At 48.8% G+C, this 57671-nt stretch carries 52 protein-coding genes (1 of these 52 only partly in view); 10 read left to right on the top strand and 42 right to left on the bottom strand.

What is annotated here, in order from left to right; genetic code table 11:
• Nucleotides 1-53 precede the first annotated feature (53 nt).
• Nucleotides 54-1937 (top strand): LTA synthase family protein, encoded by a 1884-nt coding sequence (locus KJS57_RS12815; protein WP_213655088.1) that lies wholly within the window; start codon nucleotides 54-56, stop codon nucleotides 1935-1937.
• A gap of 82 nt (nucleotides 1938-2019) precedes the next feature.
• Here KJS57_RS12815 and KJS57_RS12810 read toward each other — a convergent pair whose 3' ends face one another.
• From KJS57_RS12810 to KJS57_RS12795, 4 genes are all read right to left on the bottom strand, one after another.
• On the bottom strand, nucleotides 2020-4089 hold the full coding sequence (locus KJS57_RS12810; RefSeq protein WP_213655087.1) for an ABC transporter permease: 2070 nt from the start codon (nucleotides 4087-4089) through the stop codon (nucleotides 2020-2022).
• The gene (locus KJS57_RS12805) at nucleotides 4086-4844 is read right to left on the bottom strand and encodes an ABC transporter ATP-binding protein (RefSeq protein ID WP_244861517.1); all 759 of its coding nucleotides are present in this window, start codon (nucleotides 4842-4844) and stop codon (nucleotides 4086-4088) included. Before KJS57_RS12805 ends, KJS57_RS12810 begins: the two co-directional genes overlap by 4 nt.
• A gap of 79 nt (nucleotides 4845-4923) precedes the next feature.
• Nucleotides 4924-5910 (bottom strand): sensor histidine kinase, encoded by a 987-nt coding sequence (locus KJS57_RS12800; protein ID WP_213655086.1) that lies wholly within the window; start codon nucleotides 5908-5910, stop codon nucleotides 4924-4926.
• Complete coding sequence (locus KJS57_RS12795; protein ID WP_213655085.1) at nucleotides 5885-6562, bottom strand: response regulator transcription factor; 678 nt, start codon at nucleotides 6560-6562, stop codon at nucleotides 5885-5887. The genes KJS57_RS12800 and KJS57_RS12795 overlap by 26 nt, the downstream gene beginning before the upstream one ends.
• Nucleotides 6563-6719: 157 nt before the next feature.
• Here KJS57_RS12795 and KJS57_RS12790 point away from each other — a divergent pair, with 157 nt between their 5' ends.
• The gene (locus tag KJS57_RS12790) at nucleotides 6720-7256 is read left to right on the top strand and encodes a CDP-alcohol phosphatidyltransferase family protein (protein ID WP_213655084.1); all 537 of its coding nucleotides are present in this window, start codon (nucleotides 6720-6722) and stop codon (nucleotides 7254-7256) included.
• A 10-nt stretch (nucleotides 7257-7266) separates the two neighbouring features.
• On the opposite strand, the gene KJS57_RS12785 is transcribed toward KJS57_RS12790, so the two are convergent.
• From KJS57_RS12785 to KJS57_RS12775, 3 genes are read right to left on the bottom strand one after another with little or no spacing between them, the layout of a single operon-like run.
• Complete coding sequence (locus KJS57_RS12785) at nucleotides 7267-7824, bottom strand: GNAT family N-acetyltransferase (RefSeq protein WP_213655083.1); 558 nt, start codon at nucleotides 7822-7824, stop codon at nucleotides 7267-7269.
• A gap of 22 nt (nucleotides 7825-7846) precedes the next feature.
• The gene (ybaK, locus tag KJS57_RS12780) at nucleotides 7847-8335 is read right to left on the bottom strand and encodes a Cys-tRNA(Pro) deacylase (RefSeq protein WP_213655082.1); all 489 of its coding nucleotides are present in this window, start codon (nucleotides 8333-8335) and stop codon (nucleotides 7847-7849) included.
• 15 nt (nucleotides 8336-8350) lie between these two features.
• Nucleotides 8351-9523 (bottom strand): alanyl-tRNA editing protein, encoded by a 1173-nt coding sequence (locus tag KJS57_RS12775; RefSeq protein ID WP_213655081.1) that lies wholly within the window; start codon nucleotides 9521-9523, stop codon nucleotides 8351-8353.
• Between the two features lie 62 nt (nucleotides 9524-9585).
• On the opposite strand from KJS57_RS12775, the gene KJS57_RS12770 reads away from it, so the two are divergent.
• Entirely contained in the window at nucleotides 9586-10515 is a 930-nt protein-coding gene (locus KJS57_RS12770) for an aminoglycoside phosphotransferase family protein (RefSeq protein ID WP_213655080.1), read from the top strand.
• A 40-nt stretch (nucleotides 10516-10555) separates the two neighbouring features.
• Here the strand turns inward: KJS57_RS12770 and KJS57_RS12765 are convergent, their stop codons facing one another.
• The 9 genes from KJS57_RS12765 to KJS57_RS12725 form a co-directional block, all read right to left on the bottom strand.
• On the bottom strand, nucleotides 10556-11419 hold the full coding sequence (locus KJS57_RS12765) for a carbohydrate ABC transporter permease (protein WP_213655079.1): 864 nt from the start codon (nucleotides 11417-11419) through the stop codon (nucleotides 10556-10558).
• Between the two features lie 13 nt (nucleotides 11420-11432).
• Nucleotides 11433-12317 carry a carbohydrate ABC transporter permease gene (locus KJS57_RS12760; protein WP_213655078.1) on the bottom strand — a complete coding sequence of 295 codons (885 nt, stop codon included), beginning with the start codon at nucleotides 12315-12317 and terminating at the stop codon, nucleotides 11433-11435.
• Nucleotides 12318-12347: 30 nt separating this feature from the next.
• Nucleotides 12348-13670 carry an ABC transporter substrate-binding protein gene (locus tag KJS57_RS12755; RefSeq protein WP_213655077.1) on the bottom strand — a complete coding sequence of 441 codons (1323 nt, stop codon included), beginning with the start codon at nucleotides 13668-13670 and terminating at the stop codon, nucleotides 12348-12350.
• A gap of 169 nt (nucleotides 13671-13839) precedes the next feature.
• Complete coding sequence (locus tag KJS57_RS12750) at nucleotides 13840-15042, bottom strand: response regulator transcription factor (RefSeq protein ID WP_213655076.1); 1203 nt, start codon at nucleotides 15040-15042, stop codon at nucleotides 13840-13842.
• Complete coding sequence (locus KJS57_RS12745; RefSeq protein WP_213655075.1) at nucleotides 15000-16712, bottom strand: sensor histidine kinase; 1713 nt, start codon at nucleotides 16710-16712, stop codon at nucleotides 15000-15002. Before KJS57_RS12745 ends, KJS57_RS12750 begins: the two co-directional genes overlap by 43 nt.
• 140 nt (nucleotides 16713-16852) lie before the next feature.
• Complete coding sequence (locus KJS57_RS12740) at nucleotides 16853-19870, bottom strand: glycoside hydrolase family 2 TIM barrel-domain containing protein (protein WP_213655074.1); 3018 nt, start codon at nucleotides 19868-19870, stop codon at nucleotides 16853-16855.
• Nucleotides 19871-19992: 122 nt separating this feature from the next.
• Entirely contained in the window at nucleotides 19993-21144 is a 1152-nt protein-coding gene (dgoD, locus tag KJS57_RS12735) for a galactonate dehydratase (protein ID WP_211020733.1), read from the bottom strand.
• A gap of 12 nt (nucleotides 21145-21156) precedes the next feature.
• Nucleotides 21157-21801 carry a bifunctional 4-hydroxy-2-oxoglutarate aldolase/2-dehydro-3-deoxy-phosphogluconate aldolase gene (locus KJS57_RS12730; RefSeq protein WP_213655073.1) on the bottom strand — a complete coding sequence of 215 codons (645 nt, stop codon included), beginning with the start codon at nucleotides 21799-21801 and terminating at the stop codon, nucleotides 21157-21159.
• 11 nt (nucleotides 21802-21812) lie between these two features.
• Complete coding sequence (locus tag KJS57_RS12725) at nucleotides 21813-22766, bottom strand: sugar kinase (protein ID WP_213655072.1); 954 nt, start codon at nucleotides 22764-22766, stop codon at nucleotides 21813-21815.
• Between the two features lie 286 nt (nucleotides 22767-23052).
• Between KJS57_RS12725 and KJS57_RS12720 the strand changes: the two genes are divergently transcribed.
• Nucleotides 23053-23718 carry a FadR/GntR family transcriptional regulator gene (locus tag KJS57_RS12720; RefSeq protein ID WP_213655071.1) on the top strand — a complete coding sequence of 222 codons (666 nt, stop codon included), beginning with the start codon at nucleotides 23053-23055 and terminating at the stop codon, nucleotides 23716-23718.
• 867 nt (nucleotides 23719-24585) lie between these two features.
• A complete protein-coding gene (locus KJS57_RS12715) occupies nucleotides 24586-28065 on the top strand; it encodes a glycoside hydrolase family 2 TIM barrel-domain containing protein (protein ID WP_213655070.1) in 3480 nt (1159 codons plus the stop codon).
• Nucleotides 28066-28160: 95 nt separating this feature from the next.
• On the opposite strand, the gene splB is transcribed toward KJS57_RS12715, so the two are convergent.
• The 10 genes from splB to KJS57_RS12665 all read right to left on the bottom strand — a co-directional run bounded on the left by splB (nucleotide 28161) and on the right by KJS57_RS12665 (nucleotide 38380).
• Complete coding sequence (gene splB, locus KJS57_RS12710; protein WP_213655069.1) at nucleotides 28161-29189, bottom strand: spore photoproduct lyase; 1029 nt, start codon at nucleotides 29187-29189, stop codon at nucleotides 28161-28163.
• Nucleotides 29186-29449: a transcriptional regulator SplA domain-containing protein gene (locus KJS57_RS12705; RefSeq protein WP_211020740.1), complete on the bottom strand. Its 264-nt coding sequence runs from the start codon at nucleotides 29447-29449 to the stop codon at nucleotides 29186-29188. The genes splB and KJS57_RS12705 overlap by 4 nt, the downstream gene beginning before the upstream one ends.
• A gap of 182 nt (nucleotides 29450-29631) precedes the next feature.
• Entirely contained in the window at nucleotides 29632-30861 is a 1230-nt protein-coding gene (locus KJS57_RS12700) for an MFS transporter (protein WP_213655068.1), read from the bottom strand.
• A gap of 24 nt (nucleotides 30862-30885) precedes the next feature.
• Nucleotides 30886-32406 carry an alkaline phosphatase family protein gene (locus KJS57_RS12695; protein WP_244861516.1) on the bottom strand — a complete coding sequence of 507 codons (1521 nt, stop codon included), beginning with the start codon at nucleotides 32404-32406 and terminating at the stop codon, nucleotides 30886-30888.
• A 201-nt stretch (nucleotides 32407-32607) separates the two neighbouring features.
• Nucleotides 32608-33711, bottom strand: a complete 1104-nt coding sequence (locus KJS57_RS12690) for an ABC transporter permease (RefSeq protein ID WP_213655066.1) — start codon at nucleotides 33709-33711, stop codon at nucleotides 32608-32610.
• Entirely contained in the window at nucleotides 33708-34985 is a 1278-nt protein-coding gene (locus KJS57_RS12685) for an ABC transporter permease (protein ID WP_213655065.1), read from the bottom strand. The genes KJS57_RS12690 and KJS57_RS12685 overlap by 4 nt, the downstream gene beginning before the upstream one ends.
• Before the next feature lie 12 nt (nucleotides 34986-34997).
• Complete coding sequence (locus KJS57_RS12680; RefSeq protein ID WP_213655064.1) at nucleotides 34998-35930, bottom strand: ABC transporter ATP-binding protein; 933 nt, start codon at nucleotides 35928-35930, stop codon at nucleotides 34998-35000.
• Nucleotides 35931-36086: 156 nt separating this feature from the next.
• Complete coding sequence (locus KJS57_RS12675) at nucleotides 36087-36725, bottom strand: response regulator (protein WP_213655063.1); 639 nt, start codon at nucleotides 36723-36725, stop codon at nucleotides 36087-36089.
• Complete coding sequence (locus KJS57_RS12670; RefSeq protein ID WP_244861515.1) at nucleotides 36725-37726, bottom strand: sensor histidine kinase; 1002 nt, start codon at nucleotides 37724-37726, stop codon at nucleotides 36725-36727. The genes KJS57_RS12675 and KJS57_RS12670 overlap by 1 nt, the downstream gene beginning before the upstream one ends.
• A 327-nt stretch (nucleotides 37727-38053) precedes the next feature.
• Nucleotides 38054-38380 carry a thioredoxin family protein gene (locus KJS57_RS12665; protein WP_213655061.1) on the bottom strand — a complete coding sequence of 109 codons (327 nt, stop codon included), beginning with the start codon at nucleotides 38378-38380 and terminating at the stop codon, nucleotides 38054-38056.
• Nucleotides 38381-38734: 354 nt separating this feature from the next.
• On the opposite strand from KJS57_RS12665, the gene KJS57_RS12660 reads away from it, so the two are divergent.
• Nucleotides 38735-39685, top strand: a complete 951-nt coding sequence (locus KJS57_RS12660) for a serine hydrolase domain-containing protein (RefSeq protein WP_213655060.1) — start codon at nucleotides 38735-38737, stop codon at nucleotides 39683-39685.
• A 29-nt stretch (nucleotides 39686-39714) separates the two neighbouring features.
• Here KJS57_RS12660 and KJS57_RS12655 read toward each other — a convergent pair whose 3' ends face one another.
• Genes KJS57_RS12655 through KJS57_RS26450 form a run of 5 tightly spaced genes read right to left on the bottom strand, consistent with a single transcriptional unit; the run spans nucleotide 39715 to nucleotide 42783 of the window.
• Complete coding sequence (locus KJS57_RS12655; protein WP_213655059.1) at nucleotides 39715-40407, bottom strand: MOSC domain-containing protein; 693 nt, start codon at nucleotides 40405-40407, stop codon at nucleotides 39715-39717.
• Nucleotides 40408-40418: 11 nt separating this feature from the next.
• Nucleotides 40419-41186, bottom strand: coding sequence for a CPBP family intramembrane glutamic endopeptidase (locus KJS57_RS12650; protein WP_211020751.1), 768 nt, complete (start codon nucleotides 41184-41186; stop codon nucleotides 40419-40421).
• A 23-nt stretch (nucleotides 41187-41209) separates the two neighbouring features.
• The gene (locus tag KJS57_RS12645) at nucleotides 41210-41692 is read right to left on the bottom strand and encodes a hypothetical protein (RefSeq protein ID WP_211020752.1); all 483 of its coding nucleotides are present in this window, start codon (nucleotides 41690-41692) and stop codon (nucleotides 41210-41212) included.
• A gap of 60 nt (nucleotides 41693-41752) precedes the next feature.
• The gene (locus tag KJS57_RS26455; RefSeq protein ID WP_505870954.1) at nucleotides 41753-42415 is read right to left on the bottom strand and encodes a UvrB/UvrC motif-containing protein; all 663 of its coding nucleotides are present in this window, start codon (nucleotides 42413-42415) and stop codon (nucleotides 41753-41755) included.
• Complete coding sequence (locus KJS57_RS26450) at nucleotides 42346-42783, bottom strand: GIY-YIG nuclease family protein (RefSeq protein WP_244861514.1); 438 nt, start codon at nucleotides 42781-42783, stop codon at nucleotides 42346-42348. Before KJS57_RS26450 ends, KJS57_RS26455 begins: the two co-directional genes overlap by 70 nt.
• Nucleotides 42784-42965: 182 nt before the next feature.
• Here KJS57_RS26450 and KJS57_RS26445 point away from each other — a divergent pair, with 182 nt between their 5' ends.
• Nucleotides 42966-43934: a M23 family metallopeptidase gene (locus KJS57_RS26445; RefSeq protein WP_244861513.1), complete on the top strand. Its 969-nt coding sequence runs from the start codon at nucleotides 42966-42968 to the stop codon at nucleotides 43932-43934.
• Between the two features lie 4 nt (nucleotides 43935-43938).
• Here KJS57_RS26445 and KJS57_RS12630 read toward each other — a convergent pair whose 3' ends face one another.
• Nucleotides 43939-44958: a phosphotransferase gene (locus KJS57_RS12630; protein WP_211020754.1), complete on the bottom strand. Its 1020-nt coding sequence runs from the start codon at nucleotides 44956-44958 to the stop codon at nucleotides 43939-43941.
• Between the two features lie 159 nt (nucleotides 44959-45117).
• Between KJS57_RS12630 and KJS57_RS12625 the strand changes: the two genes are divergently transcribed.
• Nucleotides 45118-45513: a DUF2871 domain-containing protein gene (locus tag KJS57_RS12625; RefSeq protein ID WP_211020755.1), complete on the top strand. Its 396-nt coding sequence runs from the start codon at nucleotides 45118-45120 to the stop codon at nucleotides 45511-45513.
• 57 nt (nucleotides 45514-45570) lie between these two features.
• On the opposite strand, the gene KJS57_RS12620 is transcribed toward KJS57_RS12625, so the two are convergent.
• From KJS57_RS12620 to KJS57_RS12605, 4 genes are all read right to left on the bottom strand, one after another.
• Complete coding sequence (locus KJS57_RS12620) at nucleotides 45571-46593, bottom strand: DNA-methyltransferase (RefSeq protein ID WP_213655058.1); 1023 nt, start codon at nucleotides 46591-46593, stop codon at nucleotides 45571-45573.
• A complete protein-coding gene (locus tag KJS57_RS12615) occupies nucleotides 46578-47342 on the bottom strand; it encodes a hypothetical protein (RefSeq protein WP_211020757.1) in 765 nt (254 codons plus the stop codon). The genes KJS57_RS12620 and KJS57_RS12615 overlap by 16 nt, the downstream gene beginning before the upstream one ends.
• Before the next feature lie 62 nt (nucleotides 47343-47404).
• The gene (locus KJS57_RS12610) at nucleotides 47405-48274 is read right to left on the bottom strand and encodes an alpha/beta fold hydrolase (protein ID WP_213655057.1); all 870 of its coding nucleotides are present in this window, start codon (nucleotides 48272-48274) and stop codon (nucleotides 47405-47407) included.
• A gap of 60 nt (nucleotides 48275-48334) precedes the next feature.
• Nucleotides 48335-49024: a FadR/GntR family transcriptional regulator gene (locus KJS57_RS12605; protein WP_213655056.1), complete on the bottom strand. Its 690-nt coding sequence runs from the start codon at nucleotides 49022-49024 to the stop codon at nucleotides 48335-48337.
• A gap of 156 nt (nucleotides 49025-49180) precedes the next feature.
• Between KJS57_RS12605 and KJS57_RS12600 the strand changes: the two genes are divergently transcribed.
• Nucleotides 49181-50593: an FAD-binding oxidoreductase gene (locus KJS57_RS12600; RefSeq protein ID WP_213655055.1), complete on the top strand. Its 1413-nt coding sequence runs from the start codon at nucleotides 49181-49183 to the stop codon at nucleotides 50591-50593.
• Nucleotides 50590-51900: a (Fe-S)-binding protein gene (locus KJS57_RS12595; protein WP_213655054.1), complete on the top strand. Its 1311-nt coding sequence runs from the start codon at nucleotides 50590-50592 to the stop codon at nucleotides 51898-51900. The genes KJS57_RS12600 and KJS57_RS12595 overlap by 4 nt, the downstream gene beginning before the upstream one ends.
• A gap of 108 nt (nucleotides 51901-52008) precedes the next feature.
• Here KJS57_RS12595 and KJS57_RS12590 read toward each other — a convergent pair whose 3' ends face one another.
• The 6 genes in view from KJS57_RS12590 to KJS57_RS12565 are tightly spaced (at most 54 nt apart) and all read right to left on the bottom strand, a layout consistent with a single transcriptional unit that may run on beyond the window.
• Nucleotides 52009-53025: a BadF/BadG/BcrA/BcrD ATPase family protein gene (locus tag KJS57_RS12590; protein ID WP_306434220.1), complete on the bottom strand. Its 1017-nt coding sequence runs from the start codon at nucleotides 53023-53025 to the stop codon at nucleotides 52009-52011.
• A 54-nt stretch (nucleotides 53026-53079) separates the two neighbouring features.
• Complete coding sequence (locus KJS57_RS12585) at nucleotides 53080-54222, bottom strand: exo-beta-N-acetylmuramidase NamZ family protein (protein ID WP_213655053.1); 1143 nt, start codon at nucleotides 54220-54222, stop codon at nucleotides 53080-53082.
• Nucleotides 54219-54923, bottom strand: coding sequence for a PIG-L deacetylase family protein (locus KJS57_RS12580; protein ID WP_211020763.1), 705 nt, complete (start codon nucleotides 54921-54923; stop codon nucleotides 54219-54221). Before KJS57_RS12580 ends, KJS57_RS12585 begins: the two co-directional genes overlap by 4 nt.
• A gap of 2 nt (nucleotides 54924-54925) precedes the next feature.
• Nucleotides 54926-55906, bottom strand: coding sequence for a GNAT family N-acetyltransferase (locus KJS57_RS12575; RefSeq protein ID WP_213655052.1), 981 nt, complete (start codon nucleotides 55904-55906; stop codon nucleotides 54926-54928).
• The gene (locus tag KJS57_RS12570; protein WP_244861512.1) at nucleotides 55903-57141 is read right to left on the bottom strand and encodes an anhydro-N-acetylmuramic acid kinase; all 1239 of its coding nucleotides are present in this window, start codon (nucleotides 57139-57141) and stop codon (nucleotides 55903-55905) included. Before KJS57_RS12570 ends, KJS57_RS12575 begins: the two co-directional genes overlap by 4 nt.
• On the bottom strand, nucleotides 57138-57671 hold the 3' portion of the coding sequence (locus KJS57_RS12565; RefSeq protein ID WP_211020765.1) for a carbohydrate ABC transporter permease. Its footprint extends 327 nt past the window's final position; the window shows 534 of its 861 coding nt (coding positions 328-861); its start codon lies beyond the right edge, outside the window; its stop codon occupies nucleotides 57138-57140. Before KJS57_RS12565 ends, KJS57_RS12570 begins: the two co-directional genes overlap by 4 nt.

Genomic DNA, 57671 nt, shown 5'->3' with positions numbered 1-57671 from the left:
TTTCCATGTAATAAAATGATCTAAAATCATATAGAAAAGGATGCGCAACGGCAATGTCGGTGAACGTACCACGCACACTCAGCAAAAAATCGATTCTATTTTTTTCTTTGATCATGCTCGCGAAAAGTTATTTTGCCTGGTATTACTTGTTCGAGGATGGGCCGACGTGGACCACGTGGCTGAAGGAAATTCCTTGCGTCCTGCTCGTATTTTGCCTGATTGAATGGTTTGCTACGAAACGGAAAATTGCGATTTATATGCTGGTCAATCTATTGATATCCGTTTTGTTCTTCTCACTAATTGTTTATCATAATCATTTTGGAATTATAGCGACCTCCCAAGTACTGGATCAGGTCAAACAAGTCGGAGCCGTCAAAAAGAGTATCTTCTCCGTCCTTCGTCCGGAATATATGCTCATCTTTCTGGACATCGTCATTATCAGCTTGATCATGTTCAGCCGTAAAAAGGCGCAGGATTGGAAGGCTTCCATGTCCCGTCCGAGCAACCGCAAACTCGTCGCGGCCTTATTCTGTGTGTCCGTCGTGATTTGTACGGTGAATATTTTTCCAAACCGGGCCAGCATGAATGAAACGATCAAGGCCGAACAAATGGGGATTCTTAATTACGAAGCCTATTCCTTGCTAACGGATCAGGAGGAAGAACCTATTGAACGATCCGAAATAACTCAATCGGCTATTGATGATTTAAAAGGAATCCACGCTCCGGATCAGCCTAACATGTTTGGGGCAGCCAAAGGTAAAAACCTGATCATCCTGCAAATGGAGTCTTTTCAGAACTTTCTGATTCATCTGTCGATTGACGGTCAGGAGATCACGCCGAATATGAACCGGCTGGCCGACAGCAGCTTCTATTTCCCCCGCTTCTACCAACAGGTCGGACAAGGAAATACTTCGGACGCCGAATTTATGGTAAATACCTCCTTCTACGTTCCGCAGGATGGCGCGGCTACACAGATGTACGCTCCTAAAGAGCTTCCCAGCTTGCCCAAACTGCTGCAAGCCCAAGGTTATGATACGGCAACCTTCCATACGAATAACGTTGAATTTTGGAACCGCGGCGAACTTTACGATGCATTAGGTTTTGACCGGTATTATGACAAAGCCAACTTTTTTGGCGAAGAGGATACCTTCTTCTATGGACCGTCAGATGAAGTGCTTTATGAAAAAACCGCGTCAGAGCTGGCAAGACTGGACCAGAGTGAACAGCCGTTCTACTCGCATGTGATCTCTATGTCGGCGCATAATCCGTTCTCCATTCCGGAGGACAAATACAAAATGACGCTCCCCGAAAGATACGAAGGAACGCTGGTCGGCGACTACATTCGGGCTCAAAATTATGCGGATTACGCGCTTGGACTCTTTATCGATGAACTTAAAGCGAACGGGGTCTGGGATAACAGTGTGATCGTGTTGTACGGCGATCACCGTGGGCTGCCGATTTTCTCTCTCGAAGAGGACGACAAAGCCTTACTGGAAGAAATTTTCGGACATGAATATTCGGAACGGGAGCTGATAAACATCCCGATGCTGATTTCTTCGACGGGCGTGACAACGTCCAGCGTAAAGGAACAAATCGGCGGGCAGGTGGATATCCTGCCAACCGTCTGCAACCTGTTAGGCGTACCTTTAGACAATCATCTCCATTTCGGTCAGGATTTGTTGAATCATACAGCTTATAACTTGCTTCCTGAGCGCTACTATTTGCCGACGGGATCTTTCGTCAACAACGAAGAGCTCTTCCTGTCGGGCAGCGGCTTTGAGGATGGTCAACATCTCCCCTTGAATGGTGTTGATGTCAATGAAGCCAATCCCGTGAAGTCAACGGAGGATGAGTTTAATCGGGCTTTGGAGCTCCTTCAGTTATCCGACAGTTATGTGACGCAGTTGCCTGATCGGGTTGTTGAGGATACGGAATAATTCAATTTATTATTAACATAAAAAGACGCCGAGGTGCTTCGATGCAGCCTTCGGCGTCTTTTCATTCGTTTGACATCCACGATTATAAATACTTGCCCAGTTCGGAAACATATTTCCTGCGGCTGACAAAATAGAATACCACCTGCAGAACAAGGAACAGCGACGCGACCAAGGCCGCTTTTTCCACTAATTGACCTACCAGATTCTGATTGCTAAACAATACATAGAAATAATAAAGACCCAAGCCCACTCCAAAAATACTCGGCAAGAAAAAAGTCACGGCCAATTCTTTTGAGACGATGCCGATGATTTCCTTCCTTGTTACGCCGATTCTCTTCAGTGAAAGCAAACTGTCTTTATGATCGTCAATATCGGACAGCACTTTATGATATAGCACCACCCCCGAAGCAATCGCGAACAGCGAGCCAAGAAAGATAATAATAAAAAAGATCGTCCCGTTGGATTCCAGCTGGTTCTTCAGTTGTTCATCCTTGTAAATCGGTCTTAGTGCCTCCAAAGGTGTTCTTTCATCATCTGTTAGGTACTGATCCTGTTGGGAAGAGCTGCCCCAGTAAGAGGAGTCAAAACCGTTCCGTTCCCTGAGCGCCTGAACCAGCGCCTGAAATCCGGCTTCCCGTATATCCCCTTTAACCAAATGGGCTTTGATTACCTGAGACTCTGCCGCAGCCGCTTTGATTTGTTCGTATATTATATCGTCTACAACGAGCGCATGACCAAAATAAGAATTGGCTGTCTGCACATTATTTATGTACGGTTCCGAAACTACTTTAACGTTTCCGCTCTTGTAATCCGTGACAGGATAGCCCTCCAACGCCCGCATTAAATCGTCTTTGCTTCCGTTGTCCCGGAGCCCTTCGCCGATGAGTTCCGGATCCATAACCGCCAGAACGGTATCGGGAACGGCATATTCCCTGTTCTCCTGATGAACCCTTGCGAATAGGGCTTGGCTTGGCGGCAAACTATAGCTTGTTCCCATATGCCGGTTGTAATTTCCCTCGCTGATGATCGCCGCATGAGTATCCCAAAGCACCCACGACCCGCCATAATCCCGAAACTCGGGAATCTGTAAAATTTCCAGCGTTTCGGTTAGTTCCACCGTGCTTCCTTGTTTCGTCAGGAGCGACCTGATCTCCCCGTCATCCATTTGGTTGTAGCGGTTGCTTTCCACAAACATCACGTCAAACGGATGATCCCGCTCATTATTTTCGTCGGTCGTGGCATACATCGCATAAGTCATGCCGATAAAAAAAAGCGCACCGGCCATTAGCAAAGATACAATGTACATCGTCGTTTTATAGGACAGGAACCGATGACTCAAATTCGACATCACGATCAGGTTGTTGTTATATGTTTTCTTGAAATGCTTCATGACCGACTTGACCACCGAAATCAGCGTCCCGAAGATCACGTAAGGGGTAACCATGGTCAGGACGATAAGGATGATGATGATTAAAGTAGCCTCGTCGAACAGCTTTCCGAGCATCAATTGCGGCAGAAGAAAAAGGGACGCGGCAAACACGAGGATCGCAAGGCTTCCCATGACTACGCTGCTTTTCCCCATCTCTTTTTTCTTTGCGGCTTGAAGTACTTCTACTATTGAAATTTTACGGAGATACAGCATGTTGAAGACAAAATTCCCCGAAAATACGATCAGAAAAATACCGCTGCTTAACAACAGGCTTGACCCATTCAATTCAAATGAGATCGGATTGGCAATGAGGATCTGATTCAAACCCATGAAAAAAAGCTTTCCGAATACACCGCCGGTAACAAGCCCGCTCGCCAACGAGACTGCGAAGATGCCTACGTTTTCAAGGAACAGCATCTTAATTAGATTTTTCGTCGTCATCCCCAGCGTAATATACATGCCAAATTCCTTGCTCCGGTATTTCAAAAAAGAAAGATTGCTGTACGTAATGAAGACGAAGGAGAATAACACGACGCCAACCAAGGCAAAGCGGACGATGCCGTAAAGGGTCGTATCTCCCACCTGCCTTAAGACGTCCGGATTGTAGAGCAAGCTGCCGAACATGAACAAGATCGCAACAGTAAGGCTGTTTACGAAGTATAGGGACAGGTACTTTTTGGCATTGTATAAAAAATTCTTGCGGACGATGGTTGAGAAAGTCATGCTCTCCCCCCTCCGATCACGCTTTGCGCCTCCAGGATTTGATCGAAAAATTGTTTCCGGTCCCCGGCCGGCCTGATTTCCATTTCGACGTTACCATCTTTAATAAAAATGATCCGTTTGCAGAACGACGCGGCGAATGGGTCGTGAGAGACCATCAGGATCGTGCTGCCCCATTGTTCATTCAAAGAGGCTATCGTACTCATCAACTGATTGGCGGATTTGGAATCCAGATTGCCTGTCGGCTCGTCCGCCAAAACAACCGCAGGTTCATTTACGATTGCACGGGCAGCGGCCACCCTTTGTTTTTGACCGCCGGAAATATGATAGGGATACTTGTCCTTCAGATCAAAGATGCCCAAAAACTGCATCAGCGGGGCCAGCTTGTCTTCAATCTCATTCGGGGACTGTTTGTCCAGAATCAGCGGCAATGCGATGTTCTCCCGCAGCGTCAAACTGTCCAGCAAGTTAAAATCCTGGAAAATGTACCCGATCCGCTCCCTTCTGAACAGCGCCATCTGATCTTTGGTCAGCTTCGTAATGTCTTGCCCGTCGATGATGACTTCACCGGACGTAGCTTTATCGACACCCGACAAAATGTTCAGCAGCGTTGTCTTTCCGCTTCCGCTTGGCCCCATGATTCCGACAAATTCGCCCTTTTCCACGTTCAGGTTCATTCCGTCGATCGCCGTGACGCCATTGGCTCCTTTATGCCCGTTATAGACTTTGACTAAATGATTTATTGTAATGATGTCCACTTTTGCTCCCCCTCATGGCCTGATATGAGAAGTATAAAAGGAAAGCTGGTCTTCATGAATGCAATTCCCTTTCATAACCTTACATTTTTGCAAGGAAAGAAATAGTGAACATACTCCCCGCTCCCTTATGCGACTCCATGCTAACGCCATGGCCAAGTCTCTGCGCGATATACTTCACCATGTATAGGCCAATCCCCGTAGCGGAGCGATCCTCTCTTCCGTTCCTCCCCGTAAAAAAAGGGTCGAATACCCGTGGCAGCTCCTCCAGACATATCCCGATCCCGTTATCTTGTACGGTAAGGAGGACGCGATCCCCTTTCATCTCGCTCCTTACGGTCACCAGGCCTTCCCGACGGCTATACTTGACCGCGTTGGACAACACTTGCTCCAGCATATACCCGCACCATTTTTCATCGGTATATACAAACAACGCTTCATCAATCTCCACTTTGGGATAAACCCCTTGATAGATAAAATCTTTCTTTCGGGCGTTGATGGCCCTCGTGGCGACACGGTGCAAATTTACCCTCTCCGGTAAGTAATCCCGCGAAAAATCATCTAGCCTGAGCATGTTCAAACACTCTTCCAAATTCGCCATCAGTTTGCCGTTCTCTTCCTGAATGTCTTCCATGGCTTGTTGCGAACCTTGTTCCGAAGCCAGATCAATAATCGAGACGGAACCTTTCATATTGTGAATCCACTGTGAGAACAATGTGTTTCTTTCTTTAACGGAGCTCTTCAGTTCATAAATCCTGGTATTGTACTGCTCATGGATCTCGTTGATCTTCCCGAATAGAAGCTTGTCCAAAACCTTCGACTCATCAAGCTCTATCTGCGGACTACTCTTGCAGTCCTGAAGTTTGACGTACACTTTAAAATAACCAGCGCCCGCAATCACGAGATAAATGAACAAAATAAAGCTGCTTACAAGAAGCGGATACATGATGTCGTCCACGTCATAGAAAACGTAGGACAAAAATAGGAGAAGTACCGTATTCAAAACGTAAACGAAGATCATTCCTTTTTTTAGGCTCAGAAAATCAGCAAGCATTCGGATCAAAGACATAGCCCACTCCCCGCTTGGTCGTAATGACGTTATGAAGTCCGTACTGGCTCAGCTTCTTTTTAATCCGGGTAATATTTACGGTCAACGTATTGTCATCGACAAACACATGTTCATCCCATAACGCTTCCAGAAATTCTTCGCGGGTGACAATCCCTCCCGCTTTTTTCATAAACAGGTGCATTAGACGAAATTCATTCTTGCTCAATTCCATGATCTGTTCTTTATATTGCAGCTTCATGCTGTCGTGCAGCAGTTTGAGCTCTCCGGCCGACTGACTCTCTTCCGCCCGATGATGGGCGCGCCGGAGCACGGCATGGATCTTCGCCAAGAGGATTCCGATCCGAAACGGCTTTGTTACATAGTCGTCCGCACCGTACTCCATGCCGCGGATCTGTTCCCCTTCGTCGCTGTGCGCAGAAAGAATGATGATTGGGACGGAAGACTTTTTTCGGATGACCCGCAAATAATAAAAACCGTCAAAGGTCGGAAGATTGATATCCAGAAGAATCAGATCCGGCTTACTCTCTTCAACCTGCTCCATAACCTTCCCGAAATCCGAAACCGACTCCACCTCGAAATCATAGGCTTCCAAGTAGTCCTTGATATATTTCTGTAATTTGTGATCATCTTCTATTAACAATATTTTGTCCATCGTATATGACCAGACTCCAGTCGAATAAGATGATAATATTATAACTTGAAGAATCCGAAAGAGCAGTGATCAAAAAAAGACCCCTTATTCCTGGGGGCCGTTTCATTTAACGTAATCGCATTGGTTAGATCCCATCATTCCCAAAGGGGGAAGTCCGTTGAATCATGCGGCAAATCTCATTTCCATAAGCAGAATGATTCTAGTGATAACCTTGTTATTTTTGTTCAACCATCCCGGATTATTTGCGGTCATTTATTTCATGTCGGGGTTAAGCGACGTACTTGATGGAGCGGTTGCACGAAAAACGAATACGCAAAGTGAGCTGGGTGCAAGACTGGACACCATAGCGGATCTCATGCTGGTTGCCGTCATTATGGGATATTTGATCCTTCGGCACGGAACCGAAATTCTGCCATTCGTCCCCTGGGTCATCCTTATAACGCTCGTACGTTGCGTCAACTTAATTATAGCCGCCTGCAAATATCGATCGTTTGCCATCCTACATACTTGGGGGAATAAGTTGGCCGGATTGCTTCTTTTTCTAGGCCCGCCCTTGTTCCTAATCTCCCGCAACCCGGCCGTATTCTGGCCTGCTTGCATCGTAGCCTTACTATCCGCGCTGGAAGAAACCGCGGTTCATATAACATCCGCCCAGCTTAACGTAAACAGACGTAGTATTTTTATGAGGGATTAGAATCTTACGCTTACAACGTCTTCACCATATAAGCATAGGTATGATGGTGAATAACGATGTCTTTCTTGCGCTGAAATCCGAGTCGTTCGTAAAGCTTGCGCGCTTTAACATTATCTTCCTCGACATTCAGGGAGACGGTGGGATATCCTTGCTCCACGGCATGCTGAATCGCCGCTTGCAGCAGCTCCGTGCCGAAACCGCGGCCGCCGAACTCAGGACTTACGCTTACCGTATCGATATAGTAATCGTCGGGGTCCGCTTCAATATCCAAGGTAGCGGCCACTCCTCCGTTACTGTTCTCCAGGTGTTTCAGAATCGGGGCGTCAAGTGCCGGAGCGTCTTTGCCGTGATAAGCTACCACAATGCCTACCGGCTGCTCCCCGACTGTCTTAATCAGACAGTTCCGGTAGCTTAACCGGTTGATTTCCTCGCAGAAATACTTCTCCATTTGCTCCAAAACCTTGGACTTGTCGGATTCTCCCGTCAATGCGTCTGCGATATCATGGATCGCGTCAACCATAAGCACCGCAGCTTGGCTGCGGTCCTCCTTTTTTGCCGGTCTAATCATGTTGAATTGCACTTCCTTTGCCTTATTCGTTATCTGCTTCTTTAATCAGCGGCACAAAGCCCGCTTTTACCTGCTTGGCGAGTTGTATAGGATCAAGCTCCATCTGGGTGCCGATTCTTCCCGCGCTTACCGCCATTTTGTCCAAGCCTTCCGCGCTCGCGTCCAGGAAAGTGGGATAGAGCTTTTTCATCCCGACCGGCGAACAGCCGCCGCGGACGTAACCAGTCCATTTCAGCAGCTCTTTGACGGGCAGCATCTCCACTTTTTTCTCGCCGGCGGCTTTGGCCGCTTTTTTCAAATCCAGCTCCTCCGCTACCGGGATGACGAACACATAAATCTGGTTTCCCTGATGCGCCACCAGCGTCTTGAATACGGAGCCGGGGGGACGGCCGATTTTCTCGGCCACAGCAGTGCCGTGGATTTCTCCATCCCCGGGATCATATCCCAGAATACTGTAAGGAACGCCGGACTTGTCCAATATTCGCATAGCATTCGTTTTGCTCTCCGCCAATGTAACTCCTCCCTTTTAAACCGACCATCCTGTCTTGGCAAATTCATAAAAAGCTAAAGCCTCGTCCCAAGAGCCGAATCCCGCCTGCGCCAGTTTGTCGCTGCCGCCGCCTTTACCGTTATAGCCGCTGAGATGCTCTTTGAAAAACGCTCCGCAAGAAAACCCTTCATCTCCGCCGTAGGCCATTAAGACTTTATTGTCACCACCGGCTGCGAATAAAACGGGAACTTTGCTTTCAGCGGCTAACCTGGTCGCCAGGTTTTGCAAATCCTTCAGGCTACGATCTTCAAACACTTGCGCTATAAGGCCACCTTTCGACTGGGATAAAAGCTCTTTCAATACAAACTCGTCATTCTTCTCCCTTTGGGCGTTCAGTTCCCATTGAAGCTGCTTGTGCTCCTGCTCCCATTTGTCCAAACGATCCAAAATTCCATCTTTCCCGGTATTGAATTTCTGCGTCAACGCTGATAAAATCCGCTGACTCTCGTTAAATTCCTGCAAGGCCCGGTATCCACACAAGAAATAGATCCGTGTATTCCCCTTTTGGCGTTCCGCCTTCAGCAGCTTGATCATGCCGATCTCTCCTGTAGAAGATACATGTGTTCCGCCGCAGGCGTTATATTCCACATCTTTCATTTCAACGATTCTTATACCGCCGGTTACTTTCGGTTGTTTAACTAACGGCAGCCTTGCCGCTACCTCATCCGTTACAAAATAGCTTGTAATTTCATGATTGAGATAAATATGACGGTTTACTTCCCGTTCGAGAAGAGCAAGCCGCTCCGATGACAGCTCCGGGAGCTCAACATCGATGGTGGCGTAATCCACCCCCAGATGAAAGCTCAACGTTTGCGCCCCCAGCGTCACAAGGCAAGTCGCCGAAAGCAGATGCTGGCCGCTGTGCTGCTGCATATGGTCAAATCTCCGGTCCCAATTCAATCGGCATACGACCGATGTTTCCTCAGGCAGGCTCTCCACCTTATGCCAGATGATCTCGTCTTCCTTCGACACGTCCAATACGGGAATGCCCCCGATGGTCCCTTCATCGCAGGGTTGTCCTCCCCCATGCGGATAAAAAGCCGTCTCTTCCAGAGTTAAGTATATCCCGTCTTCTTTTTCTAAAACCGTATGGATGACGGTTTGCCATTCCGTTAAATAGGCTGAGTCGTAATAGAGTAGATTTGTCATTGAGCCTTTCTCCTTCATTATGATACTTTCATTGTATAACGATTAAGCGAGGTGCGCTGTAGATGTTTTTTAAAGAAACCCTGAACGGGACCGCTTCCTGGGGAAATATATTTACTTCCATTAAAGCTTTTGCCCCATTGACAAATGCCATATTCCACAAAGAAGGGCTAACGGTAAAGGAAGAGATTCAAAACCTGACCCCGGGGACCAACGCGGTGTTCAAAGCGGACCGGCTGGTCATCAAAATTTATGCGCCCAGGGAGAGCGGGTTCCATACGGAACAAGATTATTATACCGAACTTTCCGTAATGAAGTTCGCCATGGAACAAGGGATCTCTGTTCCTCGTATTATTGCCTTCGGTGAGATTGAAGATAAGTATTTGTTTCGCTATATAGTAATGGATTACGTGAATGCCAATGTGCCTTTGGAAACCGTACTGTCTTATCCTGAGGCGGACAAGAAGCAATTTGTGATGCGGTTATCCGAGATCACGTCGCGCTTAAATCAACCTTTTGATCAGCTCCCACCGCAACCCGATTTAAGGAACCATCTCTACCGCACCGAACGTATGAATGGATTACATCCCTCGTTGATTCAAGAGTTGGAGACTCGTGCTTCTGAACGGAATTATTCCGGCAAAGTGCTGGTTCACGGGGATATTACCAGGGATAACGTATTGCTCGATTCCCAAGGAACACTTACCTTGATTGACTTTGCGGATTGTATGATCGCTCCTGAAGATTATGAACTGCCTGCGATAATTTTCGAGCTCTTTTTAGGGGACGCGGAACTGGTTTCAGCATTCCTTGAAATTAAGGGTGCAGATAAAGAGGAATTTCTGGAGGAATTGATCAACGGTTTATCCATCCACTTATTTTGCGGGAATATATTAAAAGACAATTTTAATAGGCTTGGTATTCCGTTCACTTCCGTTAAAAATCTGGACGAGTTGAAGCAGCTTCTTCGAATACAATTATTTAATAGTAAATAAATAATCAAAATCCCCCTGAATCTCTTCAGGGGGATTTGCATTAGCCTTTAATTGCGCCGTCGATCATCCCGGCAATCAATTGCTTCTGGAAGATCAGTACGATGATTAGCAGCGGAAGTACGCTGATCACGGAACCGGCCATAATGAGATGGTATGGCGTGTTATTGCTGTCCTCAAGCGCTTTAAGAGCAACGGATAAGGTCATGTTTTCCTGGGATCTCAAAATAACGGATGGCCACAGGAAGTTATTCCATTGTTTTACGAACAGGATAATACCCAGACCGGCGAAGCCTGATCTTAAATTCGGCAGCACGATCTTACGGAAAATTTTGAATTCGTTGCAACCGTCGATCCGGGCGGCCTCCATCATCTCATCGGGAAGCGACATGCAGTATTGGCGCATGAAGAAGATCCCGAAAGCGTTGGCCAAATCCGGCAGAATCACGCCCCAAATGTTATCGATAAGATGCATGTTCTTGTAGATCGAGAACAAAGGAACCATGGTTGCTTCATGCGGGATCATGAGCGATGCCAGCACGAGTACGAACAAGAACTGTTTACCTTTAAACTTGTATTTGGCAAAGGCAAAACCGGCCAAGCTGCAAAAGATTAACGCGATTAATGTAGAAGTCGTAGATAACAAGAAGCTGTTCCAGGTAATGATTCCGAATTTCCGTTCCACAAACAGCTCCCTGAAATTCTCCCAATGCAGCGTCGACGGAATCCAGATCGGCGGATTCACAAAGATCTCGCTGATGTCTTTTAACGATGAACTGAACAGCCAGAACAACGGGAACAAAGTGAACAGGGAGACAACAGCCATCAGTACAAATGCTAGTGACGAGGACCAGATGTGTTTGCTGCCGGAAGTGCCGGCAGCCTTTAATTTAAGTGTTTTTTCCATAGTATCCTCCCGCCTACTCTTTATCGTCGAAGATACGCATTTGCAACAAAGAGATAACCATCATGAGAATAAAGAAGCAGACGGCGATGGAAGATGCGTAACCGAAATTGAAGTTTTGGAAGCTTTCTCTATACAGCATGAGCACCGGAGTCAAGGTCGAGTTCAACGGCCCGCCCTGGGTCAGAATGAACGGCTCAGTAAAGAGCGAGAACGTTCCGATCGTGGAGAGCACCGTACAGAACAACAGCATCTTTTTGACTAACGGAATCGTAATGAAGAAGAAGCTTTTGATTTTCGTGGCTCCGTCAACGTAAGCGGCTTCATACAAATCTTTCGAAATGTTCTGCAATCCGGTAAGAAGCAGCAGCATGTTGTAACCAAGCCAGCGGTACAGCACCATCATGGCAACGGAGAACCGAGCCCACCAAGGCGATTCCAGCCAAGGAATCGGATTGTCGATCAGGCCGATGCTTCTGAGCACGCTATTGACCAGGCCGTCCTGGGTGTTCAACAACAAGATGAAGACGAATGAAACGGCAACGACGGAGACGAAATTGGGAACAAACAGCGCCATCCTGAAAAAGCCTTTGCCTACCATCCAGTTGGAATTCAACATGGACGCCAGAATCAGTCCCACAAACAACATGATCGGAACATACATCAGAAAGATCAGCGTACTGTTCCACAGGGACAACCAGAAGTCGTTGTCGCTGAACAACTGAATATAATTTTCGAACCCAATAAACAACTTCTCACCGGATCCGTTCCAATCCGTTAAGCTGATATAGATCGAATACAGAATCGGATATAACGAGAAGACGAAGAACAAGATGAAATAGGGTGATATGTAGATGTAAGGAGCAACCAACATCTGCTTGTTTAACTTGGATGCTTTCATATCATTCCCTCCAATCCTATCAAGATGAGTTTAATTTCTCTTTGTTTTGCTGCGGAGCTCATCCGCCATGTCTTTCAGGGCTTTCTCCGAGCTGACTTTGTTCAGGAAGACCTTTGCCCACACATCGGTCATCAGCTTGTTGGCCATTGGGAAGTCGGATGTATACGCAAGCGGATAAGTGTTGGCAAGCGACTCGGCATATACTTTGCGGATCGGCTCTTTGTTGAAATATTCGGACGGATCCTCAAGAGACGCGTTATCGCTCAACAGCATCGCCGGGAACAATCCGGCTTCCGTCATCATTTTAACTTGGGACTCTTCGCTTCCCAGCATGAATTCAATGAACTGCCATGCCTCTTCCGGATGCTTGGAGTTCTTGTTGATCGCAAGGTTCGCTCCGCCCTGGTTCGCACCCGTATACTTATCATCCTTGGACCATTTCGGCATCAAAGTTACGGACCATTTGCCTTTATCCGCCGGAGAATATTGGTTTTCAATGATCGCATCGTGCCAGGAACCGCCTACAACAGTAGCGATTTTTCCGTCACGGATCGCATTTCCCCATGGATCGGTGTTTGCGCGGGCATCGAATACGAGTCCTTCGTTTTGCATTTTGATCAGGAAATCGGCGCTTTCCTTGATTTCCGGCGAATCGACGGCGACATTGCCTTCATCGTCGAAGTACCACAGTCCGCGCTGCCACATCATCGACTCGAACATCCGATTGCTGGAGTTCGTCTTGGAATCCCCGTACATCATCGCTCCCGTTTTGTCCTTGATCAATTTAGCAGCCTCGTAATAGTCGTCCCAAGTTTGAATCTCTTGGGCTACATCCGCAGGATCGGTTGGCAAGCCAGCCTGAGCGAACAAATCGTTGCGGTAGAACATTACGACCGGACCGCTATCCCACGGCATGGCGTACACTTTGTCGTCCTTCGTCGCATCTTCCCATTTATAGGCACTCATTTTGTCCTTGTAGGGAGCCACGCGATCGGTAATATCAAGCAAAGAATCGATCTGAACGATCTGGGACATATTGGTCGATTCCACGGTGATAATGTCCGGAACCGCATCTCCGGTACTCGAAGTAATCAAGTATTTGGAATACAAATCCGTTGATTTCATCGTCTGGAATTCGACTTCGATATTCGGATACTTGGCCTTGAAGGCGTCCATATTCAAATCCAGTCCGTCTTTTGCGGTCTCCCAAATCCAGACCACCAACTTCACCTTTTCGTTGCCTGTAGCGGGATCTTTGGAATCCGCCTTTTTGTTGTCCGAGGAGCAGGCTGCCGTCAGCAAAGAAACCAACAGACAAGTGATGAGTACGTACAATATCCGTTTTCTTTTCACGAATGATAACCCCCTGTGTCAATAAGATCGTTTGTTTACATGGTTTATAATAAATCTCTTGAAAAGGCTTTCACACCGACAGATGTTTGATTAAAGTGTCATCTTTTCCGATAAATAAAAAAATGCCCGGCCAAGCCAGGCGGCAGTGTCTATTTGTTTGATAAATCCGTCATTTTGTTTGCAGCCGGTATTGCCCGGGTGTAATCTCCGCCTGTTTCTTGAACCATTTGGAAAAATACTTCACGTCTTGAATTCCGATTTTTTCAGCAACCTCTTCGGTACGGATCGAAGCCACACTGAGCAACTCCTTCGCCCGTCTCAGCTTGCGTTCCGAAATAAAAGAAATGATGCTGCAGCCGGTCGCTTCTTTAAAAATCGTGCTGAAATAACTGCGGCTGACGCCGATCACCGCAGCGACATCCGCCGCCCGGATATCCTGATCCAGATGCTCGTCGATGAAATCGATGGCTTGTATGATATCTTCCTTGTGGGCCGTGCTGAACAATCGGGTGCTTTGTTCCACCTGACGGATCCGATGCAGCCGACTTAAGGCGTCCAGCCAACCTTCTGCGCTTGTAATGGGTTTGCTTTGACGCCACTCCAATTCACGTTCGTTGATCTTCAATTCTACCAGCTTGGACAAGACCTTGTCCGCAAGGTCCCTGCTGCAGGCAAGAAACGCGGTACCGTCGCCGAATTCAAGCAATTTCAGTTGACCAGGATAAGCGAGCGACAAATCCTCCCATCGTTTCAGTTGCGCTTCCGGCGAACTGTCCCTCCCGGAGGATTGGTAAATATGAATGAGAAATGAAGAAGTCAACATCCATTTCCAATCGTTCCGAAGTTGCTTCAGCAAAAGATCCCTGGCTGAATAACTTTGCTTGTCCAGCCATTCATTTAAGATCTCCTGCGTCCGATCCGGCGACTTTGCGTCCGGTTTCGGGGCGTCCTGATGGTTCAACATAGTTTCCTTATACTTCTGATAAATTAGATCCAGTGATTCATGGATATGATCGTCATCCATGTCGGTCTTGACGATATAATCGTGAATGTTTAATTGAATGCCGAGCCTCGCGTAGTTAAAATCCCGATGGCAGCTCAGGAACAGGATCGAGGTGTCCGGAGATTCTTTTCTGATGTTTTGCGCCAGTTCGATCCCGCTCATTTCCGGCATGACGATATCCGTAATCACAAGGTGGGGACGATGCTCCAGAAATTTTTGCCAGCCGATTCTTCCGTTCGGGGCGTCATCGCATACGGTCATCTGATGCCGTTCCCAATCGATGGTCATTCGAAGTCCTTTTCTCACCAGCTGTTCATCATCCACAATCAATACTTTGATAGGGAATTGGTTTCCGTTGTCTTTGGCCATATCAATGTCACCTTCGTTCCTTGATTTCTGATTGATTCTATGGATAATCCGTAAGCATCTCCGTAGTGGAGCTTAAATCGTTCATCGACATTCCGCAGGCCTAATCCGCCCCGTTTCCCGGGCACTTTCTGCCCTGAACCGATGAATTCCATATGTTCAGACGTAACTCCAACGCCATCGTCTTCCAGGATCATGTACAAAATATTCTTTTCCTCAAAAATCCTCATTTCAATATGGCCCTGCCCGTCCTGAAAACCGTGGAAAAATATATTTTCCAGCAAAGGCTGCAATACCATGCGCGGAATCAGGCAGTCTTCAAGCTCGGGCTGAACCTCAAAATGAAATGTAAAAGTATCCTCATAGCGGTAACGCTGAATCTCGATAAAATGCTTGGCGATGTCGAGCTCCTTCTGTAAAGGAAGAAGGGTTTGCTTGAAATTCAAACTTCCGTCCAGCACCACGATCAGATGTTGCAGCATTTTTTGGATGTCCGGCTGCCTGGCCAGTTTGGCTTTCCATTGAATCGAATTCAACGTATTGAACAGAAGATGCGGGTTGATTTGATAGTGCAAACTTTTCAATTCGGCGTCGCTCTTCAATTTTTCGGTCCTGCTGATCTCATGCACCAGTTCAACAAGCTGTTCCGTCATTTTGTTAAACGATTCGCTCAAAAAACCAAGCTCGTCCGAAGACATGACCGGTGTGCGGATCAACAGATCGCCTTCGCCGAAACGGCGCATGGAATGGGCCAATTTTTTGATAGGCATCGTAAAGCGGATCGAATAGAAGCTGGCCATAATGACACCGAGCAGGATGGCCAACGCGGCAATAAAAGCCGAATATCGCAAAATTACAGACGAGGACTCGTAAAAGGTGTCATATGGAACTCTTGCTTCCACCACCCAGCCTTCCGTATCAAGTACCCTCGACCAAACTTTATCGTCCTCCCGACTCACATAGTCCGATGTCGTATGCAACAGAACTTCACCGGATGCATCTGTAATCTGAAGATGAGACTTGGTGTCCTTTTCGAACGATTTGATTAGACCAAGCACTGTATCCGCTTTCATGTCGATCAATAATCGGCTTCCTTCCGGTAGCCCGAAGGACCTGTTTAACGGAACCACCATGCTGATCATATACTCGTTCGCGGGAGTCGAGTAATAGTCCGGGATATGAATCAATACATGCTTATTGTTATATTTCGAAATATCGGACCAGAATGAGGATGATTCCAGACTTTCCGCGTTAATGAGATTGTTTCCGATCACTCTGCCCGAAGGCGTAATTACCGCCACTTTGAAAATATTCGTGCTCTCCAGGGACATGATGTAATTCTGGAAATCCCTCTCCTCCACGTATTGCTCATAAGTGGTCGGGACTTCATCCCCTACGATGATTGAAGAAGCGATTAAATAGGACAAAATGTTGCCGGTCATGTCATCCATCTGCTTGAGATTGCCGTCAACATGCAGCTTAAGCTGATCCACTGCATAAATTACGTAGCTGCCGAACTGGGAATTAACGACCTTCGACGACTGATGAAAAGAAAAATACCCGAGCGCCCCTACCGGCAGCGTGGCCACGATGAAGAATGCCAGCATGAGCTTGGTTCTGACGGTGCCGGCTTTTCTAATGCGCGAAACCATCCTCTCAATAATATGCTTCATGTTATACCTCTTCTGACTTCGATTATGAGAGTTAGTTACTAGGAACTGAATTCTTCACAGTATATCAAAACAGAAATGAAATTTGAAGAAATGGTGCCCCTAAAATCTCGCAATGAGGGAGCACCATTATATGGTAATATCTAATCTTCTTTAAATAGTGGCATGATGTTCAGCTCGAAGGTGAACTGCTTCTCATCCAGCCGGTAAGCCTCCAGCAATTCCGGTCCGCAAGAATTGGAACCTACGCCGCTCATCTTGTAATCCAGATGGAGTATCGTTTCATCCCGGCGAACAAGCTCGTAATCATGCTGTGCCAAGGTTAAATCCTCCAGCGTATAATGACTCGCATTGAACGAGAATGGCCGATTGCTCGTGAATTTCAAACCCATGCCCTGCTCGTTCGTTGCGATGACCCAATCGGTGTTATCGTGCGAGCCGTTTTCCTGTGGCATGATGTACGGCGTAAACAACTCGTCCACTGTTGTCAGGTATTTGCCCTTGAGCGTGCTTTGGCTTTTATCTATATAACTCTCATGAGGGCCGTTTCCGAAATACTCCACTTCCTCGGTACCCGCCGGCATCGCAACCTGCAAGCCAAACCGGGGTAGAAACAACAGATCTTCGCGCACGGTAACTTCCGTCTTCAGGCTGATTTCCCCGTTGCCGGTTACCCGCCAGTAGGCTACGCCGTGCAATAACGGCGGTTTGATATATCCACCAAGGGAATAAGCTACCCTAATTTGTATGGAGTTCTCTTCTCGCTCGGTCACAACCGCTTCATAAATATGAGGCAGCGCGCGGTCATAACCCTCTTCCATCCACTGCCGTTTCACTTTGCGGTCATTGTCCGTCGGAGCTCTCCAAATATTGAAGCCCAAAGGTTTGCCGATCATTTCAACCCCGTGTCTCGTAATGGAGGTAAAGCTTCCCTTATAGAGATCAAACACATGGCGGAAATCAAATCCATCGATTGTCAGCAAATTATCTTCTTCCGTAATCCGTAGTGGTTGACCATCAATTGCGGATTTGGCTTCAGCGGCTTTCCGGATTTCCACCGGCAGTCTGAATTGTTCGGAAATCACTTCGTGTCCGACCTCGGACCAGAGCGTTTTTTCCCGCAGGCGGAAAGTCACGGTGAGGTAAAAGGCTTGCTCCGAAAATTCCGGTAAATCATAATCTAGCTTCACTAGCTGCGAGGTGTGCGGCGCAACTCCGCTTACCAACGTTTGACCCTGACTGAACAGTTCCCCTTCTTTTTCAATCGTCCAATGTAACGTAAGATGACCGAGGTCCACAAAGTCATACAGATTGGTTATCCGGAGGGACCCGGCAGCCAGATCGTCTGCTTCTACCCTGATTGGAGCGATCACTTTCTTGAGTTCCAGCAATCCCGGATGAGGAACCCGGTCGGGAGAAACAAGTCCGTCGATACAGAAATTGCCGTCATTCGGCTGATCCCCGAAATCTCCCCCATACGCATAATACGGCGTTCCTTGAGCGTTCTTCGTCAGGATGCCATGATCGCTCCATTCCCAGACGCAGCCGCCCATCAACTTGGGATACTTATAAATGACGTCCCAGTAATCCTTTAAATCCCCTGGTCCGTTGCCCATCGCATGACTATACTCGCACATAAACATAGGTTTGGTGCTGTTCTCATCCTTCGCGTAAGCTTCGATGTAGGCCGGCGAGGAGTACATCCGGCTTTCCATGTCCAACACTTCCGTATCCGGGCTTCCCAGGTGCCGGGGATCGGAGCCTTCGTAATGAACCGGCCGGGAAGCGTCCCTGGACTTGGTCCATCTCGCCATCGCCATATGATTCACGTCGTAGCCGGATTCGTTCCCCATCGACCAGATAATGACCGAAGGATGGTTTTTGTCACGCTCCACCATGCGTACGGCGCGTTCGACGAAGACATGCTCCCATTCCGGAAGGCGGGTCAGCATATTGAAATTCCCGATCGCATGAAACACCCCGTGGCATTCGAGGTCCGCTTCATCAATGACGTAAAAACCGAACTGATTGCACAGCTCCAGAAAACGCGGATCATTCGGGTAGTGGGACGCCCGGATCGTATTGATATTGTGCAGCTTCATCAGCTTCAGGTCCTTGATCATATGATTGATCGGAACCGTCTGTCCAAGTACAGGGTGGGAATCATGCCGGTTGACCCCTTTTAGCTTGACGGCCGTTCCATTAATCATGAAGACCCCGTCAACGATTTCAACCTTCCTGAATCCGACCTCAAAGTGCATTACCTCATCCGCGGCCGTAATGTAAAGATGGTATAGATACGGGGTCTCGGCACTCCACAGATTAGGTTGATCTACTGGAAGGGTTACGCATCCTTCTCCTACAACGGTTACGGTTTCCGTATGCAGCAGCACACCGTCCGCATCGGTAAGCTCGATTCTGGCATCAGCCTGACCGGCAGCCGTGAGCTCGCAAGTCACCGTTCCGGATCCGAAATCTTGGTCCAGCTCCACGCGGTTGAACACATCGACGATATGCTCGGGGCTGCGGGCCAGCAAGTACACATCCCGGAAAATGCCCGAGAATCTCCACAAATCTTGATCCTCTATATAGGAGCCGTCGCACCATTTCAACACCATAACCGCAATTTTATTGCTACCCGTATGAACGTAAGGGGAAATATCGAATTCGGCCGGCACGCGGCTGCCTTGGCTGTAGCCGACCCAGATGCCATTTACCCATAAATAAAAGCAAGAGTTTACGCCTTCAAAAACGATGTATTTGCTTTTGTCCTCCCATGCGCCGGAGATATTGAACTCACGAACATACAAGCCGGTGGGATTGTCATTCGGCACATACGGCGGATCGCAAGGAAACGGGTAATTGACGTTCGTATAATGGAGCTGATCGTATCCATTGACCTGCCAACAGGAAGGAACGATCAAGTCGTCCCAATCACTGACATCGGCATCGATCCGGTAAAAGGCATCGTCTACTTGCCGGACGGACTCCTTGTATTTGAACTTCCAGTTCCCGTTCAATGTCCGATAATAAGGGGAATCCCCCCGCTTTTGCTTGCGGGAAGATTCTGCATCTGCATAAGGAATATAGTAAGCCCTGGGAGCTTCACGGTTTTTCTCTAGTACGCTCAGATCTTCCCAGTATTTTGGAATCTGGATCATTTTGGTTCTCCCCTCCGAGAAAGTACTTTGAATGGTTTTATTGTATAAGAAATGTAAGGGCTCTCAAACCGACTCTTGTCCGATTACGGGGTCATTTTGTTTGATTCCGTGCAGGGTGCCTCTTACCATTCCGCTACCGATCCGTCCTGGTGTCTCCAAACCGGGTTTCTCCACCGGTGAGGCGCTTCTTGCGCCATTTTGATCACATACTCTTCATTGACGGTAATACCCAGCCCGGGTCCTTGAGGAATTTTCACAAACCCGTCGTCATAGGAGAACACGCCGGGATCCACGATATAATCCAGCAAATCGTTGCCCGCATTGTAATGAATCCCAAGACTCTGTTCCTGAATGACCGCATTGTGCGCCGTCGCGTCCACCTGTAAGCAGGCAGCCAGCGCAATCGGTCCCAACGGGCAATGCGGTGCGACGGCAACGTCGTAAGCTTCCGCCATGGCAAAGATTTTCTTGCACTCCGTAATCCCGCCCGCATGCGACAAATCCGGCTGAATGATATCGACATATCCGTCTTGCAACAGCGTTTTAAAATCCCAGCGGGAGAACATTCTCTCCCCGGTAGCGATCGGGGTGCTGGTGTGATTGGCGATTTCGCGAAGCGCTTCGTTGTTCTCCGGAAGCACCGGTTCTTCGATGAACATGAGCCGGTAAGGCTCCAGCGCTTTTGCCAATACTTTGGCCATAGGCTTATGGACGCGTCCGTGAAAATCGACGCCGATTCCGAAATCCGGCCCTGTCGCCGTCCGAATGGCAGCAACCCTCTCCACGACCTGATCCACTTTGGAATAGCTGTCGATATACTGCAATTCTTCGGTGGCATTCATTTTGATCGCCGTAAAACCTGCGTTCTGTTTGTCCAAGGCTGCTAGACCCACATCGGTCGGACGATCCCCGCCGATCCACGAGTATACGCGCATGGAATCCCGGCAAGCGCCGCCTAACAATTGATGGATGGGCGCATTAAACGCCTTTCCTTTGATATCCCATAAAGCCTGGTCGATCCCGGCGATCGCGCTCATCAGGATAGGTCCCCCGCGGTAAAATCCGCTCCGGTACATGACTTGCCAATGATCTTCGATACGCAACGGATCTTTGCCGATCAGGTAATCCATTAATTCGTCAACCGCAGCCTGCACCGTATGTGCTTTCCCTTCGATTACAGGCTCTCCCCAGCCCACAATGCCCTCATCGGTTTCGATCTTCAAAAACAGCCAACGCGGCGGTACGATATAAGTGCTAAACTTTGTAATTTTCACGGTTGATCTCTCCTATTCTCTTGCTTGATGAATCGCTTGAATGAACTGCTCTGCACGCTTGGTGATATCGTCATACCGTTCTTCTTCCATGGATTTCTTGTCGAGCAGCGAGCTGCCTAGCCCTACCGCAACTGCGCCCGCCTGAATGAACTGTGCCACATTGTCCAATGTGACCCCGCCCGTCGGCATCATCGGAATATGGCCAAGCGGCGCCGAAAGTTCCTTGATATAATTGACGCCAAGTGAAGACCCCGGGAAAATTTTGAGCAGGTCCGCACCTAAGCGGTGCCCCTTCACGATCTCAGTCGGCGTCATCACGCCCGGAATGGAAATCACCTCATGGTGGATCGTGGCTTTTATCGTTTCTTCATCCAAAATAGGCGAAAAAATAAATTGCGCGCCGGCTTCAATCGCCTTCTCGGCGGTTTCGGCGTCCAGAACGGTGCCTGCACCTACCAAAACCTCTTCCCCGTATCTTTCATTTAACAAAGAGATCAGTTCAAATGCCCTGTCGCTATCCATCGTGATCTCCAGCGCTTTGACTCCGCCCGCAACAAGCGCATCCGTTATGCGAACGGCCCTTTCATAAGGTGGTCTGCGCACAACGGCAACAACGCCGGAATCCTTAAGCAGCCTTAACTTCTCTTGTTTATTCATTTCGTCACTCCTTAACGTTGAACGTTTTGATAACCCGTTTGCCCGGACAACATCGCTTGAAGCTCTTCTTCATTGGGAAGGCCTTCGGTGTCGCCTTGGACCCCAACAACAATAGCTCCCACGGCGTTCGCTCTTGTAACAGACATTGCCAAACTGTCATTACGCAGCAGTCCGCTAATAAATCCGGCAGCGAACCCGTCGCCGGCTCCCACGGGATCGATCTCCTGAACGGGAATGGCTGGCACATGTCCTCTCTCCGTCAGTGACTGATAATACGCTCCATCCTTGCCCAGCTTTACGACAACTGCCTTAGATCCAAGCTTAAGAAAAAATTCGGCAATTTCCTTCGCTCGAGGCCGTCCTGTCAGGAACTCGCCTTCGTCCAATCCGGGAAGGATGTAGTCGGCCCTAGCCGCCAGTTCTAGCAGTCTGGATTTCGCCGTATCGCGATCCCACAGCTTCCACCTGATATTGGGATCGAACACAATGCTCACCTGATTGCGCTTGGCAACATCCATCGCATGCTTCGTCAGCTCAAAACAGCTTTCGCTCAGAGCCGGAGTGATCCCGGTAACATGCAAAATTTTTGCCTGGGTAAGGTAGGATTCATCCAAATCGTCATTAGTCATCAAACTGGCGGCAGACCCTTGGCGATAATAGTAAACCTTCGTTTTTCCGCCGCGTCCGCGCTCTTTGAAGAACACGGCCGTCGGGGCTGCGTCGGTATATGTACAACGCGACGTATCCACGCCTTGGCCACGAACGCTCTGCAAGATATATCGTCCAAAGGCGTCCTGGCCGAGCTTGCTGAACCAGCCAGTGGAATGGCCCAATCTTGCCAGCCCGATCGCCACATTCGATTCGGCTCCAGCCATCTGTTTATGAAACTGGTGAACATACTCCAGCGGCAGTTCCTGGTCTCCGCTAAACAGGACCATCGATTCTCCGAAAGTTACAACCTCCATCCAACGTCCTCCTTTGTACAAGCAACTGGTGGTTTGCTTAACTACCTCGAGAAATTGATCGCATCTATATTAGTTTATTAATTTAAAACCTCATATAGAACCGATCTATTTTTAGAGATACAGCATAAATAGTATCAATTTGACTACATTAAACAAAATAGATACTATGTTTATGGTGGTATCATAGTATCTATATTCTTGGTTGTCAATATCGTTTTCATTAGCAGGTATAGGTATGGCTATGATAGAATGAGGATGATATCAGAACTTACAGGGGACGCCGATGATGAAAAAAAGTACGTTCACAACGACGATAGATTTGCTAAAAAAGAAAATCGTAGACGGAGAATGGCCACCCGGGTCAAGAATTCCCACGCTTCAGCAGATTTCCAAGGAATTGGAGGTTAGCGTCACTACCGTCAGAGAGGCTTTGAGGGCGCTTGAAAGTCAGGGAAATGTGAGCATTGAACATGGCCGGGGGATGTATGTCAGAAATGATCCGTTATTGTTAGAGGACCCTACGGCAAATCTGAAAGAACTCGGGGATATTTCACTCGTCAAGCTACTGGAGGCAAGGCTGTTGATCGAGCCGGAACTGGCCGCGTTGAGCGCCGAACGGGCCACACATGCTGAGGCCAGTCAGCTTCGGGAATTGGCCGATTCCATGGTGCTTCAGATGGAAGACGGAGGTCCGTTTCTGGATACGGATCTGTCTTTTCACCGGTTAATTGCCGAGTCGGCCCAGCATCCCGTACTGCTGCGGATGATGGAATCGATTTATCCCTTATTGGCGGAAGGACGCAAGCAAACCAATACCTTGCCGCATATGAGGACCAAAGCTTCCAATTACCACATCCTGATCGCCATCGCGATCGAAGAGCGGCAACCGGAGCAAGCTAAACAACTAATGTATTATCATATTAATGACATGCTTCAGGCTTTAAGAAAATAATTGCGTCAAAAACGCGTAAATCCCTGCTAGCCTTCGCTACCAGGGATTTACGTATTGAAATTGCTATTCAATTCAATCCATTCCTCCACCAACAATCCATATCCACGACATGGCAATTGTTCAATTTTCGATTTCCCTAGATACTCCACCTTTGGAGTAATGATCCATGTCCTGCATATAGGGGTAAATTCCCGCGTACACGATCTTCACGAGCAACGTTTTCACGGACGTTACTCCTAGAGTGAACCATCGTATCCGTACGCTTCGCTAACCGTTTGCATCGGAATCGCGCTCCTTCTTGGCAAGCTTATTCCTTGCTTTGAATGGCATTTCCTATTTCTTGGCTCCTGGTTTGCTTGGGTTCCCACATACCAACGATCTGCTAAAAGACGTTGTCACTTCCGTCTTCCGTTCAATTGCAGCCGATTCCGGTATGCTTCGCTTACCTAGATCATCGGGACTCTCTCCTCTCTGAAATCCATCTCTTCATTCAAGGTAGAGCTTATCACCTGTGGCTCCGCCAACCTGCGGTTCCTTTTGGTGATGTCTATATCATAACGCACTCCCCTAAAAAGTTAAACTTTCATAACTTGGACTATATTGGAATTATAGCCGCTATTTCTTTTTTTCCTTCACCCACCCTCCTCTTTCGAACAATTTCTCCGCTTTATTTCATCTTCTTAAGGTATCCGGGAAATTTGCTTGCTGTCCTTCATCAAACCGATCACTTTGCCGCAAGAAAACTCCCGGTTCACAACATAAATACATCGACAAGCTATCGGAAGTGTGCAATTATATGATCGAGTATGGCATTCATACCCTTCGGTAATTCATGTCTTATTTCATATCACAAAGGAGTATATGCGCATGAGTCAGAAGACAAAATTTAATAATGACTGGTTTTTTGCCAAACAACCGCTACATACAGGATTTGCAGATGCCACTAAAGACAGTGTGGTTTGGGAGCCGGTAACTCTGCCCCATGACTGGCTGATTTACGACGCTAACAATTTATACGAAGACGGCGAAGGCTGGTACCGAAAACTACTGCATCTGGACAAAATTGAACCGGGTACCCGCTTGTCTCTTCGTTTTGAAGGCGTTTACATGAATTCCTCGCTCTATGTTAACGGCCGCCTTGCAGGCACATGGAAATATGGTTACTCTACCTTCGAACTGGACATTACACCTTATCTATCGGCAGGTCCTAACGAAATCCATGTCCAAGTTATCCATGAGGCTCCCAACTCCCGCTGGTATTCGGGGGCGGGAATTTACCGGAACGTCTGGTTGAAAACTTACCCGGATACCCACCTTGTTGCGGATGGTATCTATATCGCGGCGAGAAAAGTAGAGAGAGCGTGGCACGTTGAAGTAGAAACCGAAATCCATGCGGGTATGATGTTGAAATCCGCATCTCATTATAAGTTGCGCCATAGCATACTGGATGATTCGGGATGTATGATCGCCCAAACGGAAAACGATTTCCAACCTCTTCAAGATGGGATTGTAAACACCCCTTCTCTTCTCGAAGTCGCTGACCCCGAACTTTGGGATATTGATCGTCCTTATAGATACGTCCTCAAAACGGAGCTAATCGCGGACGGTTGCCTCATCGATGAAGAAGTGCAAAGCTTCGGTTTCCGGAGCATGAAGTTTGACAGCCAGCAAGGTTTCTTCCTGAACGGCCGCAAGGTCAAAATTCACGGTGTTTGCCAGCACCACGATTTGGGCTGTCTCGGTGCCGCTGTCAATAAAGCGGCTTTACGAAGACAGATCGTCCTCCTTCAGGAGATGGGCGTAAATGCAATACGTACCGCCCACAATATGCCTGCCGTGGAACTGATGGAGCTGGCCGACGAAATGGGCATCCTCATCGTCTCGGAAGCGTTCGATATGTGGGAGCGGAAGAAAACTACTTATGACTATGCGAGATTCTTCCCGGAATGGTGGAAAAAAGACGTGGCCAGCTGGGTGCGGCGGGATCGGAACCGCCCCTGCCTCTTGATGTGGAGCATCGGAAATGAGATTTACGATACCCATGCCGATGAACGCGGTCAGGAGCTGACTCGGCAGCTAAGAGACGAAGTCCTGCTTCATGATCCTAAATCCAATGCAGTCGTAACGATCGGTTCCAATTTTATGCCTTGGGAAAACGCCCAAAAATGCGCCGATCTCGTCAAGTTTGCGGGGTATAACTATGCGGAGAAATACTATGAGCAGCATCATGCGGAGCACCCTGACTGGATTATCTATGGAAGCGAGACTTCCTCAACGGTTCAAAGCAGAGGGATCTATCACTTTCCGTTTGCGCAATCCATGTTGTCGGATGACGACGAGCAATGCTCTTCCTTGGGGAACAGCTCCACCAGTTGGGGAGCAAAAAGCACGGAAACCTGCATCATTGCCGATCGGGATGCTGCCTTCTCTCCCGGACAGTTTTTATGGACCGGGTTTGACTATATCGGTGAACCAACCCCCTATCACACCAAGAACTCGTATTTCGGGCAACTGGACACGGCGGGCTTCAAGAAGGATTCTTTTTACATCTACCAAGCGGAATGGAGAGATTATAAAGCAAACCCTATGATTCATGTCTTCCCTTATTGGGATTTCTCCGAGGGGCAGCTTATCGATGTAAGAGTCTGCTCCAATGCTCCTAAAATTGAACTCTTTTTAAACGGAGAATCGCTAGGAACCAGAGATATTGATCACGCTCACGGACAGCAGCTGTTGGGAGAATGGCAAATTCCATACACCAAAGGTGATCTCAGGGCGGTTACCTACGATGAGAATGGCGCTCAGATTGCCGAGGATGTGAAATCATCTTTCGGGGATGCCGTTGTGATTGCCATGGAAACAGACAAAGCGACGATCACGGCGGACGGTTCCGACCTCGTATTTGTTGAAATCTCGGTTAAAGATGAAGCCGGTCATCCCGTAGAAAACGCAAATAACCGGGTTCACCTGACGGTGGAAGGACCTGGCCGGCTGGTGGGTTTGGATAACGGGGACAGCACCGACTACGACTCCTATAAAGGATCAAACCGCCGGTTGTTTAGCGGTAAACTCCTTGCCGTCATTGCGGCCAACATGGAGAGCGGCACCATTAAAGTTCGGGCAAAATCCAAAGGATTGCTGCCGTGCGAGATTACATTGGAATCGATTCCTGCGCAACCGACCAGCAGTCAGTCGGAAATTCTAACGCTTTATGGTTTTGCCCCTGCGGCCACTCAGCTTGAGGAAACGGAATCGGCTACTCAGAAACGGGATTCAGATGAAGTTCCAATCCGCAAGCTGGAGATTATCTGCCCCGAAGGGAACCGTCTGCACAAAGACAAAAATACGCTGCCGGTTCGGGTACAGCTCCATCCCGCCGATGTCACTTATCGGGAAGTGGAATGGCGCGTCACGAACGCGGCGGGCGTCGATACCAACATCGCATCCCTGCAAGTAAACGGACACGAAGCGGTATTAACGGCTTTGGGGGACGGAGATATTTATCTTCGCTGCGGAACCAGAAACGGTGCTGACGCCATCCGGTTATATTCAGTGATGGAATTCCATATCGACGGTTTGGGGCAAGCGCACACGAATCCTTATGAGTTCGTTTCTGCCGGGTTACACAGCGATGCCAGCCGGAATTTGACGAACGGCAATGATCGGGGTGTCGCTACATCCCGCGACGATGAAAGCTGGATCTGTTTTGACAACATAAATTTTGGCAGCTTTGGCTCGGATGAAATCACGCTGCCTATCTTCTCTCTGGATAGCGAGGAGTTTCCAATCGAAATCTGGAAAGGTCATCCGGATGAAGCGGATGCTTCATTGCTAACGGTGGTTACCTATCAACGGCCATCCATTTGGAACGTTTATCAGGAAGAGACTTACCGGTTACCGAAACGATTGAATGGGGTCACCTCCCTCTGTTTCGTGTTACGCCGGAAAATCCATCTGAAAGGCTTTCAGTTCAAACACCCGGACAAAGCGTTTCAAAGGCTGAACGCGCTGGACAATAACGACATCTATGGAGACTCCTATACAATTACACCGGATGCCACCACCAATATAGGCAACAACGTTTCACTGGTCTATATTGATATGGATTTTGGTGAGACCGGCGCCACGAAACTTGTGATCAGCGGACATTCTCCACTCGACAAGAATACGCTGCATATCTTGTTCCAGGGTGCGGATGGGGAATCACGACAGATCGTGGAGTTTGCCTACTCCGAGGATTATTGCGAGAGGGAATTCACGCTTGAGCGGATCACTGGCGTTCAAACGGTGACTTTTGTATTCTTGCCCGGAAGCCAGTTCGACTTTAAATGGTTCCAATTTATCTAGAGACTTAAAAAAGGCTGCTTCTCATACAGAGAACAGCCCTTTTTTTATATGCAACCCTTTGCTCTTCCTCATCAGCCCGGACATCCAAGTCCTCATCAAGTAAAGTATTCCAGTTTTGCCTTAGGAAAAAACTTCTCCATATCGCTATAAAGATGACTTTTCAGGTCCTCTTCTTCCTCTTTCTGATAGATGTATTTCCCGATACCATATTTACCCCATTTATATCTTCTCTTCTCTTCATCCAGCTCCAGCTTGGTCATTGGATAGTTCTTCTCAATTACCCGCTTTGCGGGTTTGGTAAAGCGGTGCTGAATGAATTCAAACGTAATATCGTCCCGCGCATCGGTAGGCAATTCGGCATCAAGGCGTTCAAACATATGGCGATAACCTTGCTCCCATCCTTCGTGAATATAAATCGGAGCAACAATGAATCCCAGCGGGTAACCGGCTCTTGCAACCTTCCCGGCAGCCTCAATTCTTTTTTCCAAAGGCGAGGTCCCAGGTTCAAAGTTCTTAATCACATAGTCAGCATTGACGCTAAAGCGGAATCTCGTTTTTCCCTGGTGCTTCGCATCCAGCAAATGATCCACATGGTGGAACTTTGTCACGAACCTCAATTTCCCGTAGGAGGAATTGCCAAAATGCTCGATAGCCCGTTTTAAGGTGTGGGTTAAGTGATCGATTCCTACAATGTCGGAAGTACAGGCCGCCTCGAAGCGTGTGAATTCGGGTGCACGTTCCTCCATGTATTTGTCGGCGGCCTCCAAAATTTCTTCCACGTTGACATAGGTGCGGATGTACGGCTTGCTCCCCATGGTCGTCTGCAAATAGCAGTAATGACAATGACCCATGCAGCCTGTGGCAAATGGGATGGCGTATTCGGCCGACGGCTTGGAGGTGTCGAACTTCAGCGTCTTCCGGATTCCGACAACCAGCGTCGATTTGGCCACCCGGTATCTTTGAAAATCATTGTCCCCCGGAAGATTCCTCACTTGGTTATGCGAGGTCGTATAGCGAATTTCGACGTCCATATTAGAGAATTTCTCAAGCAATTGTTTGCCCAACGGATATTCTAAGGCGTCCGGTTCAAAATACACCAGCTTCGGCATAAACGGGTTGATCATTCCAGGGTCTCCTCCGGTGCGTTACCAAAGTAATGGTCGTATGCTTGCTCCGCTTCGCCGGCCGTAGCATAGACAGCCATCTCCTGAGTCAGTGGATAATATGTTTCATAAAGAAACACGGCGAGCTCACCGGGTTGCTCCGGATGATTCACAACGGCGGCCTCCTGTATATTAGCAACATCCTGGGTATGCGGGTTGCGATAAAAGACATAAACGATGTCCCCAGCCTGGTAGGTTCCGTGATCGCGATACAATTCCATTAGTTGTTCACTCTCTTTCCTTATAGCAGCATAAATTAAATATTCCCCCAAGCCTCTAAACTTATGTTTCTTAATAAAGTAAAAAGGAAAAGCCATGAACCTTAACCGTTGTGGTCAAAGTTCATGGCTAATTGATATTGAAAGCGATGCTTGCGCCCTGAAAATCAGGGAATATCTTAAATCTATCCTTGCTCGTTCGCGATCGGCTTTCCGGCCTCAAGTAATATTTTGTTCCGGCCTAAGAACACCGCCAGAATCAAGATAAGCAGTCCGGTCCCGATCAGCAGCCATTCGATTTGGATCACATCGGCAATCGGGCCGAAAATGAGCATTCCTACCGGCATCATTGAGGTAGAAATCATCCCGAACACCCCGAAGATTCTTCCCAAGTAGCTCTCTTCTACCCTTTCTTGGACTAGAACCATGGTCGGGGTATTGAACAGGGGCATCGCCACACCAAATACGGCCATGAAGACCAAGTAGATCCAGAAGACAGGGACAAGGCCAAGCGCCAGTGTACAAGCTCCCATAAGAAGACTTGCGAGGGTCATGGTAAGAACTTTGTTCTTAAAGCCGCCCCAGGCTGCGATGAACCCGCCGCCCGCCATCATTCCGACCGAGAATGCGATCTCAATTGCGGTCAAGCGCCAGACTTCATTTCCAAAGCTGCGGATTACCTGAAGCGGCGTCAGGAATGCGGCCGGTGCCATCAATATAAAGAATACGGCAAAGAACAGAAAGAAACTCTTCAAAAAATCATGTTGTTTAATGTAAGTGATGCCTTGCATAAAATCGCTGAAATAGCTCGTGGTCTGTTTTTCAGCCGCCTTTTCATGTACTGGTATTTTAAAGAATAGAAGCAGAGTCAAAATGGCGATGGTCGCGGTGATGACATCGATAAAGAAAATAATTTCAAGAGAAGCCATCGTCATTAAAGCGGCACTTGCCATCGGGGCTACAAACGTCATGATCGCTTGCAATGTTCCGTTAATTCCATTAACTTGAGTTAGTTTTTCTTTAGGTACGATTTGCGGCAATATGGCACCGACCGCCGGGGTTTGAATTCCGGTTCCGAAAGCCCGTATAACAGCCATAACAAAGAGCAGCCAAATCGAATCATGCCCCATAAGAAATAAAATAGCCAGAATCAGGGTGGCTACCGCAATGAGGGCGTCGGCAAAAATAATGAGGAGTTTCCGGTTAAACCGATCCGCCCAGACACCGGCAAAGGGAGACAAAATAAAGGTCGGGATAAAACCGCAAATGATATACAGGGTCATCATTACTCCCGACTCGGTAGTAAGCGAAATATGCCACATCATCGCATACTGAACCAAGGCTGAACCAAATAGGGATATCGTTTGGCTGCTTAGGAAGAGAATAATATTTCTCTTCCAGTTACTAGTCGACATCTGCTTCTTTCCACCTTCTTTCTTCTACTTTATCCCATTATTTTGAAGGTCCTTTGAAAGAAGGTCAAGCAAATAATATTTCAAATCCACCACGCGCAAGGATTGAGGTCTTCGATCCGTCCCGCCGATGATCAAGGGAACGAGCGACTCCGCTTTTCGGATAGAACCGTGGCCGCCGCCGCCTTCATGCTTTGGTGAGCTTTTGTCTGTCAGTTCATATCCGGGCTTAGCCGTAACGATCAAATAATCACCCTCATGCGAATGGAGTGCACTCGACAATCTCATGAGTACATCGGGATATTCATCGTAATCCAATGTTTGGTGTTCCTTATTTACCCGCAAATCCAATACTTCGGCATCCCCTTCCAGTGTCCAGGATTGCCGGTAAGGGTCCCTCAACGTTCCGCCAGCCTTATAACTGAGCTGCTTTGAGGTTCCTCCTTGGCTGACGTGAATCCTGTCCCGAGTACTCCAGGCCACAAAATCGATACGGGGATCGGCTTGCAGCAGAGCCGCGGCATTTTTTAATGAGGCTTCCCCCTTTAGCGAATAAACATAAGCCATTGTTTCATTAACAGCGAATAAAATATCCTTTTCCTTGGACCCGGTTTCACCCGGGCTAAGCACCCGGGCATCGCCGAACAGGTCAGGCAAGTCGATTTCCGGGTGCTGATCGGACGGGCGAATTGCCGTCATGCCGCTGTCCCCAGCAACAATAATTACTGCTTCTTTCAACGCTTGCTCTCGTGAGCCAAAAGATTGAAGCAAGGAGTCAAGCTGCCGGTCCATGGCTTTTAGCCCCTTTGATGCGGACGGTCCGTTCTTATGCAGTTTCTGATCCAGATCTGGAAGATACACGAACAGAAAATCAGGCAATTTTCGGGACCGGACTAAATATTTGACGACTTCGATGGCATAATCGTTATTGAAGCCCAGCTTATCGGTCAAGCCTTCAGGCAAGGAAGTTAGACCTTCCAACGGATTGGACAACGATCCCAAGGTCAAGAAGTCCGGCCCTTTCACATGGATTTCCTTCGGTAATGAGGAAGGAATATGAATCCAGCCGGGGAGCGACAGAGTATGATCCCTTGCTCCCCGGTAAATCAAGCCATTAACAGAGCCGGATTTCAACCCGCGCTGCGTCAAATCCTCATGTATCGTCGTAACGCCGTTGCTCAAATGGTCTTGATTTAAATGAATGATCGCATCGTTCAACACACGATTAACGCCTTGCTGAACAATTTCGATGGGGCCTGTTCCGTAATTGATCACTTTCTTGTCCTTTGCTGAATACCAGGTCAGTCCAGGCACCCGGTGATCGACCGGATATTTTCCGGTCAGCAAAGTGCTGTCTATCGAAACGGACATCGTCGGAAAGGAGCTGACTAAATTTTTGTAATATTGCCCGTGTTCGGTGAGATATTGAAGGGTCGGAAGCTCTTTGGCTCGGATGCCTCGATCAATGGCTTGAGGCATCAAGGAGTCAACCAACACATATATAACCTTTTTGGGCTGTGCCCCGCCGGTTGATTTTAACCGCAGCAAATCCTGTTCCTTCGGTTTTGAATTATGGCATCCGGACATTATGATCGAAATTAAAACCAAAATTGTGATTGTCCTAAGAATCTGTCGATCTATTTTCCACATAGCGGCTACTCTCCCGTTTTTTATTACATTTTGTCACGGGAAGCGGATTGCCATTCATCTTTATTGCCATATTCCAATTCCGATTTAGTATTTCTGCAGTCAACCCTTGCGCCGTTCCATTAAATTGATGCCGACTCCCATGCAAATCACGCCGATCATGCTTAGCTTGGCAAGCGGGAGAAAAACATCCGGCCAGCCTGCATCGTAGATCGAGATTTTCACCATCGCATCCACCGCGTGCTTAAGCGGAAGCACTTCAGAAACTAATAACAGAAACTGATTCGTGATCGTGCCCGGCGGCATATAGGCTCCGCTGATCAGCGGCATGATCGGAATGACGGACGGGAAAACCATGTTAAATTGTTCCGGAGTCCGCAAAATCCCTGTAAGCAGCATGGAGAAGGCAACAATCGTCAATGTATACAGCGCCGCTACGATTATAAGCATACCGAATCGACCGCCCAGATCGAAACCGACGATATAACGGAATAATAGGAAAACTGTTACTATTTGTATAAAACCAATGAGGGAGCTATACATAAGGTGGCCCATATACATTTCCGATTTACGCACAGGTGATAGTATCATCCGGCTCCAAATCCCCGACACCTTTTCCATCGTAATCGAGTTAATTTTATATCCGATCGTGAAGCAAGCCAGGAATAAAGTAAACGTAAACAACAATTGGAGATTCATATCGTATTCAATCAGGTCTTTGCCATCCGGAGTCTGTACCCCAACTGCCAGCGGCGGATTCTCCAGAAAGGATTCCACCCCTTCCCGAAACGCTTTAGCATCATTAGAAAATTGTTCGGCAGCCCGTAACTGAAGCTCCTCCATAAATGCGGAATGAACAATTTGACCCACTAGCTGGACATTTGGATTGTCGATAGAGGCAATGATTCGATAATCTTTCTCCATCAACTGAATCGCCGCATCCGTACGCCCCTCATTTACCTCCGAGCGGGCCTTCCGCTCATCCATCATGATAAATTCAATGGCATCGTTCGCATTAAGAACCTCCAGCCATTCCTCCGCGGTGTCTGCTTCAACACCGGATGCCGGAAAAGCTCCGATCTTTAACTTACTGTCCGCGCTTTGACCGAACAAAAGCGTGGCAATGATACTAAGTCCGCAAAACAGTAGAACCATGAGCGGGGAACGCTTCTCCTTCATCCATTGAGCCATAAACACCGGATTCATTGGACACGCCCCCTTTTTGGAAAGATCCAGACCGCTAATCCAAACGAAATAATTGAAAACGCAGCCAGCTTCAACATCGCATCTGAAAGGTCATTAATTGTTTCCGTCTGAAGCCACTTCAGCAAAACGGACAAACCCAACCCGTTCGGCGTCCATTCGCCGGCCGCTTGCAGCCATTCGGGAAGTACATATACAGGCACAAAGCTGCCTCCGATCGAACCGGCGATAATTACAGCTATAAAACTGATTCCACTTGCCGCCTGATCATCCAAACGAAACACGAGCGCAGTGAACAGGGAGGACAACGCCCCCATGCAAACTGACATTATAATAAGAACTGCAGCCATCCCCGTCCAAAATTGCCATGACCGGTCCGTAAAAATGCCAAAAATAAAGTGCGATAAGAGCAGGACAATCACAAGCTGAGCAAGTGACAAACAAATCGTAGAACTCATCTTCCCCGACAAATAGTTCACCGGTTTAGAGCCGGCAAGCAGAATGCGTTCAAAGGTATGTTCCCGTTTTTCCGCAATTGCTTTTGAGGACACGGTAACGGAAATCATCAGCGCGAATACAATACTGATCGCCAGAGCGTAATACTGAAAGGAAGTCACTATTTTAACACCGGGTACGATCTCCCGCCCGCCAATTTCGCTGTCGGCCATTAAGCGGTCGGCATCCAAGTCGGGATTCCCGGCTGAAACATGCCGGATCGCAGCCTGTAAATTCAATGTCCTAGTAAAGCTGCCAATGATATCTTTCAACACGTCAACTTGAAGAGAACCGTCATCCGCCGTAATGAGAATCTCCGATCCTTCTCCTTCATTGAGCAGCATTTTATTCAGGACGGCAAACGTGAAACCTTCCGGTATGGTAAATAAGGCATCAATTTGCCCATCTTCTAGCCTGCGGAGCGCTTCCTCGTTATCCAACTCGACCAAGGTAACGATCTCCTTCACGGAATCTTCTTGCAGCACTTGCTTAAAAAGTCCGGCCGGTGCGGATTGTTCCAACTGCTGCCCAAGGAGGTCCTTTGTCTCTTGAGGCAATGTTTGTTGTGACAGCAATTCCCTGATTTGTTGCAAACCGGTCTCCTCGTCATCCAAATTCACGAAGGCCACCTTCATCTGCAAGGATTTCGTCGAATTCTCGACCCATCCGGGCAAGGCTAAACTAAGAACCGTAATGAGAACCATCGGCGTGATCAAGGAGATGATGATCTCCTTCCGATCCCTCCAATATACAAGGAAATCTTTCTTGAAAAATGAAATCAAGCGACTCCCTCCCTAATCTCTCAAAGTTCGTCCGGTCAGATGCAGGAATACATCCTCCAGCGTCGGTGTCTGTACGTGGATATTGATGATTTGCACCCGGTGCCGTTCAGCGGCTTGCACAACTTCGGATAGAAGATGACTCTGCTTGGTAACGATTAACTTTAACCCGCTATCCATCTCTTCTACTTGTCTGACCGGCTCCAGCTCACGAAGTTCCTGAGCTAACTTTTCGTCAGGCTTATCAAGCTGAAGCAGTAACGTATCTTCTCCGGACAGGATGCGGCGCAGTTCTTCGGTTGTGCCGGCCGCGATAATACGTCCGTGATCCATAATGTAGACCCGGCTGCAAAGCTGCTCAACCTCTTCCATATAGTGGCTGGTATACAAAACCGTCGTCCCCTTTTCGCGGTTTAACAGTCTTACCGTCTCCAAAATATGATTGCGGGACTGTGGATCGATCCCCACGGTCGGCTCATCCATGATGACGAATTTAGGATCATGCATCAGGGCTGCAGCTATATTAACCCGTCTCTTCATCCCTCCCGAATAAGTTTTAATCAGCTCTTTCTGCCGGTCTCTCAGGCCTATCACCTCTAACAACTCCTGAATTTTCATTTCCAGTTGTTTACCTTGCAAGCGGTAGATCCGTCCAAAAAACTTCAAATTTTCGTAGGCGCTAAGCGCTTCATAAAGAGCTATCTCCTGAGGTACAACTCCGATAACTTCCCGCAACTGCTGCGGCTTCGCAATGACACTGTTTCCATTCAGCCTTACGTCACCGGAACTCGGTGCCAGCAAGGAGGATATCAACGATATCGTCGTCGATTTTCCCGCTCCGTTCGGTCCCAGCAAGCCGACGGATTCACCTTCATCCAAGTAAAGGCTCACATGATCAACCGCGGTTTTACCTTTAAATACCTTGCGTAATTCTACTGCTTCCAGCATTTCATCATCCTCCCCAAACTGAGTAAGAACCTGTATTAGCTACTCGCAAGTATATATGGAAAAAGACAGTGCTCCCACTGCCCTCCGTCATTCATTCCTTCTATAACCATGACTTGAGTCATGTATGATCCTTGTAACGCTGTTACGATATCTTATCTATACGACATTGTGGCGAATGGCATAAATGGCCATTTGGGTACGGTCACGCAAATCCAGCTTATCCATGATTTGACTCATATGATTCTTTACGGTTCCTACTGACAAACCAAGCTCCTCCGCGATCTCCCGGTTACTGCGGCCTTCTCCCACCAGCTTCAGAATATCAAGCTCACGCGGGGTTATGGATGAATCGACGGCCTTCGCGGATTCCCCCGCTCCCTGCAACAGGCGAGGAATCACTTTTGCCGCGACATCCTCTTGTATCGCCATCCCTCCCGACATACAGCTTCGAATAGAACGTATCAGCGCCTCGGGTTCGGCATCCTTCAGCAAGTATCCGCTCGCCCCGCTTTTAAGAGCCTCCAGGGCATATTCGTCATCGTTAAACGTCGTCAAAATAAGCACCTTCCGGTCAGGCCAACGTTTGCGGATGATTCGCCCGGCCTCCAATCCGCTCATGAACGGCATCTGGATGTCGAGAATGGCAAGATCGAAGAGGTGCCTCTCGCTCAATTCAACCGCTTCTTTCCCATTTCCGGCTTCCACGGTTACACACAGTTCAGGGTCCGTCTCAATCATCATTTTCAAGCCTTGTCGAACCATAGCCTGATCCTCGGCAAGCAATATCCTAATCATCAGCTAGTCTCCCCATCGACGGTATGTATTTGGATTCCATTCAGCGGCAATGTGCCGCGTACGATGAAACGGTCACGGTTCGCTATTACTTCAAGTCTTCCGTTACATTTCTCAATTCGCTCCCGCATGGATGTTAATCCGAATCCTTCCCGGAACTTAGCATCCGGCACTCCAGGGTTGCCAATCTCAAACCGGAACACACTGCCCCCTGGCGCCTCGAATATCACTTCGGCCTCCCGCGACCTGCTATGCTTCATAATGTTCGTTAAAGCCTCCTGAACGGCACGATAAACCGCAATAGACTGATTGTTTGAGAGTGGGGCATTGAACGCTCCGTGCTTGACCGTAAAGTGAATTTTGATCATGCTATCCGCTTCGAGTTTACGAATTAATCTCATGATGGCAGGCAATCCGCCGGGCTCGTCGGCTTGCAAAGTTTTGACTGCACTCCTTGTTTCCTGCAGGCTTTCCTGCGCCAGTTGTTTCAGCTTTTGGACATGATTTTGCACCTCCGGCTCCATATCATTACGCATGCGAAATACTTCCAATTGCATGACTAAGGCCGTCAGCTTATGTCCAACGGAATCATGAATATCCCGGCCGACTTGAGCCCGTTCTTCCCGCCGCGCAGATTCCTCATCCGATGCAATTCGCCGCTTTAATTTTCGATACTCGCTTAACAATGCTTCATTGCGCGCTTCCGTAGATTCAGTCCGCTGCCATAAGGTTCGGAATAGGATGAACGCAAGTAAATGTAGAACAGCGTATAGAGCAATATACATAGGAGGTAATGAAGGATAGCCTAAAATGCCGGGGATAAATACGCCTAAGATTTGAGTCATGCCGAGAACGCTCGCATGGATAGATGGTAAGGTGTATACAGCATTTCCCGCGAGCATAGACAGGATCAGAAGTGTATACGGATTGAAGATGCCGTTCATTTCCGGCCATAAAACGATAATAGCCAGCCAAGAACCGGCTATCAGGTTGATCGTCAACAAGATCGGCCTGCTGCGCAGGAGAGGTAATATGAAATATGCCGTAAAAAACAGAGCACTGCCTAAAATTCTCGTAGGTGACACCGAATGATCCGGTGATCCATGCAAAAGTCCGCATATCCAGATGAGGCATAGGATACCAAACCATATCCAGTATGTACGCATAGTTAGTCCTCCGGGGCATTGTAGAAATAAACCGTTTCCACTATCTAACTAATAATAGTAGTACGCTTGAGTTTACGTCAATTCAATTTCTCAAAGTCCAGTTTCCTCCATAAACATCAAAGACCGCCTCGATAATAGAGGCGGTCCGGTTTGTTTCGTCTTTCATTATTTCTGGGCTTCCAAAGCCTCCAGATATTCGTTCACTTGAGTTGGCGTCTTCGCGAACTTGCTGTGCAAATGCCCTACTTTTTCCCCGTTCTTGTATACCAGCAAACTAGGGATCCCGCGAACCTCATTGGCTTCCGCAAGCGGTTGGAACTCCTCCGCATCCATTGCGTAAAAGTCCTTGTCATCATGTTTCTCGATAATGCCCCCGATAAACCGGTCCAGATTTTTGCAATCCGGGCACCATGTCGTATCAAATTTCACTACCGTAAATTGGTCTCTCTGAATCAGTTCATTGAACTGTTCTTGCGATTGGATTCTCTCCATCTGTATCCCCTCCTTTACAATACTTATTGTAGCTCACTCTACATTGGTCATTCAATCATTCATCACTCCGGATTTGCACGTCGGGTTTGTTGCTCTTCGAAAATTAAAGTAAACTGATCATAATTGAACCGGACAGCATATCGGCAGATTTGAATTAAAGAGGTTGTTCAAAAAGTCATCTTTTGATCACGAAGTACATTAGGTTGCATATCCGACATCGAATCTTGAATTCAGGCGGGCCTTCCGGTGCTCACGTAGGTTTTGCCTACGCTCCGCTCCTCAGTCCCTCCTTCATCCAACCTTCTCGGTGCTGAAAAGCCGACTTTTTGAACACTCATATAAAGGAAGGATCATATGAACTTACAAACACTGACTTCGGGTATTTCCCCTTTGGATCTTAGAAGCTGTTTAATAAGCAAAAAAGGCGAAATTATCTATGAGCATTATAGGGATCAGGACACGGCATCGAAAATTGCGAAAACCAATTCATGCACCAAAAGCATATTATCCGCTCTCATCTGTATCGCCATGGATCAGGGGTTGCTTCCGCAAGCCGACACCACGATCAGCACATTTTTTCCGCAGCTTGCCGCGAAAGAGGATCCCCGTTACCGGGAAATGACGCTGCATCACCTCTTAACGATGACAGCCGGCTTGGAGTGGACCGAATTTGGCGGCGCTAACTCTTTTCCACGGATGACCCGTACGCCCGATTGGGTACAATTTGTGCTGGATCAACCGCTGCGCGATGCCCCGGGGAGCAGAATGGAGTACAACTCCGGGGTCTCGCAGCTGTTGTCCGCCATTCTCGTACAAGCCTCAGGCATGCCAATAGCCCGGTTTGCCGAGATGAATTTGTTCGGTCCGCTCGGCATTGAGTCTTACAAATGGGAACAAGACCCTCAAGGCATTCATACCGGGGGCTTCGGATTATGGCTGCGTCCGTCGGATATGTTGAAATTCGGGCAGCTCTATTTGAACCAGGGTTCATGGGAAAATCAACAACTCATCTCAAAAGACCTGGCCTTACGGTCGGTTCAACCTGCTATTCACGTGGAAGCTCCCCGTCGCGGGGCTTATGGTTGGCACTGGTGGGCGGATTCGTATACCTTGGAAGCGGAGAATACTTCGGAGGCTTCTTTCGATTACTTCTATGCACGGGGGTTCGGAGGGCAGTTTATTCATGTCATTCCCTCGCTTGAGATCGTAGTTGTTCTGACCGATGATAAACGAAAAAAAGCGCAATTCCCCGGAGATGTATTCCGGCAGTTCATCGCGCCGTTTCTTCTCCGGCGGGAGCATTAATCCCGCCCCGCCGGATTGTAAACCCTTGTCTACTCGATTTGACCGGTCAATCTCTCCCGGTTGCTGTCTTCATGACCTTTGAGCCGTTTCAGAAAAGTAGCTTTCCAGCTTTCCGAGAGTTCCGCTACCTCCAAAATTTTCTTCATGTCCTCGAACCGGTCCTTCCCCTGATGCATGATCCGGTTGGCAAAGGAAAGGGTTATTCCCTGAGGATGGCGCGTTACCAAAGTCAGGCCATCCGTTTGAGATACCATTCCTTCCTTCAGAACCCGGAAGTAAAACCCGGTGAAGCCGGTCTCCTGAATTTGTAGAGGCATATCAGGCGCGCCGTATCTGGCGGATAGTTTGTAACAAGGCTGCCGGGGTTGACTGACCTGAACGGTAGCTTCCCCTAACTGAAATATATCACCGATACAGACCTCGTCTTCCAGCAATCCGCGCGTAGTCAGGTTTTCTCCGAATGCTCCGAATTCCAAAGCGGTATTCAATACATTCTCCCAGTGAGAGTAATGCTCGTGCGGATACACGCATACGGCTTTGTCTCGCCCGCCATGATGCACTAAATCCGCCTGCCCGTCCCCATCGAAATTTACCTCCGACAGAAACAACGGTTCAGTGACCGGAATCTTGAAAATCCCGCTCGACACTTCTTTGTTTTGATAAGGCAGCGGTTTAGGCTTACCCGTATTGATGGACACAATTTCATATCTGAAGTCTTTCATCGTTGATCACCTCAAATTTGCAGATTCATGGAACCCGTCTTTTTTCTGTTTATGAAACCGTAAACCAGATAAACACCGTAACACAAGTACAGGATATTCAAAATCGAAACTACAAGCACCTCTTGATCCAAAAGAGCGTTGCTCGTCATTTGAGCGAGCGCATCGAACAAGAAATGGAAAACGATCAAAGGGACAATATTACCGGAGGTTTCGATCAGCAGCGCAAGAATGAAGCCGATCAGCAGGGCATTAATGACTTGCAGAAGGATATATATGATATTGGTACCGTTCAGCGCATTGGCCATATGTAAAATTCCGAAAACCAGAGCTGAGAAAACTATGTAGAACACCCTGCCTTTATGCTGCAGCTTTTCCCGCATAATGCCTCTGAAGACCGACTCTTCCGTGTAACCGACAATCAGCGAAAAGACCAAAATGATGAGAATATCCAAGAACGTTAGTTTCAGATTAAAGCCGCCCATGATCGGCTGAACAACCGCAATAATCAGCAGCGGGATATAATAGAGCGTCGCTTTTCCTTTTCGAAGATCATGTTTGATAAATCCAAAGCTTGCCCAAGTTCTACTTTTCTTGTTCATATACAAGGTCACGATGATCGCCATAATCAAGAAGGCACCGCCCTGGGCAATCATGATCCCTCTGTCCCCGAGCTCCATGATCGTTGCCACCGCAGATGCAGCTGCGACGAGGAAGGTTAATAAAATGCCCAGCATAAGCGAAAATAGAATCGGATGACCTTTTGTCTTCGTTTGTTTCATCTTTTCTCCCCCAGTTATCATTCTTATTTAATAGGAATCTCATATAACGTAATCGCCAATTCAAGGGATTGGGTCAGCTTACGAAGGATTTCATATGCCGGTTCCAGTGACTCTTCGATCCCGCCGACAAACAGATCCAAGTGATATTTCAGAGACGTTCCGAGTTGTCTTCCATGCGGAGAATCCGGCGGCAGGGCAAAAGGTCTTAATTGAATAGCCGTTCCTCCCCTTGCGGAATCCCGAACGAACCAGGCCAGAAATTCAATGGAATGCAAGCTATCCAATGAATAATCGGTCTCCAGCTCAAACTGGATCAATACTTCATTCTCCAATCCGCCGTTGGTCCGCAGAAGGGCTCCATGGGGCAGATGGGCAAACGGAGGAAATCCCAGCATGACCGAATCGATTGGCTCTAAATTGTCTACCCCGCTTTCAATGCCTGTAATTCCTCTTAATTTTAATACCGTGTCATGAAAATCCTGAATTTCGTTCGGATAATGATTCATGTTACCCTCCTTACTAAATTTACCTGTTCTCATTATACATTCAGCAGTCAAGGAAATGATTTACAAGTTAATCAGTGCCTCTTCGATTCCGGCAATGTCCTGCGAATCTATCCATTCCTGGGGGAGATGGAAGTAATTGCAGGAACTGCCTTGCAGGTAGCTATATATGATTTGAGCTTCATCGATTTCGTCGCGGGTAATGTCACCGGAACAAGCAGCGGCTGTCTCGGGGTCTTCCCTGAAACAGGATAGGATTAACTCTGTTTGTTCCTTAATCAGTACTTCAGGAGACGGATGAACTTGCAAGTTAATCTTCTTACTAATAAGCACCCGATTTCGTTTAACCAAAAAGAGCTTGACGGTATTATCATCCAATTTTTCAGTAATGACGATGTTTCTATTTTCTTCGGTAAAGCCGATGACCTTTTCCTTATTCAACAGGTAATTTACTGTATCGAGCTGATCCCTGTACTTCGCCGCAGCCTCAAAATCGAATCTCTCGGCAGCGTCCTGCATACGCTTCACCATTTCCGTATACAGCCCTCTGTCAGTACCATCTAACAGGGAAATGATACGATCCAGGATCTCGTTATATTCCTTGACCTCCGCTTCCCCGCCTGCGCACATTCCCAAACACAAGCCCAGCGAATGGTTCAGACAAGGTGAACCGCTGAAGCCGGATTGATTGCACGCAATTTTAAAGCAATCCCGAATGCCTTGCACCGCCTTTTCGACCGTGTCCTGTTGGCCGTATAAGGTCCAAAACAGACAGGAGTCTCGTTTGCCGGCAAAACGTTCGTCACTTCAATGCTCCTAAGTCCCTTCCCGGCATGGATCAGGATATAAGTATAACCGAGCGGGTTTTTCATCTTCTTATTATATACGGGCTTGATTTCATGGATTAATTTGCATTCCAGCATAAAGGCTTCAAACTCCGTGTCCGTCACCCTGTACTCCAGATCCTTGATTTGGCTGACCATCCGTTTAACCTTATTGGAATGGGACTTTGATTTATAAAAATACGACTGCACTCTTTGCTTCAGGTTCTTGGATTTGCCGACATAAATAACGCCCCCATGGTAATCTTTCATCAGGTATACCCCCGGTGATGAAGGAAGGCTATTTAATTTGTCTTTCATCGCAGGTTTCCTACTCTCCCAATCAAATCTTTCAGGAACATTATAGCCCCAACCCTATTCCATGAAAAGCAAAAAGGGCCTTTCCATTACCATATTACCGGAAGCTGGTCACCGAACAACTGGGTGATATATTTATGCGGATGCAGGGTTTGCCCCTCTCCTCATCGTCTATCAGTAGTGATAGAGTTTTACATATAACGGACAGGAGTTGTTTCCTACTTATGAAACTACTTAAAAAAATAGGTCTTATGAATGCCGCCATGTTTACCGTTCTTATTTTGACATGGATCTTCGTTTACGCCGGGGCTGGGTTACCGCGCGCCTATGCATGGTTCTCACTCAAAATGGTCATCCCCATTTTAGGTATAGCCTATTTGCTTTTGAATGTTACTCTGTGGGTCATAAATGTCATCAAAAAGAAAAGCACGAAAAAAAGAAGGATCGGCTTCATTGCCGCAATCCTCCTAAGCCTCCATTTGTTATTGCTTATGAACATCATACAATTACCGTACCCGTCACGTATTCAAAATGCTCAGCCCTCGGTTACCGTAAACTGGCCGTTTGCCGGAAAAACAGTTGTCGGTTGGGGTGGTGATTCCCTCAATACGAACTTGCCTCACATCACTTGGGCATCCGAACGCTGGGCCTATGACCTCGTCATGGAGCCTTTCAACACAGGAAGCCACAACCCGGAGGATTACGGAATATGGAATCAAGAAATCCTTTCTCCGGCGTCGGGGATTGTCATTGCCGCCTATGATGAAGAACACGATATAGAGCCGGGGAGCGAGTCATTTCTCTCCATGGAAGGAAATCACGTCTATCTAAAGCTCGATGAAACCGGCACCTACTTGCTCCTTAATCATTTGAAACAGAATAGTCTGACAGTCAAAATAGGAGATCATGTACAAACCGGTGATCTTTTAGGACGAGTCGGCAACAGCGGCTCCACCTCGGAACCGCATTTGCATATTCATCATCAGCGCCAAAATCCGGTCTTGACGCCGCATCCCGTATTGGCTGAGGGGCTTCCGCTTTATTTTGAGGGGACGGACACCGTTCCAATGCCGCAAAAAGGAACCGTAGTGAGCCCCTCCTTTTAAACAATTAATCCAATCCTAACCGGTCCAACAAATGTTCCCTTAAGATTTCGCGGATCCAGATTTCATCCCGTTTCAGCTCTTCCAACTCGGCTGCCAGCGATTCAACTTGGGATTTGAGTACTGCGGGGCCGTCCGTCCCTTTCAAATACCGGCTCAGGAAATGAAGAAATACATCCACTTTTCTCAAACGGATAAGACTCGGAATATTAGCGATTTCTTCGGTTTTCAGACGCAGCCGTTTGCCGAAGCCTTCGCAAAATTGCCGGATATTCTCGCGCTTATCTCCGTAACCAAGCAGATCCGAGATCACGACGGCCGGTTCCATGGCTCTTACATCTCTTGTACAGAATTCGAAATCCAGCAGCGCAGCGATTTCTTCCGGATGATCCTCATATACCAGCAGATTCGACGGATTTAGATCACCGTGCACCAGTTGATGGGGCAAGTTTCTTAAATCCTCGAGACGGTCGCAGATTTTGTCATAGGCTTCACCCAATACAAGAATAGCGTCATGCTGTTCCCGGAATGCCTCCGGAGGATGCTCGCAAAATTTACGGACCGTTTCGTAATCGCAAATCGGATAAGATTGATGCAGTTCATAGTATGGTCGGTATGAGGGAGCCAAATCGGTATTGACCGTCTTTAAAGCTTCGACCAACTCCGCAGCCGCTTGTCCAAATGAATGGGCAGCGACAAATCCCTCATGCTGCGGTCGTACTCCCTCGATATATTCGAACAGGCAGGCAAACCGGCCGCTGCCGTCTTCCATCCGGATAATGCTGTCCCCTTCCGGCGTTCTAACGGGAAAAGGGACCTGGAAGCTGAGCGGGATCTCCTGCAGGCGAGCCAGTATTTCGTGCTCAAACTCTATTTTCTCGCGGTCCCGATGAGTCTCGTAAATCCGCAGCACACAGTTGCGTCCTTTATTTTCAATATAACGGGTTGTATTGTTCCAGCCGCTATCGCCTTCCTTGATGGGTCCTTTCCATCCCGGCCAAAACTGCCTTACCATCGATTCAGACATCCTTTAATCCTCTCCCGGCATAATCAAAGTAATGTTTATACTTCTCTATTATCGCAAATTACGGCGCAACCTCCAAATGTAATCATCCGTTCATATTCCGTTCTTATTTGCTTGCTATGCTTGGATCAAGAAGAAATTCAAGAAGGGGACAGAAGCGACATGAAAAAACTATATTACGCCTCATTTTTTTACGCCATTCTCGGTTTGCTCGCAGGAATATCCTACCGCGAGATTACGAAGCACAGTGATTTTACCGGCGATACGATCCTGGTTGCGCTTCATACGCATATTCTAGTGCTGGGATTTTTGTTCTTCCTCATAACCTTGATCTTAGGCAAACTTTTTCAAGTCCATGAGGCCAAATCTTTTAACGCCTGGTATATCGTATATAATTTAGGCCTGTTGATTACGATCGGGGCCATGGCGACCCGCGGGATGCTGCAAATTAACGGAACCGATATCAGCTTCCTGCCGCATATCGCCGGACTCGGTCATACGATTCTGGGCGCCGGGTTCGTGTGGCTCCTGATTCTGCTTGGCAAACGGGTAAAATAATCTAACAGATCAAAAAGGGTCTTCCGGTTCATTTCATTCCGGAAGACCCTTTTCTGTTCACAAAAACTCAAGTTGCTCAACCTGCTCCTTTCCCGGCTTATCACTCCGGATTTTCAAATGCTGCTTATTGGCAGGCTTCGGATTTTGTCGGACCAGGCTCTCCAGCTCCTTCAATTCCTCGGCATCCATCTTATGTCCATACTTCTCCTTGACCGAATCGACGAAGGTATCCAGCGAACCCCGATGATGCTCCAAAAACCATTCGATATGATTGCGGATATACTCCCGGCGGATTTCTCGTTCATTCAGGTCGTTGGGAACCCGCTCGAACCGGTCATCGATACTGTCGAACCCGTTAAACTCCAGATTCAGCCGTTCGCTCGCCATTTCGATATATTCCCGGTTGATGTCGATACCGATACCGTTTCTGCCGGTTTGCTGACAAACCCGAAGCGCGGTCCCGCTTCCCACGAACGGATCGAGCACCGTATCCCCTTCTTTCGAACTGGCCAGGATCATCCTTTCAAATAAGCCCTCCGGCTTCTGGGTCGGATGGGGCTGACGGCTCGTCTGACAATAATGCACATGACTGAATTCCCATACATTCCCCGGATTCGCCCCCCGCATGTTGTTGATGCTTCGATAATATTTTTGCGGCACACGAACCTGGTCCAGATAAAAGTTAAACTTCTTACTCTTCGTAAACATGAGAATATCGTCATGGCGCGGACTGAAGCCCTTCGTCTTTCCGATCCCCTGGGTATAATACCAGGTAATCCACGAGTTGAACTCGAAGCCGAGCTCCCTTTCAAGAATGGCATAGATATAAGAAATGTATCTTACACCCATGAACACGTAGATCGTCCCGTCTTTTTTCAGAATCCGTTTAGCTTCGGTTAGCCATGCTCTGGAGAAATCCAGATATTCGTCAAATTCCAGATTGTCCTTCGTATTTCCATAGTCTTTGGAAAGGTTATAGGGCGGGTCCGTCACGATGAGATCTACGGATTCGGGCTCCATCTCTCTCATAACCTGCAAGCTGTCTCCGCAAATGGCATCCAGTCTCAGTTCTTTATCCATTTGAATTTCGTGGCCTCCCTGTACCAGTCGTCCATCGTTCTGCGGGAACTGCGCAAATATTTGGCGTCCAGCAGCTGGCAAAATTCCCAGGTCGTTCTGTGCTGGTAAGTGATGTAGTGGATATCCTTAATCTGAATTTGTCCGGAGCCGAGCGCAGGATTATAGCTAATATCCCCATCGCTGATAAATTTGAGATCATAGGCGTTATAATCGGTGATTTCCATAATGCCATCCATCAGGAACGTCTCTTCATTTCTGACCGAGTACACTTTGTGCTTCAGACTTAGAATGATGAACATAAAATCCGGGTCATCCACATAAGCGGTTCTAATTCGTGAAAAAGACGTAATATTCGGCCCTCGGCCCGACTTTGGTATGTCCCCGGCGGTTGCCTTCACGTCAACGTTTCCTGTATAAACCGTTTCGTCCTGTTTGAATTGCAGCACGATATCCGCCATCCCGAGCCGGGGCTGCGCATCGACATTAATAAGATGATACGGATTGTTCAGGTCGTCACGGACATCCGTAAAAATTTCCGCTGCCCACGCTTCGATCATCGGACCGGCGATTTTATTAATATTTTCAAGAGGCAAGCCCAGCTTCAGACTCGTATTCAGAACGATTTTGTTCGTGTTCTTCTCGATGCTGTCTGCTATAACCGCCTCGATATTTTTGACGACGAAGTTCGATTGCTCTTCATAGTCGGGACTTTCCTGGGGGATTTTAAATGTCATGTCCTCGTATTCCATCTTGTCAGTCTCCTTCTCCATGGTCACTCTTTAGTGTAACATGAAGGCGGAAAAGAACAAGATTATGAACCTTGGCCGTTCAAGGAACAAAGCCATTCCTTAAGCTCGGCATCGAATAGCTCCGGCTCCTCCATCATCGGATTATGTCCGCTGCGGTCAAACAACACTTTGCGGATATTGGGGTATTTATCCTCCACCCCATCCCACAAAGTATACGGACCCACGAGATAATCATGCCGGCCGAGAGCTAAAAAGACTGGAGTATGTAATTCGCCTAGACGTTTCCGAAGATCCAGCTGCGCGAAAGCTTCGCCCCATAGAGTATCAAGGATCGGCATATTCGTATATACTCCATCCCACATAGAAGTAGCGTCAAAGTCGTAATCAAAAAAGCTGTGCGCTCCGAACCGGATACACATATGGGCAAATCGCCTTTCAGGCTCGCGTTCGATATCAGCAGGTAAGAGAGCGAATTCTTGTTCAAACCGGTGCTTGCGTTCAGAGGATGCGGTCTGCTCAAAAAAATTAATGCTTTGTTGCTGCCTCTCAGCACTATTGCTGGTGGCGGTATTCAGCAGCACGACTTGCCGGACCTCAGCCGGATATTTGAGCGCATACTCCACGGCAAGGAACGCATTGCCCGAATGCCCGGCTATGACGAAATCTTTCAGCCCTAAATCATTGCGGATCGTTTCGATATCGTCCAGCACTTTATCCAGCAGAGCTTCTGGTGCCATAAGCTCCGTGTCCGCTGGAGACGGGGCATGACCCCGGTGATCGATAAATATCAGTTTTACGCTATTTCTGAGCTCTTTAGAAAACAAACGGGAATAGTAGGCCGCGCTTCCGATGACCATCACCGGGACGCCTTCCCCCTCTATGAGATAGGTCAACGGATAACCGTCAATTGTAATTGTTCCTTGATTCTCCATAATTCATTTCCCCTTCGTCAATTCAATTACACCGCATAAATTTATAGCCACATCATCTGCTCAAATTTTCATGCCGCTCATCATTTCTTTCCCGGCTTTGGCCAAATGAAGCTTCATAATTTTAGCGGCATCACTTTTGTTTTGGTCCGCTATGGCCTGGAACATTTGCTGATGCTCCTGGAACAAACGGCGGGCGGATTCCTGCTCACTGAACATCCATAAGCTACGGGTATCCCGCATCGTGCGGAACATCATGTCGGAGACGCTTTCCATCATCCCTTCCAGCATCTTATTTTGCGCTGCTCTCGCAATGGCAAGATGAAAATTCACGTCATAGACCTGGCTCATTTCTTCATTTCCTATAGCGTCTTCCATATGGCGGACAATCGCACCCAGCTCCTCCAGATCCTTATCGGTCCGAAACTCAGCCGCCAGTTCGATACTTCCCACCTCCACGATTTTACGCACCTGAAGCAACTGAATCAGCTCTTGCCGATCATTGATCTTCCGCGATTGGATCGATTCCAGCGCCTGTGCCTTCACGAAGGTGCCGCCGCCTTGTTTCGTTTCGATCAGGCCCCGGGCTTTCAAATGACTGATTGCTTCTCGTACCGTAGAACGTCCTACGCGATAACGGACCGCCATATTCTCGATCGTGTCGAGCTTTTCCCCCGGCTTAACCAGACCGGATTCAATAATTCTCTGCAATTCCTCGGTTACGATATCTACATTTTTTTTACTTAAATCCATCTCTATAGTTCCTTTCCGGCTGTTCCCTATAAGTAATAAAAATTTTAAATAACTATCTATACATTCCCTTTAAATAATGGTAAAGTGAGTTCAAATTCATCAGATGACCTGTTTAATTAAGACTTATTCTATCATTATCCGGGAGGGAATGTACAGATGATCACACCGGAAATCAGAAGCAAGCTTGTCTCCATCTCAGGAGAATCGTGGGTTCGGGATACTCCGAACGAGCTATATGCCTATTCCTATGACGCCACCCCTATGTTTCAGTCCATGCCCGAGGCGGTCGTTCATCCGGCCAATACCGGTGAGGTTTCCGAAATTCTCCGGCTGGCCGACGAACATCGCATACCCGTCATTCCGCGGGGTTCCGGCACCAATCTTGCCGCAAGCACCATTCCGGTTGAAGGAGGAATCGTCCTCAATTTGAACCGTCTTAATCAAATCCATGAAATCGACGTTAAAAATATGACCGCGACCGTCGGACCTGGCGTGATTACCGCCGATTTCCATCAAGCCGTGGAAAGTCTTGGCCTGTTCTATCCGCCGGATCCCGGAAGTATGCGAATATCCACGCTTGGCGGAAATGTAGCACAATGCGCTGGCGGCATGCGCGGCCTGAAATACGGAGTGACCAAGGACTATGTCATGGGTCTCGAATATGTGCTGCCATCCGGGGAAATTATGCGTTGCGGCGGGAAAAACGTCAAGGACGTTGCCGGCTATGATTTAACCCGGCTGCTGGTCGGCTCCGAAGGAACGCTTGCCGTCATTACTGAGATTACATTGAAGCTCATTCCTTTGCCGGAAAGCAAACGCACTCTTGTCGCTTATTTTACGAATCTGGTAGACGCAGCCAGAACGGTTGAAAATGTAATCGCTTCCAGAATTATTCCGGCTACCATGGAATTCATGGACCAAGGAACGATGCAGGTCGTCGATGACTTTGCCAAGCTGGGCCTTCCGCTCCATATGAAATCCATGTTATTGATTGAACAGGACGGACCGGAGGAGCTTGTCAGGCGCGATATTGCCAGAATCGCCGAAATTGCAGCCTTAAACGGAGCCGCAAGCGTTGAGATCGCCGCTACCCCGGAGGAGGGAGCAAAGCTGCTGACGGCAAGGCGTGCGGCTTTGTCCGCTCTGTCTCGTCTGAAACCGACGACGATTATGGAGGATGCCACCGTCCCCCGCTCCCGCCTTGCCGATATCGTCGCCGAGGTGGAGCGGGTTGCGGTGAAGTACGGATTGCAAATTTGCACCTTCGGCCATGCCGGAGACGGAAATCTGCATCCAACCTGCATGACCGATGAGCGAAACCCCGAGGAAATTGCCCGGGTGGAATTGGCGTTTGAAGAGATTTTCCGCGCTTCCATTTCATTCGGGGGAACGATAACCGGCGAACACGGCGTCGGACTCGCCAAAATGAAGTACCTTCATCTGAAGACCGGCGAAGCCGGAATCGAATTGATGCAACGGATCAAAGAGGCTTTTGATCCCCATCAGATTATGAACCCCGGCAAAATCTTCGCGCGCAGCGAACGCCGCAGACTGGTGGTGAAGAGATGAACACAGGTCATAAAGACATCGCCGGAACCGGACCTGTCCTTGCAAAGTTCAATATGGACGAAATCTTGAACTGCATGCACTGCGGTTTCTGTCTTCCCGCTTGTCCGACATATGCTCAAACCGGACTGGAAACGTATAGCCCCCGGGGGCGCATTGCCCTGATGAAGGGGGTAGCAAGCGGGCAACTGCCCGTTGACGCAGAGTTTGAGCACAACATGAACGCCTGTCTGGGCTGCCGGGCCTGCGAGACGGCATGTCCCGCTGGCGTCCCATATGGCGGGCTGCTCGAAACAGCTCGCGAAGTCGTGCAGGACCATCATCATGCTGACGGGAAACCGTCGGCGGTGAGAAGCTTGGTGTTCCGGCATCTGTTCCCTTATCCCAAACGGGTCAAACGGCTCGGGACTTTACTTTGGAGCGCACAGGCCTTGGGTCTGCAAAAGCTTGCGAGCCGCACGGGGCTGATCCGGGTGTTGCCCGGGCCGATGGCGGAAATGCAGCAGGCTGTTTCCCGCGTTGCTTCGCCATGGAAACGGTCCAAACGCCAAACCGTGATGCCGGCGGAAACGCCAAATACGATGACCGTCGGCCTGTTCACGGGTTGTCTCATGGATATATTATTTTATGAGACAAATGAAGCCACGGCGCGTCTGCTGACGAAGGCCGGCTGCGATGTCGTGTTCATCAAGGATCAAGGCTGCTGCGGGGCCATGCATGCCCATTCCGGCGAAATGGCCGGCGCCAAGGAGCTTGCTAAAGCAAACATCGAGGCCTTCGAGCGCTCCGGCGTCGATTACCTCGTCAACAATGCCGGGGGCTGCGGAGCGGCCTTGAAAGAATACGGCCATTGGTTCCGGGGCGATCCGGCCTGGGAAGAACGGGCGAATCGATTTGCGCTCGCGAACCGCGATGCTTCGGAAATTTTGGTGGAGCTGCCGCCGCTGTCCTTCACCAAACCGTTCCCTGCGCGGGTTACTTACCAGGACTCCTGTCATCTTGCTCATGGCCAAGGCATACGCACCCAGCCCCGGGAGCTGCTGCGCAGCATTCCCGGTCTCGACCTGATAGAAATGAGGCAGGCCGACAGCTGCTGCGGCTCGGCCGGCACATATAATCTGACCCAATACGAGATGTCCATGCAAATATTGGACGGTAAAATGGTTCATGCCGAAGCAACGCAAGCACGCATCATCGTCACTTCCAATCCCGGCTGCCTGCTGCAAATGAAGCAAGGCATTATCCGCGCAGGCTTGGAGGATCGAATGGAAGCCGTGCATATCATGGATTTGTTGAATCGAGCCTTGTAAGACACAATCCTTGATTAGCGGCGACACCTTCGGCCCCTTAATAACGAACTAAAGCCGCCTTTCCGGTACGTCCGTAAAAGGCGGCTTTTTATTGAAGTTTATATTTATTTATTTCAAGCTCAAGGCCATCATCGCTGCACCCCATGCCGCATCATGCCGCGGCAAATCCATGTCCAGGCGCGGATAACGCCGGGCCAGTCTTTCACGCAATGCGGACTGCACATAAGTATTGTGCAGCAGCACGCTGCCGGCGAATGCGAGCCGGCCCTCCTGCAAGGATAGCCGTTCGGCCACCGGTACGACCAGGTCGGACAAAGACTCTGCGCTGGAGTGAGCGATGCCGATCGCCGCCTCATCGCCAAGGGCGCACGCTTCGTTCAGAAGCGGGGCTAACGCGGCGATGTCTCGCTTGTTTCGGTTCTTGTCATAAATGAAACCCACCAACGCCCGCACAGGATCGGAATCCTCCGGAATCCGAAGCTGTCTTGTGACCATTTCTTCAAGCAAAGTCGGAGGAATCCGTCCATCATGCGCCTTGACGACGGCACTAAGTATCTCCCGGCCAATGCTATAGCCGCTCCCCTCATCGTCGATGAGGTGGCCGAAGCCGCCGGTACGGTGAGAAATCCCCCGCTCGTTCACTCCGTAGCAGATCGAGCCGGTGCCCGCGATCAGAATCATGCCGTACGGATTCTCCAACGCGCCGTAGAGAGCCGCCTCATGATCGCCGACCAAGGTCAGTCCGGCGTGGTAGCCGCTCTCTCTGACCGCATTCGTCAATCGCGCTCTCGCTTCCGGATGGCTGATGCCCGCCGCACCGATACAAATATACACGCAATAATCCAAGCCGCCGCAAAGCTTCGAGATGGATGACAGAATCTCGAGCAAATTTTGGCGCACCCGTTCGTGATCCTCTCCGTTGAGGTTCAAAGCGCCAGAAGTAAAGGCGTTGAGTACCTTTCCCTGCTCGTCTGCGACCACTATGTTCGTTTTGGTGCCGCCTCCATCCAAACCCGCTACATATTTCACGGCATGCTCAGGTTGGGGATTTATCTTTATATCACCGTTCGATTCCATCTTCCCTTCTCCAGGGGTAGAGCCTCTGGCATCTATCCCGTCTCTCATCGCCGCTCCCCCTTTCCAGAGGTTCTTCAAAAAGTCGACTTTTTGAACACACAGTTAATATAGATGATACTTCTTCTTTTCCAGGGAAAAGATCCGGCTCTCCTCACGGAATGATTCCAATAACTCCGGCAAATCCATGGTCCCTTCCCTATACAACCTATCTCCGCACAACAGATCGATAAACGGGCGGGAATTGACCCGGATTGGAGGCAAATAGCTAAATTCCGGATAGTTCCGTTTGATCGTATACATCAGTGTAACTCCGGTTTCTACGGCATGAAACGCCCGGAGATCCGTCACATAAAGCTGAACGCCTCCGCATAGCTCCCCTTGGAACTTGGACGTCGTCGGCGTAAAATAAACCGGGCGAAACTTTACTCCAGGCAGATCCAAGCCGTTCATTTCATCCGCCAGCCGCTCCGGTTCGATAAACGGAGCCCCGATCATTTCAAACGGGAACGTCGTCCCTCGTCCCTCCGACAAATTAGTCCCCTCAAACAGGCAGGTGCCTCCGTACAGCAAGGCGGTCTCAAATCGTGGAATGTTTAGCGATGGATGTATCCAGATCCGTCCGGTCTCCGGAAAGAGCTGGCTTCGCTCCCACCCCTTGCAAGGAACGACATGTAAATCGGCATTCCAGCCCATCCTGTCATTCACCATCCCGGCGACTTCGCCGGGCGTTAAACCGTATCGCACGCAAAGCGGGAAGTTCCCTATAAAAGATTCATAGCCCGGTTTGAGCACATTGCCCTCCACCGTGACGCCGTCCAACGGATTGATGCGGTCAAGAACAACGAATGGTTTGCCGGCTTGAGCACAATCCTCTAACGCATACAGCATCGAATAAATAAAAGTATAATAACGAACGCCCACATCCTGAATATCGTAGACTACCAGGTCTACCTCGTCCAGCATTTCCGGCGTCATCCGTTTGGAATCCTTACGGTACATGCTGTAGACCGGTACTCCGGTGAGCGGATCCTGATAGGTCTCCACCTCCGCCCCGGCGGCCAGATTCCCCCGGACTCCATGCTCCGGCGAAAACAATGCCGCCAAATGAAAGTTCTCCTTGAAAATTTGAATCGTGGATACAAGGTCGGCGGTGAGTCCGGTGGGAGCGGTGATCAGACCGATCTTTTTGCCTTTGAACAACTTGGAATAGTCTACGATACGGTCAGCCCCGTTTTCAACTCTCATAATTCGGTCTTTAGGACGCGCATCGTTTCCGCCGGAATCATAAATGTTTCAGCATACGTTTTCCGCGCCTCGATCCCGCGGACTCTAGCCAGATGCTTGTAATACTCCAGATAAGGGAACGACTTGCTTCCCGTCACGAACCAGTGCCGGGACACCGCCTTCACCCACAGATCATAAGCCTCCTGGTCGAAATCGATATATACGTACGGTTTGTAATCCACCGCATCCTCCCAATTTTCCGCATAATACAGCCTGGAAGCGAAATGTGCAGGGTTTTCCCGTTCAAAAGAAGCAAGGCCGGCAAAAAAACGCGCGTCATTCACAATAAGATGCGTCGTCATATGGTCTTTGTGCATGCTGTTTTTGAAGTGAGTTATGATGACATTTGGCCGCACTTTACGGATAACATCGCAGACCCGGTATCGCATGTCCTCGTTGTTGGCCAACTCTCCGTCGGGAATGTCGAACACGATCGATTCGCCGCCGAGCATTTCCGCGAATTCCGCGGCCTCGGACACTTTCTGTTTGCGGTATTCCTTCATATCCTGCCCGGCCGGAACGCCTCTTTCCCCCGCCGTAAGCGCAAGTGTTACGATCTTGTCGCCTTTAAGCGAGTGGGAAGCCAGCACCCCGCCAGCCGTCAATTCCATATCCCCGACATGTCCTCCGATTGCCAATATCGTCAATGGTTGTTCACTCATCGTTACAACTCCCTTCTCATGACTGCAAATGATTTGACCGTCCGGAACCCGGCTTTTTCATAAATGGATTTAGCCGGATTTTCGCTGCCCGTAAACAGGGAAATGTACTCCGCACTTACCATCCGGAACGCTTCGCACATATTAAAGAACAGTAAGGTGCCCAGACCGTGCCCTTCATGATGCGGATGAACGCCGATACCTGCGAAGAAAGCCCGCCCGTTAGCCTGCCTGATTACCGGCCCGGCAAATCCGGCCAACATTCCGCTATTCTCCACAATAATCAGCGGAGCGCCTTCCGCGGCAAACTCGGGAATTTGCTTCCGCCAAAGCAGATTGCCTAAACTGTCCAGCATCCCTTCCATTCCTCTGTGAATCGAAGGATCGTAGACACCCACCCGATATCCTTCCGCTTCCGCCTTCCGCGCTTTTGACATGATCGTCTCGGGAATGGCGAAATCGTCCAGACGCAAATACATCCCGCATTCTATGGCCCGTTCTGCATAGCCGCTGCGCAGCAGAAATTCATGCATCCGGCAGCCGACCGGCACGCCGGGGGCATTATTATGCTCATGACCCGGCGTGTCCGGAATATACCAAGGCAGCATCATCGGATTGAAAAACAATACATCTGCCTGCGTCTTGCCTAGCAGGCGGAACCGCGTCTCCAAAGCTTCCAGCAGAAGAGTAAAGTTTTCCTCAAAGGAATCTCCCTCAGCTTCTTTTCCCTCGCTAACCATGCAGGTAATATAACCCGCTTCGGCGCCCAAAGGCAGATCCGCTCCCGTACATCCTATAGCGAATCCCATCAATCGTTCATCCTCATCAAACAGCAAAAAAACACTTTCCGGATCAAAATATTTGTTTTCCAGAATAAGCTCCGAGAAGGTCTCCTCCGAAAACTCTTTATATCCGTCCTTCACGGCTTCCCTGTTCCATAACTCCAGCGTCTCCGGGATGTATCGGTGTTCCCAGGTTTTTATCAAGTTTTTGCACCTCTTTCCCTGTCCCCTCCAGGATTAGACAAGCTGATCTTTCCCATGACTACCGGCTTTTCCGCTCCCGTCACGCCGGGCAGATTGTTCGGCCGGTTCGCTAGCGTATAATCGGCAAGCAGGGCAAATGTCATCGCTTCCTTCGCATCACTGTGGAAACCGAGATCTTCCTGGCTCAGCACCTGGACGCCCAGCGACGCCATCTCTTGCTTCAAGCCCTCCATTAACACGGGATTATAGCTCCCTCCTCCGCCGACGATCAGCAAGTCCGCGGAATATCGGTCCCGGACAAAGCGGCGATACGCATCACCGATGGACCGGACAGAAAGCCGGGTAACCGTCGCCACCAGATCCGCATCCGTCAACCCGAACTCCTGTTGATAATTCAGCAGCCTGTCGACATAAGCCGTTCCGAAGAGCTCCCTGCCCGTCGATTTAGGCAGACCCCGGCTGTAATAAGGCTCCTGCATAAGCAGACTCAACAATCCGGAATCCGGCCTACCCCCGCGGGCGATAACACCGCCGGCGTCCATCGTTTTCGCTCCGTGTGTCAAACGGGTGACCACTCCGTCAATCAGCATGTTCCCCGGCCCGGTATCAAAAGCAAAGACATCCTCCGCCGCACAGCCGGCCGGAATTACCGTCATATTCCCGATACCGCCGATATTTTGCAGCAGCAGGGTTCGCTTCTCCTCCCCGTATAGCAAGTATTCGGTAAAGGGAACCAGCGGAGCGCCTTGTCCTCCAGCCGCCATATCGGCCACCCGGAAGTCGGATATGCATGTAATGCCTGTCCTTGCTGCAATAACCGCCCCTTCTCCGATTTGCACGGTGTAGCGCAGGTCATAGCCGTCGATATTCTCCGCTTCGGGCGAATGGTACAGCGTCTGTCCATGGGAGCCGATGAAGGCGATGTCTTCTGGCGATAGTCCTGACATAGCGATGACCGAGAGCGCCGCTTCCGCAAACAGCTCCCCAAGCCAGACGTTTAACCGGCCCACCCGGTCAATCGTCGCCTTTTCCGGATCGAACAGGGCAAGTATTTCGTCCCTGACCCGCACGGGATACGGCGAATTTTTAAACGAAACCAGCTCTACCTCTACCTTTGTACCGGGCAGTCCCGCGATTTTGACCAAAGCGGCGTCAATACCGTCCACGGACGTGCCGGACATCAGCCCGACCGCATAGCGAGACTTGGCTGCGTGCAGGATATCTGCGTCACTCACCCCTTCACCGCCCCTACGGTAACACCTTCGAGGAAGTATTTTTGCAGGCTAAAGAACAGGATGAACATCGGAAGTGCAGAAATAGTAGCCCCGGCCAACATCGGAGCAAAATACGTCGTGTTTGCAAAACGAAAGTTCTTCAACCCGACCTGGATCGTCTGCATATCCATCGTATTTGTGACCAGGAACGGCCAAAAGAACGTATTCCAGCTTTCCATAAAAGTAAGAATCGCCATGACCGCCATGACCGTTTTGGATAAAGGCACGATGACTTTGAGGAAAATCTGCAGTTGGTTACAGCCTTCGACTTTGGCGCACTCCAGGATTTCCGTAGGGATAGAGGTCATGAACTGTTTGGCCAGAAAGATGTTAAAGACGGTGACAAGGCCCGGCAAAATCAGGGCGGAATACGTATTTTCTATCTGAAAAACGTTGACGATCAATATATAAAGCGGTACCTGGGTGACCTGATACGGAATCATCATCGCGCAGAGCAGAATGAAGAACAGAATCTCCCGGCCCTTGAAGCG

The organism is Paenibacillus vini (genome assembly GCF_018403325.1).
Taxonomy (GTDB): Bacteria; Bacillota; Bacilli; order Paenibacillales; family Paenibacillaceae; genus Fontibacillus; species Fontibacillus vini.
This window is presented reverse-complemented; position numbering and strand designations above follow the sequence as displayed.

Excerpts from the sequence above, each read along its gene's own strand:
- KJS57_RS12815 (WP_213655088.1), top strand. The coding sequence starts at position 54 with ATGTCGGTGAACGTACCACGCACACTCAGCAAAAAATCGATTCTATTT.
- KJS57_RS12810 (WP_213655087.1), bottom strand. The coding sequence starts at position 4,089 with ATGACTTTCTCAACCATCGTCCGCAAGAATTTTTTATACAATGCCAAA.
- KJS57_RS12800 (WP_213655086.1), bottom strand. The coding sequence starts at position 5,910 with ATGTCTTTGATCCGAATGCTTGCTGATTTTCTGAGCCTAAAAAAAGGA.
- KJS57_RS12795 (WP_213655085.1), bottom strand. The coding sequence starts at position 6,562 with ATGGACAAAATATTGTTAATAGAAGATGATCACAAATTACAGAAATAT.
- KJS57_RS12785 (WP_213655083.1), bottom strand. The coding sequence starts at position 7,824 with ATGATTAGACCGGCAAAAAAGGAGGACCGCAGCCAAGCTGCGGTGCTT.
- KJS57_RS12775 (WP_213655081.1), bottom strand. The coding sequence starts at position 9,523 with ATGACAAATCTACTCTATTACGACTCAGCCTATTTAACGGAATGGCAA.
- KJS57_RS12770 (WP_213655080.1), top strand. The coding sequence starts at position 9,586 with ATGTTTTTTAAAGAAACCCTGAACGGGACCGCTTCCTGGGGAAATATA.
- KJS57_RS12765 (WP_213655079.1), bottom strand. The coding sequence starts at position 11,419 with ATGGAAAAAACACTTAAATTAAAGGCTGCCGGCACTTCCGGCAGCAAA.
- KJS57_RS12760 (WP_213655078.1), bottom strand. The coding sequence starts at position 12,317 with ATGAAAGCATCCAAGTTAAACAAGCAGATGTTGGTTGCTCCTTACATC.
- KJS57_RS12750 (WP_213655076.1), bottom strand. The coding sequence starts at position 15,042 with ATGGCCAAAGACAACGGAAACCAATTCCCTATCAAAGTATTGATTGTG.
- KJS57_RS12745 (WP_213655075.1), bottom strand. The coding sequence starts at position 16,712 with ATGAAGCATATTATTGAGAGGATGGTTTCGCGCATTAGAAAAGCCGGC.
- KJS57_RS12740 (WP_213655074.1), bottom strand. The coding sequence starts at position 19,870 with ATGATCCAGATTCCAAAATACTGGGAAGATCTGAGCGTACTAGAGAAA.
- KJS57_RS12730 (WP_213655073.1), bottom strand. The coding sequence starts at position 21,801 with ATGAATAAACAAGAGAAGTTAAGGCTGCTTAAGGATTCCGGCGTTGTT.
- KJS57_RS12725 (WP_213655072.1), bottom strand. The coding sequence starts at position 22,766 with ATGGAGGTTGTAACTTTCGGAGAATCGATGGTCCTGTTTAGCGGAGAC.
- KJS57_RS12720 (WP_213655071.1), top strand. The coding sequence starts at position 23,053 with ATGAAAAAAAGTACGTTCACAACGACGATAGATTTGCTAAAAAAGAAA.
- KJS57_RS12715 (WP_213655070.1), top strand. The coding sequence starts at position 24,586 with ATGAGTCAGAAGACAAAATTTAATAATGACTGGTTTTTTGCCAAACAA.
- splB (WP_213655069.1), bottom strand. The coding sequence starts at position 29,189 with ATGATCAACCCGTTTATGCCGAAGCTGGTGTATTTTGAACCGGACGCC.
- KJS57_RS12705 (WP_211020740.1), bottom strand. The coding sequence starts at position 29,449 with ATGGAATTGTATCGCGATCACGGAACCTACCAGGCTGGGGACATCGTT.
- KJS57_RS12700 (WP_213655068.1), bottom strand. The coding sequence starts at position 30,861 with ATGTCGACTAGTAACTGGAAGAGAAATATTATTCTCTTCCTAAGCAGC.
- KJS57_RS12690 (WP_213655066.1), bottom strand. The coding sequence starts at position 33,711 with ATGAATCCGGTGTTTATGGCTCAATGGATGAAGGAGAAGCGTTCCCCG.
- KJS57_RS12680 (WP_213655064.1), bottom strand. The coding sequence starts at position 35,930 with ATGCTGGAAGCAGTAGAATTACGCAAGGTATTTAAAGGTAAAACCGCG.
- KJS57_RS12675 (WP_213655063.1), bottom strand. The coding sequence starts at position 36,725 with ATGATTAGGATATTGCTTGCCGAGGATCAGGCTATGGTTCGACAAGGC.
- KJS57_RS12665 (WP_213655061.1), bottom strand. The coding sequence starts at position 38,380 with ATGGAGAGAATCCAATCGCAAGAACAGTTCAATGAACTGATTCAGAGA.
- KJS57_RS12660 (WP_213655060.1), top strand. The coding sequence starts at position 38,735 with ATGAACTTACAAACACTGACTTCGGGTATTTCCCCTTTGGATCTTAGA.
- KJS57_RS12655 (WP_213655059.1), bottom strand. The coding sequence starts at position 40,407 with ATGAAAGACTTCAGATATGAAATTGTGTCCATCAATACGGGTAAGCCT.
- KJS57_RS12650 (WP_211020751.1), bottom strand. The coding sequence starts at position 41,186 with ATGAAACAAACGAAGACAAAAGGTCATCCGATTCTATTTTCGCTTATG.
- KJS57_RS12645 (WP_211020752.1), bottom strand. The coding sequence starts at position 41,692 with ATGAATCATTATCCGAACGAAATTCAGGATTTTCATGACACGGTATTA.
- KJS57_RS26450 (WP_244861514.1), bottom strand. The coding sequence starts at position 42,783 with ATGAAAGATTACCATGGGGGCGTTATTTATGTCGGCAAATCCAAGAAC.
- KJS57_RS26445 (WP_244861513.1), top strand. The coding sequence starts at position 42,966 with ATGCGGATGCAGGGTTTGCCCCTCTCCTCATCGTCTATCAGTAGTGAT.
- KJS57_RS12630 (WP_211020754.1), bottom strand. The coding sequence starts at position 44,958 with ATGTCTGAATCGATGGTAAGGCAGTTTTGGCCGGGATGGAAAGGACCC.
- KJS57_RS12625 (WP_211020755.1), top strand. The coding sequence starts at position 45,118 with ATGAAAAAACTATATTACGCCTCATTTTTTTACGCCATTCTCGGTTTG.
- KJS57_RS12620 (WP_213655058.1), bottom strand. The coding sequence starts at position 46,593 with ATGGATAAAGAACTGAGACTGGATGCCATTTGCGGAGACAGCTTGCAG.
- KJS57_RS12615 (WP_211020757.1), bottom strand. The coding sequence starts at position 47,342 with ATGGAATACGAGGACATGACATTTAAAATCCCCCAGGAAAGTCCCGAC.
- KJS57_RS12610 (WP_213655057.1), bottom strand. The coding sequence starts at position 48,274 with ATGGAGAATCAAGGAACAATTACAATTGACGGTTATCCGTTGACCTAT.
- KJS57_RS12605 (WP_213655056.1), bottom strand. The coding sequence starts at position 49,024 with ATGGATTTAAGTAAAAAAAATGTAGATATCGTAACCGAGGAATTGCAG.
- KJS57_RS12600 (WP_213655055.1), top strand. The coding sequence starts at position 49,181 with ATGATCACACCGGAAATCAGAAGCAAGCTTGTCTCCATCTCAGGAGAA.
- KJS57_RS12595 (WP_213655054.1), top strand. The coding sequence starts at position 50,590 with ATGAACACAGGTCATAAAGACATCGCCGGAACCGGACCTGTCCTTGCA.
- KJS57_RS12590 (WP_306434220.1), bottom strand. The coding sequence starts at position 53,025 with ATGAGAGACGGGATAGATGCCAGAGGCTCTACCCCTGGAGAAGGGAAG.
- KJS57_RS12585 (WP_213655053.1), bottom strand. The coding sequence starts at position 54,222 with ATGAGAGTTGAAAACGGGGCTGACCGTATCGTAGACTATTCCAAGTTG.
- KJS57_RS12580 (WP_211020763.1), bottom strand. The coding sequence starts at position 54,923 with ATGAGTGAACAACCATTGACGATATTGGCAATCGGAGGACATGTCGGG.